The 57,671-nt window shown below is 46.1% G+C and carries 50 protein-coding genes and 4 tRNA genes (2 of these 54 cut by a window edge); 31 read left to right on the top strand and 23 right to left on the bottom strand.

Translation table 11 applies throughout. The annotated features are described in order from the left end of the window. From rplT to uvrB, 6 genes are all read right to left on the bottom strand, one after another. Window positions 1-243 carry the 5' portion of a 50S ribosomal protein L20 gene (gene rplT / locus MDMS009_RS11075; protein ID WP_008291239.1) on the bottom strand. It extends 117 nt beyond the left edge of the window, so 243 of the gene's 360 nt are visible here — the first part of the coding sequence; the start codon lies at window positions 241-243; its stop codon lies off the left edge, out of view. Between the two features lie 16 nt (window positions 244-259). After that, entirely contained in the window at window positions 260-457 is a 198-nt protein-coding gene (gene rpmI / locus MDMS009_RS11070; protein ID WP_007145589.1) for a 50S ribosomal protein L35, read from the bottom strand. Window positions 458-493: 36 nt separating this feature from the next. Then, on the bottom strand, window positions 494-1,012 hold the full coding sequence (gene infC, locus MDMS009_RS11065; protein WP_081443621.1) for a translation initiation factor IF-3: 519 nt from the start codon (window positions 1,010-1,012) through the stop codon (window positions 494-496). A gap of 3 nt (window positions 1,013-1,015) precedes the next feature. After that, a complete protein-coding gene (gene thrS / locus MDMS009_RS11060) occupies window positions 1,016-2,941 on the bottom strand; it encodes a threonine--tRNA ligase (RefSeq protein ID WP_008291272.1) in 1,926 nt (641 codons plus the stop codon). Between the two features lie 70 nt (window positions 2,942-3,011). Further along, a tRNA-Val gene (locus MDMS009_RS11055) sits at window positions 3,012-3,088 on the bottom strand. Between the two features lie 49 nt (window positions 3,089-3,137). Further along, window positions 3,138-5,144: an excinuclease ABC subunit UvrB gene (gene uvrB / locus MDMS009_RS11050; protein WP_008291308.1), complete on the bottom strand. Its 2,007-nt coding sequence runs from the start codon at window positions 5,142-5,144 to the stop codon at window positions 3,138-3,140. A 77-nt stretch (window positions 5,145-5,221) separates the two neighbouring features. Here uvrB and MDMS009_RS11045 point away from each other — a divergent pair, with 77 nt between their 5' ends. Both MDMS009_RS11045 and MDMS009_RS11040 read left to right on the top strand, forming a co-directional pair. Next, on the top strand, window positions 5,222-6,406 hold the full coding sequence (locus MDMS009_RS11045; protein WP_008291282.1) for a pyridoxal phosphate-dependent aminotransferase: 1,185 nt from the start codon (window positions 5,222-5,224) through the stop codon (window positions 6,404-6,406). Window positions 6,407-6,470: 64 nt separating this feature from the next. After that, window positions 6,471-6,546, top strand: a tRNA-Asn gene (locus MDMS009_RS11040). A 433-nt stretch (window positions 6,547-6,979) separates the two neighbouring features. Here MDMS009_RS11040 and MDMS009_RS11035 read toward each other — a convergent pair. The 3 genes from MDMS009_RS11035 to MDMS009_RS16750 all read right to left on the bottom strand — a co-directional run bounded on the left by MDMS009_RS11035 (window position 6,980) and on the right by MDMS009_RS16750 (window position 8,743). After that, on the bottom strand, window positions 6,980-7,429 hold the full coding sequence (locus MDMS009_RS11035; protein ID WP_043888216.1) for a hypothetical protein: 450 nt from the start codon (window positions 7,427-7,429) through the stop codon (window positions 6,980-6,982). Between the two features lie 64 nt (window positions 7,430-7,493). Next, entirely contained in the window at window positions 7,494-8,294 is an 801-nt protein-coding gene (locus MDMS009_RS11030) for a ParA family protein (protein WP_008291345.1), read from the bottom strand. A 263-nt stretch (window positions 8,295-8,557) separates the two neighbouring features. Continuing rightward, window positions 8,558-8,743 carry an IS3 family transposase gene (locus tag MDMS009_RS16750; protein ID WP_406564441.1) on the bottom strand — a complete coding sequence of 62 codons (186 nt, stop codon included), beginning with the start codon at window positions 8,741-8,743 and terminating at the stop codon, window positions 8,558-8,560. A 79-nt stretch (window positions 8,744-8,822) separates the two neighbouring features. Between MDMS009_RS16750 and MDMS009_RS11025 the strand changes: the two genes are divergently transcribed. The 4 genes from MDMS009_RS11025 (at window position 8,823) to MDMS009_RS16290 (ending at window position 19,199) form a co-directional block, all read left to right on the top strand. Further along, complete coding sequence (locus tag MDMS009_RS11025) at window positions 8,823-10,535, top strand: ShlB/FhaC/HecB family hemolysin secretion/activation protein (protein WP_008291755.1); 1,713 nt, start codon at window positions 8,823-8,825, stop codon at window positions 10,533-10,535. 20 nt (window positions 10,536-10,555) lie between these two features. Then, window positions 10,556-17,209: a two-partner secretion domain-containing protein gene (locus MDMS009_RS11020; RefSeq protein WP_008291307.1), complete on the top strand. Its 6,654-nt coding sequence runs from the start codon at window positions 10,556-10,558 to the stop codon at window positions 17,207-17,209. Window positions 17,210-17,539: 330 nt separating this feature from the next. Beyond that, on the top strand, window positions 17,540-18,922 hold the full coding sequence (gene dbpA / locus MDMS009_RS11015) for an ATP-dependent RNA helicase DbpA (protein ID WP_008291231.1): 1,383 nt from the start codon (window positions 17,540-17,542) through the stop codon (window positions 18,920-18,922). Between the two features lie 121 nt (window positions 18,923-19,043). Further along, entirely contained in the window at window positions 19,044-19,199 is a 156-nt protein-coding gene (locus tag MDMS009_RS16290) for a hypothetical protein (protein ID WP_008291748.1), read from the top strand. 125 nt (window positions 19,200-19,324) lie between these two features. On the opposite strand, the gene MDMS009_RS16285 is transcribed toward MDMS009_RS16290, so the two are convergent. Together MDMS009_RS16285 and MDMS009_RS11010 are read right to left on the bottom strand one after the other, a co-directional pair. Further along, a complete protein-coding gene (locus tag MDMS009_RS16285) occupies window positions 19,325-19,462 on the bottom strand; it encodes a hypothetical protein (RefSeq protein WP_008291511.1) in 138 nt (45 codons plus the stop codon). A gap of 159 nt (window positions 19,463-19,621) precedes the next feature. Continuing rightward, window positions 19,622-21,367 carry a pyrroloquinoline quinone-dependent dehydrogenase gene (locus MDMS009_RS11010; protein ID WP_008291236.1) on the bottom strand — a complete coding sequence of 582 codons (1,746 nt, stop codon included), beginning with the start codon at window positions 21,365-21,367 and terminating at the stop codon, window positions 19,622-19,624. A 192-nt stretch (window positions 21,368-21,559) separates the two neighbouring features. Between MDMS009_RS11010 and MDMS009_RS11005 the strand changes: the two genes are divergently transcribed. The 11 genes from MDMS009_RS11005 to MDMS009_RS10955 all read left to right on the top strand — a co-directional run bounded on the left by MDMS009_RS11005 (window position 21,560) and on the right by MDMS009_RS10955 (window position 31,117). Next, window positions 21,560-21,946: an acyl-CoA thioesterase gene (locus MDMS009_RS11005; protein WP_008291762.1), complete on the top strand. Its 387-nt coding sequence runs from the start codon at window positions 21,560-21,562 to the stop codon at window positions 21,944-21,946. Between the two features lie 142 nt (window positions 21,947-22,088). Next, window positions 22,089-22,484, top strand: coding sequence for a hypothetical protein (locus MDMS009_RS11000; RefSeq protein WP_052298168.1), 396 nt, complete (start codon window positions 22,089-22,091; stop codon window positions 22,482-22,484). 430 nt (window positions 22,485-22,914) lie between these two features. Next, window positions 22,915-23,844, top strand: coding sequence for a CDF family Co(II)/Ni(II) efflux transporter DmeF (dmeF, locus tag MDMS009_RS10995; protein ID WP_008291250.1), 930 nt, complete (start codon window positions 22,915-22,917; stop codon window positions 23,842-23,844). Between the two features lie 122 nt (window positions 23,845-23,966). Beyond that, window positions 23,967-24,575, top strand: a complete 609-nt coding sequence (locus tag MDMS009_RS16525) for a hypothetical protein (protein WP_008291251.1) — start codon at window positions 23,967-23,969, stop codon at window positions 24,573-24,575. Window positions 24,576-24,608: 33 nt separating this feature from the next. Then, a complete protein-coding gene (locus MDMS009_RS16520; protein WP_008291335.1) occupies window positions 24,609-25,730 on the top strand; it encodes an HAD-IIB family hydrolase in 1,122 nt (373 codons plus the stop codon). Further along, entirely contained in the window at window positions 25,723-26,946 is a 1,224-nt protein-coding gene (locus MDMS009_RS10980; RefSeq protein WP_008291719.1) for a glycosyltransferase family protein, read from the top strand. Before MDMS009_RS16520 ends, MDMS009_RS10980 begins: the two co-directional genes overlap by 8 nt. Before the next feature lie 11 nt (window positions 26,947-26,957). Next, window positions 26,958-28,712 (top strand): sugar phosphorylase, encoded by a 1,755-nt coding sequence (locus MDMS009_RS10975; RefSeq protein WP_008291255.1) that lies wholly within the window; start codon window positions 26,958-26,960, stop codon window positions 28,710-28,712. A 62-nt stretch (window positions 28,713-28,774) separates the two neighbouring features. Next, complete coding sequence (galU, locus tag MDMS009_RS10970; RefSeq protein ID WP_008291277.1) at window positions 28,775-29,629, top strand: UTP--glucose-1-phosphate uridylyltransferase GalU; 855 nt, start codon at window positions 28,775-28,777, stop codon at window positions 29,627-29,629. A gap of 55 nt (window positions 29,630-29,684) precedes the next feature. After that, window positions 29,685-30,212, top strand: a complete 528-nt coding sequence (locus MDMS009_RS10965) for a diguanylate cyclase domain-containing protein (RefSeq protein WP_008291458.1) — start codon at window positions 29,685-29,687, stop codon at window positions 30,210-30,212. 235 nt (window positions 30,213-30,447) lie between these two features. Next, window positions 30,448-30,810: a hypothetical protein gene (locus MDMS009_RS10960; protein WP_154647024.1), complete on the top strand. Its 363-nt coding sequence runs from the start codon at window positions 30,448-30,450 to the stop codon at window positions 30,808-30,810. A gap of 28 nt (window positions 30,811-30,838) precedes the next feature. Beyond that, window positions 30,839-31,117: a hypothetical protein gene (locus tag MDMS009_RS10955; protein WP_008291765.1), complete on the top strand. Its 279-nt coding sequence runs from the start codon at window positions 30,839-30,841 to the stop codon at window positions 31,115-31,117. A gap of 342 nt (window positions 31,118-31,459) precedes the next feature. Here the strand turns inward: MDMS009_RS10955 and MDMS009_RS10950 are convergent, their stop codons facing one another. The 7 genes from MDMS009_RS10950 to MDMS009_RS10920 all read right to left on the bottom strand — a co-directional run bounded on the left by MDMS009_RS10950 (window position 31,460) and on the right by MDMS009_RS10920 (window position 38,714). Beyond that, entirely contained in the window at window positions 31,460-33,565 is a 2,106-nt protein-coding gene (locus MDMS009_RS10950) for a methyl-accepting chemotaxis protein (protein WP_008291737.1), read from the bottom strand. Between the two features lie 603 nt (window positions 33,566-34,168). Further along, on the bottom strand, window positions 34,169-35,173 hold the full coding sequence (locus MDMS009_RS10945) for a helix-turn-helix domain-containing protein (protein WP_154647023.1): 1,005 nt from the start codon (window positions 35,171-35,173) through the stop codon (window positions 34,169-34,171). A gap of 618 nt (window positions 35,174-35,791) precedes the next feature. After that, window positions 35,792-35,865, bottom strand: a tRNA-Cys gene (locus MDMS009_RS10940). A 67-nt stretch (window positions 35,866-35,932) separates the two neighbouring features. Further along, window positions 35,933-36,008, bottom strand: a tRNA-Gly gene (locus MDMS009_RS10935). Between the two features lie 38 nt (window positions 36,009-36,046). After that, window positions 36,047-36,604 carry a CDP-diacylglycerol--glycerol-3-phosphate 3-phosphatidyltransferase gene (gene pgsA, locus MDMS009_RS10930; protein ID WP_008291475.1) on the bottom strand — a complete coding sequence of 186 codons (558 nt, stop codon included), beginning with the start codon at window positions 36,602-36,604 and terminating at the stop codon, window positions 36,047-36,049. A 50-nt stretch (window positions 36,605-36,654) separates the two neighbouring features. Continuing rightward, on the bottom strand, window positions 36,655-38,496 hold the full coding sequence (uvrC, locus tag MDMS009_RS10925) for an excinuclease ABC subunit UvrC (protein WP_008291283.1): 1,842 nt from the start codon (window positions 38,494-38,496) through the stop codon (window positions 36,655-36,657). Window positions 38,497-38,507: 11 nt separating this feature from the next. Beyond that, on the bottom strand, window positions 38,508-38,714 hold the full coding sequence (locus MDMS009_RS10920; protein ID WP_036312891.1) for a hypothetical protein: 207 nt from the start codon (window positions 38,712-38,714) through the stop codon (window positions 38,508-38,510). 145 nt (window positions 38,715-38,859) lie between these two features. On the opposite strand from MDMS009_RS10920, the gene mfd reads away from it, so the two are divergent. From mfd to MDMS009_RS10890, 6 genes are all read left to right on the top strand, one after another. Then, window positions 38,860-42,321: a transcription-repair coupling factor gene (gene mfd / locus MDMS009_RS10915; RefSeq protein WP_154647022.1), complete on the top strand. Its 3,462-nt coding sequence runs from the start codon at window positions 38,860-38,862 to the stop codon at window positions 42,319-42,321. Between the two features lie 2 nt (window positions 42,322-42,323). Continuing rightward, the gene (locus tag MDMS009_RS10910) at window positions 42,324-43,103 is read left to right on the top strand and encodes a methyltransferase domain-containing protein (protein WP_008291513.1); all 780 of its coding nucleotides are present in this window, start codon (window positions 42,324-42,326) and stop codon (window positions 43,101-43,103) included. 126 nt (window positions 43,104-43,229) lie between these two features. After that, on the top strand, window positions 43,230-44,060 hold the full coding sequence (locus tag MDMS009_RS10905; protein WP_043888213.1) for an ATP-dependent zinc protease family protein: 831 nt from the start codon (window positions 43,230-43,232) through the stop codon (window positions 44,058-44,060). 11 nt (window positions 44,061-44,071) lie between these two features. Continuing rightward, window positions 44,072-45,580, top strand: coding sequence for an inactive transglutaminase family protein (locus tag MDMS009_RS10900; RefSeq protein ID WP_008291699.1), 1,509 nt, complete (start codon window positions 44,072-44,074; stop codon window positions 45,578-45,580). Beyond that, window positions 45,580-46,572, top strand: coding sequence for an alpha-L-glutamate ligase-like protein (locus tag MDMS009_RS10895; protein WP_008291215.1), 993 nt, complete (start codon window positions 45,580-45,582; stop codon window positions 46,570-46,572). Before MDMS009_RS10900 ends, MDMS009_RS10895 begins: the two co-directional genes overlap by 1 nt. Window positions 46,573-46,624: 52 nt before the next feature. After that, window positions 46,625-47,344 (top strand): SIMPL domain-containing protein, encoded by a 720-nt coding sequence (locus MDMS009_RS10890; RefSeq protein ID WP_008291530.1) that lies wholly within the window; start codon window positions 46,625-46,627, stop codon window positions 47,342-47,344. A 2-nt stretch (window positions 47,345-47,346) separates the two neighbouring features. Here MDMS009_RS10890 and MDMS009_RS10885 read toward each other — a convergent pair whose 3' ends face one another. The 3 genes from MDMS009_RS10885 to MDMS009_RS10875 all read right to left on the bottom strand — a co-directional run bounded on the left by MDMS009_RS10885 (window position 47,347) and on the right by MDMS009_RS10875 (window position 49,124). Further along, window positions 47,347-47,703, bottom strand: a complete 357-nt coding sequence (locus tag MDMS009_RS10885) for a VOC family protein (protein ID WP_008291451.1) — start codon at window positions 47,701-47,703, stop codon at window positions 47,347-47,349. Window positions 47,704-47,767: 64 nt separating this feature from the next. Then, a complete protein-coding gene (locus MDMS009_RS10880; RefSeq protein ID WP_008291707.1) occupies window positions 47,768-48,091 on the bottom strand; it encodes a hypothetical protein in 324 nt (107 codons plus the stop codon). Between the two features lie 22 nt (window positions 48,092-48,113). Continuing rightward, window positions 48,114-49,124 (bottom strand): Gfo/Idh/MocA family protein, encoded by a 1,011-nt coding sequence (locus MDMS009_RS10875; protein WP_008291258.1) that lies wholly within the window; start codon window positions 49,122-49,124, stop codon window positions 48,114-48,116. Between the two features lie 164 nt (window positions 49,125-49,288). Here MDMS009_RS10875 and MDMS009_RS10870 point away from each other — a divergent pair, with 164 nt between their 5' ends. Then, window positions 49,289-49,801, top strand: a complete 513-nt coding sequence (locus MDMS009_RS10870; RefSeq protein WP_043888211.1) for a peroxiredoxin — start codon at window positions 49,289-49,291, stop codon at window positions 49,799-49,801. A 34-nt stretch (window positions 49,802-49,835) separates the two neighbouring features. On the opposite strand, the gene rpiA is transcribed toward MDMS009_RS10870, so the two are convergent. Further along, window positions 49,836-50,528: a ribose-5-phosphate isomerase RpiA gene (gene rpiA / locus MDMS009_RS10865; RefSeq protein WP_008291676.1), complete on the bottom strand. Its 693-nt coding sequence runs from the start codon at window positions 50,526-50,528 to the stop codon at window positions 49,836-49,838. A 98-nt stretch (window positions 50,529-50,626) separates the two neighbouring features. On the opposite strand from rpiA, the gene MDMS009_RS10860 reads away from it, so the two are divergent. From MDMS009_RS10860 to nhaD, 3 genes are all read left to right on the top strand, one after another. Further along, a complete protein-coding gene (locus MDMS009_RS10860; protein ID WP_008291711.1) occupies window positions 50,627-51,508 on the top strand; it encodes a fructosamine kinase family protein in 882 nt (293 codons plus the stop codon). Between the two features lie 10 nt (window positions 51,509-51,518). Next, the gene (locus tag MDMS009_RS10855; protein WP_008291683.1) at window positions 51,519-51,992 is read left to right on the top strand and encodes a low molecular weight protein-tyrosine-phosphatase; all 474 of its coding nucleotides are present in this window, start codon (window positions 51,519-51,521) and stop codon (window positions 51,990-51,992) included. An 82-nt stretch (window positions 51,993-52,074) separates the two neighbouring features. Then, window positions 52,075-53,520, top strand: coding sequence for a sodium:proton antiporter NhaD (nhaD, locus tag MDMS009_RS10850; RefSeq protein ID WP_008291354.1), 1,446 nt, complete (start codon window positions 52,075-52,077; stop codon window positions 53,518-53,520). Between the two features lie 44 nt (window positions 53,521-53,564). Here nhaD and MDMS009_RS10845 read toward each other — a convergent pair whose 3' ends face one another. Continuing rightward, complete coding sequence (locus MDMS009_RS10845; protein WP_237700517.1) at window positions 53,565-54,311, bottom strand: MaoC family dehydratase; 747 nt, start codon at window positions 54,309-54,311, stop codon at window positions 53,565-53,567. Between the two features lie 144 nt (window positions 54,312-54,455). Between MDMS009_RS10845 and MDMS009_RS10840 the strand changes: the two genes are divergently transcribed. From MDMS009_RS10840 to rsxC, 4 genes are all read left to right on the top strand, one after another. Further along, window positions 54,456-55,514, top strand: a complete 1,059-nt coding sequence (locus MDMS009_RS10840) for a 3-deoxy-7-phosphoheptulonate synthase (protein ID WP_008291562.1) — start codon at window positions 54,456-54,458, stop codon at window positions 55,512-55,514. A gap of 202 nt (window positions 55,515-55,716) precedes the next feature. Continuing rightward, a complete protein-coding gene (gene rsxA / locus MDMS009_RS10835) occupies window positions 55,717-56,298 on the top strand; it encodes an electron transport complex subunit RsxA (protein ID WP_036312856.1) in 582 nt (193 codons plus the stop codon). Window positions 56,299-56,302: 4 nt separating this feature from the next. Next, window positions 56,303-56,863, top strand: coding sequence for an electron transport complex subunit RsxB (gene rsxB, locus MDMS009_RS10830; protein WP_043888207.1), 561 nt, complete (start codon window positions 56,303-56,305; stop codon window positions 56,861-56,863). Beyond that, window positions 56,860-57,671, top strand: partial view of an electron transport complex subunit RsxC gene (rsxC, locus tag MDMS009_RS10825; protein WP_008291744.1) — the 5' portion only. Its footprint extends 715 nt past the window's final position; only the first 812 of its 1,527 coding nucleotides appear in the window; its start codon is at window positions 56,860-56,862; its stop codon lies beyond the right edge, outside the window. The genes rsxB and rsxC overlap by 4 nt, the downstream gene beginning before the upstream one ends.

The following is a 57,671-nucleotide window of genomic DNA, read 5'->3' as shown; positions in this document are numbered from 1 at the left end:
ATCGATCAGGCGGCTGTATGACAAACCACATTCACGAGCTGCCGCGTTGATACGGGCAATCCACAAAGTGCGGAAGTTACGTTTTTTCTGACGACGATCACGATAGGCATATTGGCCAGCTTTGGTGACAGCTTGAACCGCTACACGATAGACGTTTTTACGTCGACCGTAATAACCTTTCGCTTGATCAAGAACTTTTTTATGACGTGCGTGCGCTGTTACGCCGCGTTTTACTCTAGGCATCGGAAATTCCCCTTAATTACAGATTAGGCAGCATTTTACGCACTGACATGTGATCTGCTTTACAGATTGTCAGCGTAGAACGCAGTTGACGCTTACGTTTAGTGCTTTTCTTGGTCAGGATGTGACTAGTGAAAGCTTGTGAGCGCTTGAATTTACCGCTGCCGGTACGTTTAAAACGTTTTGCAGCACCGCTATGGTTTTTTAATTTAGGCATTATTTAATCAACTCCGCATTGATTTATTATGTAAGTTTATTTTTTACTATTTGGGGCCAAAACCATAATCATTTGACGCCCCTCTTTCTTAGGCCGTTGCTCAACGCTTGACAGTTCATCGAGATCTGCCGCCACTCTTTCAAGTAACTTAAGACCCAAATCCTGATGCGCCATTTCACGGCCACGAAATCGGAGACTGACTTTAGTTTTGTTCCCGCTTTCTAGGAAACGTATCAGGTTGCGTAGTTTTACCTGATAATCCCCTTCTTCTGTGCCAGGTCGGAATTTAACTTCCTTAACCTGTATTTGTTTTTGTTTTTTCTTAGCCTGCGCTTTCTGCTTGCTCTCTTCAAACAAAAACTTGCCGTAATCCATGATACGGCAAACCGGTGGTTTCGCCTGTGGGGCAATTTCCACCAAATCTAATTCTGCTTCCTCAGCTTTTTGAATTGCATCCTTTAACGGAACAATACCGAGTTGCTCACCATCAGCAGCAGTTAATCGAACTTCTTTGGCTGTGATTTCACCATTCAGCCGTTTTTGATCTGTAGCGATGTTCTAATCCTCTAAAATAATTCGACCGCGGCGAGCGACGTCTTTCTCAAGCAAGCCGACAAAGTCCTCAAGTTGCATTGCACCTAGGTCTTCGCCCTTACGAGTACGTACTGCCACGGCGTTATCCTGTGCTTCGCGTTCACCAACAACTATCAAATATGGGACGCGGCGCAATGTATGCTCGCGTATTTTAAAGCCAATCTTCTCGTTTCTCAAGTCCGTATCGACTCTAAATCCTTGTTTCTGCAAATCCTTGGCAACTTTCTGCACATATTCGGACTGCTTATCACTGATTCCCATCACCATCACTTGCTTAGGTGCAAGCCATGTTGGAAAGGCTCCAGCATACTCCTCAATAAGGATACCGATGAAACGTTCCAGTGACCCTAAAATGGCACGATGAAGCATGACGGGAACTTGCTTACTATTATCATCCGCGACAAAGTGCGCATCAAGGCGACCCGGCATCGAGAAGTCAACCTGAATGGTGCCGCACTGCCAAACACGGCTCAGGCAATCTTTCAGTGAAAACTCAATTTTCGGGCCATAAAACGCCCCTTCACCCGGCTGTAATTCCCAGTCAAGATCCGCTGCATTTAATGCATCTTCCAGCGCTTTTTCAGCCTTATCCCAGACCTCATCACTACCGACACGATTCTCAGGGCGAGTCGATAATTTAACGATAATTTCGTTAAATCCAAAGTCTGCATAGACCTCATGCAGTAATTCGATAAATGTTGCCACTTCTGACTGAATTTGATCTTCTGTACAGAAAATATGCGCATCATCTTGGGTAAATCCGCGTAAACGCATCAAACCATGTAATGTGCCTGACGGTTCATTGCGGTGACAAGAGCCAAACTCGGCCATACGCAATGGTAAGTCACGGTAACTCTTCAAACCTTGGTTAAAGATTTGAATGTGGCACGGACAGTTCATCGGTTTAACCGCATAGTCACGATTTTCCGAGTGTGTACTGAAAATCATGTCACCAAACTTATCCCAGTGACCTGACTTTTCCCATAGAGTGCGATCCACAACCTGCGGCGTGCGCACTTCCTGATAGTCGTTATCACGCAACACATCACGGATGTAGTTTTCCACGACACGGTAAATCTGCCAGCCATTGTCATGCCAGAAGATCATGCCTGCTGCTTCTTCCTGTAAGTGGAACAAGTCTAAATTCTTCGCGATTTTACGATGATCGCGTTTCTCTGCTTCTTCGAGACGATGTAGATATTGTTTCAGTGCTTTTTTGTCTTGCCAGGCTGTGCCGTAAACCCGCTGCAGCATTTCATTGTCTGAATTACCGCGCCAGTAGGCTCCCGCCAACTTCATTAACTTAAAGGCTTTGAGTTTGCCTGTATTAGGTACGTGAGGTCCACGACATAAATCAACGAAGTCGCCTTGACGATACACAGACAAGATTTCATCTTTAGGAATATCTTCAAGGATTTCTGCCTTGTAGATTTCACCCATGTCACGAAACATTTCAATACCGGCATCACGAGTAATTTCTTCACGTGCAACCGGTAGATCTTGTTTCACGATCTCTTCCATGCGTTTTTGGATCTTATTCAGATCGTCTGGCGTGAAAGCTTCCGGATATGAGAAATCATAGTAAAAGCCGTCATCAATAACCGGACCTATGGTCACTTGCGCCTCTGGGTAAAGTTGCTTCACCGCTTGCGCCATTAAATGTGAGGTGGAATGACGAATGATATCCAGACCTTCTTCATCACGCTCAGTCACAATCGCTACGTCAGCGTCTTGTTCTACAACATGAGAGGTATCAACCAATGTGCCATTGACTTTGCCTGCCAGCGCAGCACGCGCTAAACCGGTGCCAATATCAGCAGCAATATCATGAATAGTAACGGGGTTATCGAACTGGCGTTGACTGCCATCAGGAAGGGTAACTGAAATCATGGTATGTCCTTGGTTGTGACCGATACAAAGGGCCTTAAAAACCAAAAAAGCACCCATAGGTGCTTAATTTTGGTAGGCACGAGTGGATTCGAACCACCGACCCCCACCATGTCAAGGTGGTGCTCTAACCAACTGAGCTACGCGCCTGCCGTGAAGCTGCGAAATTATACGCAGCTAGCGATAGATTGCAAGCATTTTAAACCGCAACAGGCCCCAATGCGACGCTGCGAAGATGCTCCAGCTCATCACGCAGCTTGGCAGCTTCTTCAAACTCAAGGTTTTGCGCAGCTTTGTACATGGATTGTTCAATCTTCTGAATCCGCTTGGCCAGTTGTTGTGGCGTCAGCGCAGCATACTCAGCTTGCTCTTCTGCCACCTTGGCATAATCACTGTCTTTTTTGTCTTTCGCATCGTCCATACCCGCACGAATCGCTTTTTTAATACCTTGCGGTGTAATACCGTGCTCTTCGTTATGGGCGAGCTGTTTTTCACGTCGACGCTCTGTTTCATCCATTGCCCGCTGCATGGAGCCGGTAATCTCGTCCGCATAGAGAATGGCTCTACCGTTTAAGTTACGCGCAGCACGGCCGATAGTTTGAATCAGCGATCGATCACTACGCAGGAACCCTTCTTTGTCGGCATCGAGAATCGCCACCAGCGAGACTTCGGGAATATCCAGCCCCTCGCGTAGTAAGTTGATACCAATCAAGACATCAAACTCCCCCAGACGCAGATCCCGAAGAATTTCCACCCTTTCCACAGTATCAATATCAGAATGCAGATAACGCACTTTGACATTATGCTCACGCAGATAATCGGTTAAATCTTCAGACATTCGCTTAGTTAACGTCGTCACCAGAACACGTTCGTTGACCGCGGTACGCTTATGAATTTCAGATAATAAGTCATCAACCTGTGTGCCCACTGGACGAATTTCGACCTGAGGATCAACCAGACCGGTGGGACGTACCACCTGTTCCACAATAGTGCTGGAGTGTTCATTTTCATACTTGCTGGGTGTTGCCGAAACAAAAATGGTTTGCGGTGCCAGCTTTTCCCACTCTTCAAACATCAGCGGTCGATTATCCAATGCTGACGGCAGGCGGAAGCCATAATTGACCAGCGTTTCTTTACGAGAACGATCACCTTTATACATAGCCCCAATTTGCGGCACCATGACGTGACTTTCATCAATGACTAAAATCGCGTCATTTGGCAGGTAATCAAACAGCGTCGGTGGCGCTTCACCGGGACCGCGACCGGACAAGTGACGAGAATAGTTTTCGATGCCGTTGCAATAGCCAAGCTCTAACAACATTTCGATATCAAACCGTGTTCGTTGCTCCAGTCGCTGTGCCTCGACCAACTTGTCATGTGAATTTAGATGCTCCAGCCTTTCGCGCAATTCTTCTTTGATGGCATCGACGGCTTTCAACAGATTGTCACGTGGCGTGACATAGTGGGTTTTGGGGTAAATGGTGATGCGACTCAAACGCTGCAAGACTTCACCCGTTAAGGGATCGAAATAACTGATCTGTTCGATTTCATCATCAAATAACTCGACTCTGACCGCATCACGTTCCGATTCAGCCGGGAATATATCAATTACTTCGCCTCGAACACGATAGGTGCCTCGATGTAGTTCGATATCATTGCGTGTGTATTGCAGCTCTGTCAGGCGACGTAAGATGTTGCGTTGGCTTATCACATCGCCTTGAACCAAATGTAGCACCATTTCCAGGTACGCATCTTTTTCACCCAAACCATATATGCACGAAACACTGGACACAATAATCGCATCACGCCGTTCCAACATAGCCTTGGTCGCTGATAAGCGCATTTGTTCAATCTGTTCGTTAACTGATGCGTCCTTATCTATAAACGTATCCGATGAGGGAACATAAGCTTCTGGCTGGTAATAGTCGTAATAGGAAACAAAATACTCCACCGAATTATTGGGGAAGAATTCTTTCATTTCGCTGTAAAGTTGTGCCGCCAGTGTTTTGTTGGGTGCCAAGACCATCATCGGTCTGCCCACTGCTTGCGCAACATTGGCGATGGTGAATGTCTTACCGGATCCGGTTACCCCCAGCAGGGTTTGCCACATTTCGCCGTTCTCAAGTCCCTCGATCAACGTCTCAATCGCGGCTGGCTGATCACCGGCAGGAGAAAAATCACTGACTAACTGAAATTGTTTACTCATACGTCTTTAGCATCGTTTAGGTTTGGCGTATATTACTGAGTTGTTTATTAATTTACTGAGTTAATGAAGGAAAGATTTTGACTATCAAGCTCTCCCAACGCGTTCAAAACATCAAACCATCTCCCACTTTAGCAATCACTGCTCGTGCAGCGGCATTAAGAGCCGAAGGAAAAGATGTGATTGGTCTGGGTGCGGGCGAACCCGATTTCGATACCCCTGAACACATTAAACAAGCTGCCATTGAAGCAATCAATAGCGGCAAAACTAAATACACTCCAGTTGATGGTACACCCGATTTGAAACAGGCCATCATCAAAAAGTTCTCACGTGATAATGGTCTCGACTACGAAGCCAATCAAATTCTGGTATCTGTGGGTGGCAAACAAAGCTTCTTCAATCTGGCTCAAGCTTATATTCAAGCGGGTGATGAAGTCATTATCCCTGCACCGTATTGGGTATCATACCCCGATATGACCTTACTTGCTGATGGTAAGCCAGTCATTATCGAAGCCGGACAGGAAAATCAATTCAAAATCACACCAGCACAGCTAGAAGCTGCAATTACTGACAAAACCCGTTTATTTGTCATTAACAGCCCATCTAACCCGACGGGCATGGCATATAGCATGGATGAATTGAAAGCACTTGGCGAGGTCTTGCGTAAACACCCGGACATCCTGATTGCTACCGATGATATGTACGAACATATTTATTGGGCTGATGAACCTTTCTGCAATATTCTCAACGCTAACCCTGATTTCTATGACAGAACTTTAGTCATGAACGGTGTTTCAAAAGCTTATTCAATGACCGGCTGGCGTATTGGTTATGCCGCAGGCCCCGCGGATCTGATTGCATCGATGAAAAAAGTGCAATCACAAAGTACCTCTAACCCGGCCTCTATCTCGCAAGCAGCGGCTGTTGAGGCGTTAAACGGCGATCAAACCTGCATACAATCGATGTTAGCTGAATTTAAAAAGCGTCATGACTTCGTGGTGTCGACACTAAATGACATGTCAGGCATCGACTCATTGGAAACAGATGGCACGTTCTACGTGTTCCCCAATATTGCTGGCGTATTGGAACGCAAGCCTGAATTGAAAGACGATATGGACTTTGCTGAAGCATTGCTCGTTGAAAAAGGCGTGGCTGTAGTACCGGGAACTGCGTTCGGTTTGAAAAACCACGTTCGTCTATCGATTGCCACCAGTGAAGATAATCTGCGTAACGCACTGAATCGCATCGCAGAATTTATTGCCTAGGAAATTAATGCATTTCGAGGCTTGACCTGTCCGGTTCAAGCCTCTATCATACGCATCTTTCTGTTCCCCGATAGCTCAGTTGGTAGAGCAAATGACTGTTAATCATTGGGTCGCTGGTTCGAGTCCAGCTCGGGGAGCCAAAATATAATAAGGGGTTAGCTTATAAAGCTAAGCCCTTTTTTATTGCCCGTCTAAAACTCCTGCAATTATTTTTCCGGATTGATCGCCTACCGTGATATCACTGGATTGCGTTCCACTTTTGAAGATATGAACAGTTCGCCGTATGGCAGATGCGCCGTCAGTCACCTTCAGGTGTCAGCCGCCGTTATAAGCTGATGAACCATGCAAGCCGGGGCTTTCTCGTGTGACACCTCGCGGCCACCACACTGATCGCTAATTAGGCGTCACCCATCACTGGACTCCCCTAGGTATCGTAGACAATTTCCTGCAACTGTGGAGTTTCAACCGTTTTTAAACCGTCCGTCGAAACTGGGTAGAACCTGAACTATGCACGTATAGCCCATGCTTCTCTGCATCAAATGAGCATGGCTTAATGGATAAAGGGTGAATGGGCTAGTAAGTCAGTAAGTGTTCGGCAGGGTTCAGCGTTTTAAAAAAAGTCGATATCCTGCTACTGACGCTCTGAGATTTTTCTTTAACCGGCCTGTTGTTTGTCTCATCACTCAACAAACCATCAACGTAACTTTGTAATAAGTCATCGTTATTTTTTAAGATATAGTCCTGTTCAATTTTTTTGATTTCCCGGCTATCGTATAGGTGCATTGACCGGTTTTTGATATAGCCCTGATCGTCAATTTTCAGATACCAAACCTTAATGCCACGCAGTATTTCAGTTCCATCTTTCTCAACGATGATCTGTGCCTCAAAAACTTGAATATCTTGGTTGGCATAGTTCGGCATTGCCTGCTGCTTTGTGAACAGACACCTGAAATAGCCATTAGGTACCATTTTGGTTTTCATACTTTCTTGAGTAAAGAGATATGTACGGTAGGTAATATGCATGGATGATTGTTCCTAAGTGCGGAGGCTTTTAGTAAAAAGTTTCTAAATTACGAAGCTCGCCTTATCACATGCTAAGACGTGAACGGTGCGTATCGTTTTGTTGAGACTTGCTCATCAATTCTTCAAGTAACCCTTTATAAGCGACTACGCCATGACTTTCAGCGTCAAATTGGCTTGGCGTGACACCTTGCTTACTGGCGTCTCGGAATCTGGTATCGACTGGAATAAAAGACGGCCATGCATTTAGATGATAGTCACTGCGTAATGTCTGCAGAGTTAGCACAGAAGCTTTTGTTCGTTGGTCGTAGAGTGTGGGGATAACCGTGTAATCAAGTTCTTTATTTAAAGACTTTGTCACCATTGAGACGGTTCGCAACATTCGTTCCAAGCTTTTAAGTGCCAAAAACTCTGTCTGGACTGGCACCAGTAAATGATCACAAGCTGCTATTGCGTTAATCATTAACGTGCCTAGAACAGGTGGGCTATCAATAAGCACATAATCAAAGTCATTCCAAACCTTTGAAATTGCCTTGGTCATTTTTAAGCCCATACCAGCTTGTGAGCCACTTCTTTCTATAGTGGCCAGACCAACACTGGCAGGTAACAAAGACAAATTTGGATCGTTTGTTTTTTTTACTACTGCCTGCACATCGGAGCGTGTGACATTTTCTGCACGGAGTAAATTGGTTACGCTGGCCTCAATGCTTTCCGGGTTATAACCAAAGTAAGTGGTCATCGATCCTTGAGGGTCGATATCTATGACGAGTACCCGATGACCTTTATCTGCTAATAGACCGCCAAGACTGATAGTCGTTGTGGTTTTTACTACGCCACCTTTTTGATTAGCAACCGCCCATACTTCCATAGCCAACTATCCTTCAATACCCAAACGCCTCAATGTGTAGAAATTAAACAAGTTTTTTTTGCTTAGTTGCAACTGAAATTCAATTTATTTATTAGGTATAATCTATAACAAATTGATTTTAATGATATTAATTTATTTTTCTGGCACTTGCTTTGATGTAGATATCAGATTACATGGTGGGAGATAGTGATGGTAGGAGGACTTAGGCAAATTGCTAAAGGTAATAAGGCAGTCCATTAGATGGCTGAAAGGGTTCCAACAATTTAGTGGCAATCCAATGTGCACTTATTTGGGTTTCCCACAAAGTCATGTACACATAGCTTAGACCGCATAGCCTTTTTCAAATTTACCGGACTAATTCCGCCTAATGTTAAATGACGACGTTTTGGGTTATAAAAACACTCGCGGTAATCGAATACATCTAGAGCTAAATTAAAGACACTCGTCACTTACCACTTTACAAAAACTGGAAAAAACGCCGGTTTGCCTGTAAATTTGTGACAAAAATCACAAAAAAATGGAATTAATGTGTCTAAGCAACTCATTAGCTTTTTACTATTCTGCCTCATTTCACCATTTAGCTATTCAGCATCAACTTCAGACCAGCTAAACAGAGCCAATCAAGAAGCCGACAGAATTCAGCGTGATCAACAACGCCGTATTGAACAGGACAGGTTAGAGTTTGAAAGAAGCCGTCCCAAAAGCAATATAGAAATCACCTCACCTGACCTCGATAAAAAAGCCGCTGACACTGAGATGTGTCGCGATGTCACCACCATTATTTACGAAGGTGCCCCCCTTCTCCCTGACTCACAACGTCAAACACTGAATCACCCTTTTCTTAATACCTGCATGAGCGTGACAGATATTGAGCTGTTACTTGCTGAGGTCACCAAGTTTTATATTGATCATGGCTACATCACGACCCGTGCTTATATCGAACCGCAAAGCCTTGCTTCTGGCACACTTAAAATCATTGTTATCGAAGGCAAAATAGAAAAGTTAATGCTTGATAACAATACACTGGGTGCCAGGAACATTAACCTAGCTACAGCACTGCCCGCTTCATCTGGCGATGTTTTGAACCTCCGTGATATCGAGCAAGGTCTGGATCAAATTAACCGTTTACGTTCAAACAATGCAGTGATGGAGATTTTGCCTGGAGAGACGCCAGGAAATAGTGTCGTTCTGATAAAAAATGCCCCATCTAAACGTTATTTCCTCAATACCACCTATGACAACCTTGGCACCACAACAACCGGTGAGGAACAACTTGGCCTCAACCTGGCATTGGAAAACATCCTAGGATTAAATGAGCTTTTCAGTTACACCCACCGCCGCACTACCGAAGGAAATTTCGGTAAACAGCATAGTCGTTCAAACTCACTTTACCTGAGTGTTCCATACCACTACTGGACCTTTTCTCTATCGCACAACTGGTCTGACTATGCCACCACCTTAGCGCTTCCCGGTGGAGAGTTAATCGCCTCCGGTGATTCCGAAAACACCTCTTTTATAGCTGATTATCTCGCCTATCGCGATGCCATTAATAGAGTCAGTATATCTGCTGCCATAACAGCAAAATCTACAGATAACTTTCTTGCTGGGCAGTTACTTGAAGTTAGCAGTCGACGCTTATCATTGTTTGATCTAGGAGCGAGTTGGAGTACACGTTTTTTAGGCGGCGCCCTAACCCTGCAACTCAATCATATCTGGGGTATCAAGGCCTTCAATGCACTAGAGGATGAAGCCAACCTGCCGGACGAAGCACCCCGTGCACAATTTCAAAAGTGGACAAGCAATATTTACTGGACCAAACCGTTTCAAGTCGGCAATAAAAATGCCGTATTCAGCAGTAGTTTTTCTGGGCAACATGGTGTTGATGTGTTGTATGGCTCAGAACAAATTTCAATCGGTGGCCCATTTAGCGTCCGTGGTTACAGAGATACCTCAATGGCTGGCGACCATGGCTTTTTCTGGCGTAACGAACTCGGACTTCCGTCACAAAAAATCATCATGGATCAGGTCGTTTTCTTGAAACCCTATATTGCATATGACATGGGTGCGATCCGAAAAAGAAATGCATTTGATGGTGGCCGGATAACGGGTGTGGTGGCAGGCATCACCGCAGCCTCTAAAAATATTGATATTGATTTATCAGGTGTTCAGCCGGTGACTTATAGCAGTGGACTCAAAGATGAAGGTTTCCAAATGTACTTTAAAGTCACATTAAAAATTTAAGCTTAAACAAGGATTGTAATATGAAACGTGCATCACTCAACCACGTCTATAAGCTTATCTGGAATGAACAGCTGAGTGCTTTTGTTGCCGTCTCTGAACTGGCTGGCGCAAGGGGGAAATCTGCCCGCCTACGTCATGCCCTTGTGAGCGCCAGTTTACTGAGTTTTAGTGCTGTTTTACACGCCGGTGGTGTTGTGGTTGCACCCGGTTCGGGCTCCACTGATGTTTACAATGCTCCTAATGGCGTGCCAGTCGTTGATATTAATAAAGCGAATACAGCGGGTTTATCACATAACAAATTTACTGACTACAACGTCAATGCCAATGGTCTTATTCTAAATAATGCCAACAGCAGTCAAATCACCAGACAGTCTCAATTAGCCGGGCAAATTCTTTCGAATACCAACCTTAGCAGTGAAGCCCGCGTTATTCTCAATGAAGTTGTTGCGCCCAACCGTAGTACCCTTGCCGGTTATACCGAAGTTGTGGGACGTCAGGCTGATGTCATTGTCGCCAATCCCTACGGCATTACCTGTAACGGGTGCGGCTTTATCAATACCGACCGTGTCACCTTAACCACGGGTCAGCCTAATATTAACGGCTCGGGACAATTGAGCGGTTTTACCGTTAATCAGGGCGACATTTTGTTTGATGGCTCTGGTCTGGATGCTACTGCACAAAGTTATTTCAATATTGTTTCCCGAAGTGCCACAATCAATGCTCAAATTAATGCTAAAGATCTGAGCATCACAAGCGGTGCCAATGAGTGGGACTATGCATCAGGTTCGGCATCATCAATTGATGCCGTTGAAGTGGCCCCCTCCTATGCGGTTGATTCAACCGCCTTGGGAGGTATGTATGCCAACCGAATACATATCAAAGCCACCGACGCAGGTGTCGGTGTCCGCATGCGAGGTGATATGGCGGCAACGGCTTCCAGCTTCACGATGGATGTAGCCGGCAATATTGTCATGACAAATACCGTGTCGGCTGAAACCAGTCTCACTATCAATTCCGACAGTGCCGAACTTCAGGCGATTGCACTCAATGATGCCAATATCTCAGCCCGATCCGATATCACCCTCACTGCCGACAACGGTACTATCGAACTGGAAGGCGGTTCTCTCTATGCTGAGCAGAACCTTACTATCAGCGCCGCCAAACTGAACGACAGTAAAACCAATACCGTCGCGGATGATAACAATGTTCGCTTCGCCCAGCACACACTGACGCATTCGCTAAGTGGCACCATGACTAGCGGTGGTACCGTTTGGACCTCGGCTGGTGATATCAACAGCACCGCTGGCAGTTATGTGTTTGCTGCAGATTCATCAACAATTCAAGCTAGCGACAGCGTTAGCCTCACTGCCACTAGTGGTGATATCAGCCTCGACGATACGGTCGTCACAGCTACAAACATTAACCTCACCAGCCAGACCGGTAATATCAGCACCAGTAATGGCGCTTCACAGGGTATTCAGTCGGATGGCGGCACTCTGTCTTTAAACGCTGCAGGCACTGTCACCAATAACGGCAAAATCATCGCCGATAATGGTCAAATCAGCATCACCGCCGGCGCACTCGACAATCAGGGCACAGTAAGGGCAGATACCGGCATTCAGGCGACTTTAGGTAGCCTGACTAATGGTCGTAGCGGGAACTTTAATGCCTTTATTTATGCAGGTACCCAAGCAGCTAATTCCAGCCTGTTAAGTAGCAGCGGCGCAGTTAATAACTATGGTCATATCCACTCCGATGGCACCCTAACTGTCAGCGGTAATAGCCTGTTTAACAGTACTACAGGGGCTTTATCCTCCAATAATGTGCTTAATCTGACGGCCAACAATGCCGACATCAGTAACTACGGTGCTATTTTCGCCAACAATGCCCTTGCATTAAACGCCAGCAATGGTGCCGTGATAAACAGGCCAGCCACTGGGGAAATCTATAGTTACGGGACACTGAATATTAATGCAGGTAGTTTCTATAACTACCACATCATTAATTCCTCCGGTGTGAGTAACATCAATACCTCTTCGGTGTTCTGGAACGGTGTCAGCACAGACTTGAGTAATTATAAAGCCCTCAATTTGTGTCAGGTGGTTGGGGCTCTGACTGACTGCAGATGGTCAGCCAACCGGGATCCGGATCAGCCGGAAACATTCTACATCCGTAAAGCCAGTGATGAGCGCAATCAATTTCGTGTAACGACCACCTTTTACAGGGTGCAGGAATATTTCACGATTGATACCAGTTTCTTCAAGCCACAGTTGATATCCGGCAGTAACCTCACTATCAATTACGGCGCTGGTAGTTTCACTAATAATGCCGGTTTAATCTCCACAGCTGGCAATTTACATGTCACGGGTTCGGGCACATTCACTAATCAGGAATTATTCATCGAGGATCTGGAGTACACGGGTAAACGACTGTTTGAACAATATCCGGGCGGCACCAATTACTGGTATCCAGTCAACTATGCTCAATGGAGCAATCCGCCCGGAAGTCGGGTTCAAGCCTATCTAGGTGACGGTACTCCGTATACCATTCCCGACTTTGATGGCTCTAATCGACGCAACTGGGTTTTTAACAATGTTTGGACTGAAGCGGCGTCCGATGCTGATGCCGAGCAGAACTCAGTCAAAGTCCGCACTGGGAGCTTTGGCGTAATCCAGCGCGTGAATGCCGGTATCTATGTGGGTGGCACTCTCTCCGGTCGCGTCGGGCCGGCAAACAACCTCGGTGCACCGTCCGCAGCTAGCCCCAGCAATGTGACAGCACCCAACACAGGCACCTTTACAGCACCATTACCGACCAATCCTAATGGCGTATTTGTCGTCTCTCAGAATCCACAATCCGGTTACCTGGTTGAGACGAATCCACGTTTCGTCAATGGTAATGCATTGGGTTCTGATTTTCTTCTGGACCGACTGGGTCTGGACGTCGATCAAATCGGCCTACGCTTGGGCGATGCGGCTTATGAAAACTTTCTGATCCGCCAGCAGCTGATCAACGAGACCGGCAACAATATCGTCAATGGTTACAGCTCAGAAATCGCCATGATTGGTGATATGTACGAATCAGCCGCAACACAACAAAGTCAGCTCGGCTTAGTCTTTGGCGAAGCGCTGACAGGCGAACAAGTAGCGAACCTGGATAGCGATATTGTGTGGATGGTTGAAACTGAGATCAACGGTCAGAAAGCTCTAAAGCCTGTCGTGTATTTATCTCAGACAACCAAGGATGCCGTGCTGAATGGTGCAACGATTACCGCCCAAAATATCGATCTTGAAGTCGAAAGTCTCGATAACATCGGTGGTTCTATCAATGCTGATGAAAGCCTCAAACTGACCAGTGAAGGTGATATCAACAACCGTAGTGGCAATATCTCCGGCACAGATGTTGAACTGACTTCGACACAAGGCAGTATCAATAATGAAACTCTCGCGGTCACCCGCGGCGATAATATGAACGCCTCGACCGAGATTGGTAAAACTGCAGGGATCACTGCCAGTGGTGATTTGAGCCTGAATGCGGCCAGAGACATCACGATAACGGGTGCAGAAGTTAAAGCCGGTGGTGATGCCAGCCTGTCTGCCGGAAACGATATCACGGTTGACACCATTGTCGATAAAACTACGCGCTCATCAAGCACCTTTTACAGCACAGGCGGTTTTGCCAAGGGCAGCAACACACTAATCACCACTACCACAACAACGGAAACCAATATCGGCTCCCAAGTCAGCAGTGGTGGCGACCTCAACCTGTCGAGCGGTAACAATACAACCATTGCAGGCAGTCAAGCTAATGTCGGTGGCGATCTGAACGTTAATGCCGGTGGTAACTTCAATGTACTGGCGCGCCAAGATAAAGAAATCACTCAGACTGAAATCACAAAGTCCGGTATGGGTGTCGGTGGCGGGCTTTATGGCAAACAGAAAACCACCATCGATACCTTTAAAGGCACGAATGTCGGCTCCGATATTCAGGTTGGCGGCAACCTATCTGTTGATGCCGGTAACAACATGGTGCAGCAAGGTTCAGATATGACCGTTGCAGGCAGCGGTGATATCAATACTGGGAATGATGTGTTGATTCTGGATGGTTTGGACGAAGAATGGTCACGTTCAGTCACCGTTACCTCAACCATGTTCTCTTTTGATAAGGCCGGTTCATCAAACAGCGGTAGTCAGACAAGCAGTGATTCAGACGGTGGCGTCAAAACGGCCAATGCTGGTGCTAGCGGCAATGCCGGCGCAACAGGTGGTGCAGAGTTTAATGTCGCTAAAACGACCGTTGATGTAATTGAACAAGGCAAGAAAACCAGTGTCGCCTCCAATCTCAGCTTTGGTGAAGGCGTCAGCGTTAATGCCGGTGGCGATGTCGTTCTACAAGGCTCCAACCTAAACGCCGGTGATGACGTGACTCTAAATGCCGAGAATGTTGAAGTACTGGCAGGCCGCAATGAGTCTTTCGTTTCCCGCACCACCACCACATCCAAGGCAGGTGTATTCCTCGATGGTGATGTCTCGGCAATGGGCAATGCCATGGCTCAGGCCACGGGGATGTCAGCCAATGCAAAAGCCGGTTCTGAAGGCAAAGGCGAGGCCAACGGTGTCGCCACGTTTGGTAATCGTGAAGAAGTGAGTCAGCAAACCACTCAGACGCTGACCCATACCAAATCAAACCTGAAAGCTGGGGGCAACCTGACTATCAACGCGGAGAAAGATGCCGTGTTCCAGGGCGCTGACGTGGAAGCGGGAAATAACATTGATATTGATGCTACCAATATCATTAATATCGCCGCCGAAGATAAAACCGTGACGACGTCATCATATAGCCAGACCACAACAGGCACTTATGTTGACGGAAACCTCGGGTTGGGCGCCGGCTTGGGCGCGCTAGCCAGCCCCACTTCGGGTGGTGCCAAGGCTGAGGCGACTGCTCAGGGCAGTTCTTCTGCCGGTCTTCGTCGTGCAACCAATAGCACGTATCAGGAGCAAGGTAGTACCACTAACCAAGTTAATACCTTTAAGGCCGGTGGCAACATCAACCGCAATGCAGATGAAACCCTTCTGGATCAAGGCACACAACTAGAAGCCGGTAATAATATCGTACAGTCTGCGAATAAGATCATTGAACAGGCTGTGACCGATAAAGAGTGGTCAATCTCCACCTCAGAGTCGACTGACGCACGCGTTGGCGCCTATGTCGGCGGTGAGGGTAAAGTGGGGAGTGGCGCCCAGAAAAGCACTATCGGCAAGAGTGCTGGTAATGATGGCGAACGTGATGCCTCTGCCGGCGCCCGGGCACAACTGAAAATGGCTGAAACCAGTGAATTCAGCAGCAGCGAAAAGGCTGTTACCAGTAGCTACAAAGCGGGCGGCTCGATCACCTCAACCAGTCAAGAAGAAACCGTATTGATCGGCACTCAAATGGAAGCTGGCGAAAATATTACGCTCAATGCCAAATCACTCGACTACCAGGCGGCTCGTGATACCAAAACCGACACCAAGGGCAGCGTTCAACTCGAAGCCGAAGGTAAAGCTGCAATGATCGGCGGCGTCGGTGGCATTCTTAGTGGCAAATATGCCGATGGCGATGAGAGCAAATTTGAATCCAACGCGGTGGTGGGTGGCCTCAAATCTGGCGGCAACCTTACAATTAACACCACCGATGATGCCACATTTGAAGGCGTACAAATGGAGGCCGGTCAGAATGTCACTATTGGCTCAGAAAAAGGCAATGTTAACTTCAATTCAGCCAAAGATATCAAAACAGAAAATAAAGACGCCCGCAGCATTGAAGTTGAACTAGCCGCCAGCAAAAAAGATGGTGCCAGTGGTAAATTCAAAGGCAGTATAGAAACCGGTGAAAAACTAGACGTCACCAATACGGGTACGAGCATTAAGTCCGGTAATAATATTTCTATCACCTCAGGCAATGACGTCAACTTTGAAGGTAGTCAGATAGAGGCTGGAAATAATATTGATGTCACCGCCGAGAACAATATCAATCTTCTGGAAGCGCGTGATATTAGCCAAGAAAATAGTCGCTCTGTCAGCGTTGAAGCTTCAGCTAGCAAAACGGATCAGGAAGGTACCGTCAACCTCGGTTTGACAGATATTGATCAGCAGCAAGGCCAAGTCACGCAAATCAAGTCAGGCGGTAACACCAGTCTTAATGCTGACACCATTGTTAATCAGGAAACCAAACTGGATGAAGATGCTTCACTCAATGGTAAGGTGATTAATATTGCGAAGACCGATGTAGATAAAGGCTATGTGGTAGAAGTGGATGCTGGTGCCGAGAAACATAAAGACGGTGGTGATAATGATAGCTCAACACAGTCAGCCAACACGGATGATAGCAATAAGGGAACATCACAAACTCAGGATGATACCGCTACGAATACTCAGGTTACAGTCAATAACCCAGCTGTAACAGACAATCAACGAAGCATCAGTCTGCCGGATAACCGTGATACCAGCCAGTCTCTTGAGCTAACCAGTGACAATGGTCAACCCGCACCTGATTGGGTCAAAGTCGACGCTACCACCGGTGAAATCAACGCCACGCCGCCGACTGACTTTACCGGCAAGCTGGATGTCGTTGTAAAAATTCCACTTAATGATGGCACGTTCATGGAGAAAACCATTTCTATTGAACAATAGGTCGTCTCAATAACTAACATGCCATTAAGCGATTATGGGAAGTCTTGATTCGCGCTTTGTGGGATAAGGGTCAGCCTTAGCTTAAAAAGATAAGCCATAAGGTAATAACATAATCACGTTTTAACATATGCTAAAATTATGGTTTAGAGTCAAACCAAGCAATAATCAGATAGCATCACAAAATTTGATTATTTAACGCCGATTCGCTGAATTCTCACGATTATCAAAAATCCTGAAAAGTCACCTTTTCAGGATTTTTGTATTTAATTTACTTGATGCGACTGTGCTTATTTTGACCTCCGTATTCCACATCTCCGAGAATAATTCATCATGGCTAACGATAGTTTCCGTTCCCTTCAGTTAAGTAAAGCGCAGCTAGATGCACTTGATTCGCTCGGCTATGAGAGCATGACCGCAATACAGGCGCAGAGCCTGCCAGAAATTCTGAAAGGAAACGATCTTATTGCCCAAGCCAAAACCGGTAGCGGCAAAACGGCAGCGTTTGGGATAGGGCTATTGCAGAAACTTAACCCACGCTTTTTCGGCGCTCAGGCATTAGTGCTTTGCCCCACCCGTGAACTGGCTGAACAGGTCGGTAAGGAAATTCGTAAACTTGCGCGTTTTATGCCGAATATCAAACTGGTGATGTTGTGTGGTGGTAAGCCGATTGGTCCCCAAATAGGCTCATTGGAACACGGTGCACATATCGTTGTAGGAACACCGGGGCGTGTGCAGGATCACCTTCGTAAAAACACGCTAAAGCTAGATGGTCTCACCACCTTAGTGCTTGATGAAGCGGATCGTATGCTGGACATGGGGTTTGCTGACGCCATGCAAGCGATTATTGGGCAAACCCCCAAAAACCGACAAACCTTATTATTCTCTGCGACCTACCCTGACACCATTCAACACATGAGTCGTCAGATTCAACGTAACCCGGTTACCGTCACAGTTGAAGCCGAGCACAACAAAGAAGTCATCCAACAAGTTTTCTACGAAGTCAGTAAACACGATCGCAATACAGCCCTACTGAGCTTATTCGCACATTACCAACCGGAAACCTGTGTTGTTTTCTGTCATACCAAAAAGCAGTGTGACGACGTTGCTGACTTCTTAAACAATGAGCAAATTGATGCATTAGCGATTCATGGTGATTTAGACCAACGTGATCGCGATCAGGTCTTGGTTCGCTTTGCCAATAACAGTTGTCCAGTCTTAGTCGCCACCGATGTCGCCGCACGTGGGCTTGATATCAAAGCCTTACAAATGGTGATTAACTATGAGTTGCCACGTGATCCTGAAGTCTACGTTCATCGCATTGGTCGTACAGGTCGTGCCGGCCAAACCGGTTTGGCAATGAGTATCGTCACACCGAATGAGACACCACGGATTCTAGCCATTGAAGAATACTCAAATCGCCCCTGCCCTTGCGATGAACTAACGTTACTCAATAACAATGTTGATTTTTCGCTACAGGCACCAATGGCAACGATACAGATTGATGCCGGTAGAAAAGGCAAATTACGACCCGGTGATATTTTAGGCGCATTGACTGGTGATGCCGGTTTGAAAGGCTCGCAGATCGGTAAGATTGATATCTTTGATATGTCGAGCTATGTAGCAATTGAAAAGAGCGCGATAAGACAAGCGTTGAGTTATTTTTCACAAGGAAAAATTAAAGGGCGAAATGTCCGTGCAAGAAAACTAAAATAAGTTTTCAATAGTACTTGCTCTAAAACCTGTTTCTTTTTATGATGAATTTACGTTTTTTTGAACGGGTGTCGCGCTAGTTTCAAAAGCGTTGTGTTATTAATATCAAACAAGGATGTTATCGATGTTACCCACACCAATTTACAACATTATGCCAATTTTCTATCTGGGCTCAGGCTTCACGCTACCATTCTCCATTGATAATGCTTTTGCCTTTATCTCTGGCATCGCATTTGGTACTGCCGCCATCCTCATCATGCGAGCCCGAAACTGGATATAAATACTATTATCAATACGCTACGTTGTTGGTGAAGAAATTAATCTAACGGCAAATTGCGGAGTCTAGTAGTACCTCGCACCGTTCTTCTCAAGCACATAAGTTCGCCAAATCGCATACTTCAGCGCTTATCTGGCGACGTGTTTGTCACGCCAATCTGAACGTTTACGCCAAAAACCATCATGGTGTTTTTCAAAATACGCTTGCGCATGCGTTTCAGCGTATTTGCCGGAAAAATGCAATTCAGTTGACGGTGTAGATTTCATAGCAGCCTCGCTGGTTAAGCAACGAGGCTAGGTTAGCGATTCAACATTAAGAAAAACTTAACATCGTCACTGTTTATGAGATGTTTCAGAATACTGCAATGCCCGCACTATCAAGTATGAGTCATCGTTAACGGGCATTTAGCGTCATCGTGGCGAGGCTTAGGGTAATGACCAGACTTTGATAGCATCACCACTTTTATACCCAAATAGTTTGTTACCGCCACTGACAACTGCGATGTACTGTTTGCCATCCACCTCATAACTGATGGGTGGAGCATTAACACCCGCTTCTGACGAACCGGACCAGACTTTATCGCCAGAGGCGGCATCCAGTGCAAATAACTCACCACTGCCCTCACCACTAAAAACCAAGCCCGAATCCGTACTCAATACACCGCCTAATAAGGGATTTGGTGTTTTATGCTGCCAGACAAGGTTACCGGTATCGAGATTGATGGCGCTCAACAGGCCATAGCGCTCATCGGTATCAAGCGGTGCCATTGATGAGTACTTTAACCCGGCTTTGCCATGCTTCTCCGGTAACTGATGCAGACTGTAATTAACAGGCCAATGAATACCTGCTATATACACCTGTCTCCGCTTGGCATCTAAAGCAACAGGTGACCAGTTTGAACCGCCAAGCACGCCCGGATAAATGACGGTGCCCGCTTCAGATGGCGGCTGAAACAAATTCTGCTGCGGCACATAAGCATCGCTTTTGAATAATAGTTTTCCGGTTTCACGATTAATGACATAAAACCAGCCGGTTTTGCCTGCCTGCCCTACTGCAGCCACGGTTTTACCGTCTTGATGCACATCAAACAGTACTGGTGGGCTCGCGACATCGTAGCCCCACATATCATGAGGCACCTGTTGGAAGTGCCATTTTATTTTGCCGGTATTGGCATCCAGAGCCACCAGCGAAGAGGTATAAAGATTATCACCGGGACGTGACGATCCTTCCATTTGTGGTGAAGGATTACCCGTGCCAAAAAATAAAGTATCCGTGTCATGATCGATGGCTGGCGTGCTCCAGGCAGAGCCACCACCATAACGCCAAGCATCAGCGTACTGCTCAGCAGATGCTTTTTCGGCTTCAATATCGCGCGGCAACAGTTCACCATCTGGCGTGGTGGCTAAATAATCACCTTCCCAACCTTGCTCCGGAATGGTGTCAAACTGCCAGCGTTGCTCACCGGTTTCAACATCATAAGCAGCAAGAAAACCGCGACGCCCATATTTTCCGGCAATACCAACCACAGCGCCCAATGGCGCATCTGGGTCTGGTGAGTCTAAGTGCAAGCCATAGCCGACACCAGTGATACCGATAATCACATTACCGTTGTAAACCATCGGTGCCATATTTAAACCAACACCTGAGGTGCCTGAGACCTCACCTTCTGTGCCACCGGCTAAGGAAGCAACATCTTCTTGTATACCACTGTCACCTTGCGTGACATCTTTGTCCCAGGCTTTTTTCCCAGTATTCACATCCAAGGCAATTAAACGCCCATCTACGGTGCCCATAAAAACATGATCATCTGTTACTGCAACACCGCGATTAGCAGGGCCACAACACATTTCCCGCGATTCAATCCGATCATGCTGGTAACGCCATATCAACTCACCACTCTTCGCGCTCAACGCCACCACATCATTGAATGGTAACGACACGTACATCACCCCCGATCTCACAATCGGCGTTGCTTGAAATGTCGCTTTATTACCGGTGTTAAATTGCCAAGCCGGCGCCAGGTTTTGAATGTTATCGGGTGTAATTTGCGTTAATGGTGAATGCCGTTGATGTAAGTTATTACCACCAAATACGGACCATTCTCTATCATCCGCCAGCACGACAGTGGAGTGTGTGAACAATAAACAGGCTATGGCTACATACTTATTCATCATGTTCTCTTTTTATATTTGATAGATGATTGCTGACAACAACTATACAACTTAAGCTCCCAAAATAACTGTTCAAATCATTCAAACCTCTCAGATAAGGCAATACCTGCTCTAATACAATAGGACGACTGTATTATCTGTAGCTGATATATTTTCTGGCAGATTAAAACAAACATTATGTAAGGAGTTTAAATGGAGACACTGCCTGAAGAGCATGCGATTTTACGCATTATGGCGCGACCCAACGATGTCAATGTAGCGGGTGATATTTTTGGTGGCTGGTTAATGTCGCAATGTGATATTGCTGGAGGCATCATTGCCAGCCGCAAAGCTGGTGGTCGTGTGGTTACTGTCGCGGTAAAAGATTTCCAGTTTCTTGCCCCAGTGTTAGTTAGTGACATTGTCAGTATTTATGCACACGACGTTCAAATTGGCACCACATCGGTCACCATCGGTATTGAGGTATTCAGTGAACGTCGGCAGGCAGGTCAAGAACAGATCATCAAAGTGGCTACAGCACTGATTGTTTATGTGCATATCGACGATCATCGTCAGCCAACGCCGATTAGTGCGTCATAACCCCATAATAGTGCGATGTGACGTGCTCCCTAAAAGCGACAAGATGTTGATTTGAAGTAAAAAATACCTCAGGTGTTATACTCTTCGTTATAAGGATTGTTCCAATTTACGCAGGTAGTCGCCCGAATAGGAGTATCGTGCAATGAACGATTGGTTATACCTTCTTCTTATCCCGCTATTTTTACTGGCAATATGGTTTTGGCCAGAGCAGAAAAGTCGTTCTGCAATGCGTCGAAGCCAGGACGCTATTGATGATGAAACGGGACCTAACCGCTATCATGCTGTCACTATTCAACCTTGTTCTCATGCATGTGATGCCGTTATTCAACTTAGCAGTAAACGATTTCTTGCCAATGAAGTGACGTCTTTACCCGTTGCCGGTTGTGATGCGTCCAGGTGTCAATGTACATATAAGCATTACGCTGATCGACGTATTGGCGATGATCGCAGGCACACCCGTGTTGCTCAAGAACACATTTACGCCAGACACGAACACAGAAAAGGCGAAGACAGAAGGCAGCAGCACGTTTTTCAATAAGCGTGTAGAAACAGGATAGTGACAGGTTTTTCTGACCTGACAAAGTTTGCTGTGTCTCACTCTCAGCGATAACTGCGGTGCGGCGAGCCTGCCGAATAAAAACATTCTAATGACACGGTGAAACCGTATTCCATATACCGAATTAAGTTAGTGCAACGCCATAAAATAACGCACTACGTTTGTGCAAAACACGTCCGTGCCTCACACACATAAAAGATCAAGCCATTGTTTTTTATACTATTTTCATTGTTGGCATAGCTGATGCAATAACCGTAATACAAACAATCTTTTCAGCTGCATGTTGTTTGTAATTTCTCTCTTGTCTACGTGCTGACTTTGGGGTGAACTTATGTTCACCCCTTTTTTTTGCCTGCAACCTTAAAGACCGTCTAGCATGTAAGTATCGTTCGTAATCTAATTCTGGTCTGATATGCATCGACACAGCATTGAGAAATGGCAGCAAGATCACGATTTTGTCATCACTAACAAACGGGGTGAAACTCGAACACGTTATGTGTTGTTACTAACAACCGTGACGATGATTGCAGAACTGATCGCAGGCACCCTGTTCGGCTCAATGGCTCTTCTGGCCGACGGCTGGCATATGGCTACGCATGTAGCTGCTTTTTTGATTACTTTGTATGCCTACCGGTATGCAAATAAGCATGCCAACAACCCAGCGTTTGCATTTGGTACTGGTAAAGTCAGTGTTCTAGGTAGCTTCACCAGTGCGATAGCATTAGGTGTGGTGGCGCTGATGATGGCGCTCGAGTCTGTCGAACGCCTTTTCTCTCCACAGCCGATTCAATTCAATGCTGCTATTGCTGTCGCTATACTTGGCTTAACTGTCAACCTGGTCAGTGCCTTACTGCTAAAAGATCACCACCATCATAGTCACGACCAGCAGCAACATCATCTGGACCACAACCTAAAAGCCGCCTACCTACATGTTTTAGCTGATGCTTTGACATCAATATTGGCTATTGCGGCATTAGTTGCTGCCAAATATGCAGGTCTGCTGTGGTTAGATCCCATTATGGGTATTGTTGGTGCGGTAATTATCAGCGTGTGGGCGATCAGTCTTATCAAAGAAACTAGTCCGGTTTTATTAGATGGGAGTATCGATAAAGCCTACCTAGAGGCAATTCAAGGCCGAATCGAACAAGATGCGGATAACCGTATTGCTGACTTTCATATCTGGCATATCAGCGCCCATCACTATGCCGCTGTCATTACTATTGTCAGTGATATGCCAAAATCAACAGCCTATTACAAAAACCTGCTGGCTGATTTTGATCGCCTGTCTCACCTGACAATCGAGGTTCATCGTTGTCAGGATAAAGACTGTCTTCATTCATAAACCACTTTTTGGTGGACTTTCCATATTCTTTAAATGTCGAAATGTTAGTGAATTACAAGTGAGCGGTACGAATATTGCGTTGACCTGTTTATTCTAACTGAAGACAACAAAGAGACACGGATATGCTGGACATTGATATCAGCGGTTTTCTCAAACAGCATCAGCTACCACAGACGTATCAGGCAATCGCTGATCAGTGGTTTAGTGGTCTGGCAGAGGATATATTTTTGCACCATAAAGGTGCATGTAAGCCAATTATTGTCGGTATCAATGGTGCACAGGGATCGGGGAAAAGTACCCTCGCCGCACTATTGGTCTATGTATTGGAGCAGCACTTTAACTGCAAAGCACTGTCGCTATCACTCGACGACTTTTACTTTACCCGCCAAGAGCGTCTGAAGCTCGCTGAAGGCATTCATCCTCTGCTTGCTACCCGAGGCGTTCCAGGTACTCATGATATTGCTATTGCACGAAAAACACTGAGCGATCTTACCCAACAACTGCCGGTAAGCATTCCACGTTTCAACAAAGCCACTGATGATCGCTTTCCCGAGAGTCACTTTGAAACAGTGGACGACGCGGTTGATATCATCATTTTTGAAGGCTGGTGTTTGGGGGCTCAGGCACAACAAGAGGACGCGTTAACTGAACCGTTGAATGATCTTGAATCCAAAGAAGATCAGGATGGCAGCTGGCGTCGTTATGTGAACGAGCAACTGGCGATGTTCTAACCTTCGTTATTTGAGTTGATAGATATCTGGGTCATGCTCAAAGCCCCCTCCTTTGACTGTGTATTTAATTGGCGACTGGAACAAGAAAATAAACTCTACGATAGTCTGACTGATAATACCCAAGGGCAGCTGATGGACAAGCAGGCCTTGTCTCGATTCATCAAACACTACCAGCGTATTACTCAAAGCTGCCTGACAAGCTTGCCAGATCACGTTCACTATCTGTACGAACTAGCACCAGACAGGCAAATCATTAAGCTCACAACACACAAAGCGGAACAAAAAAACGCACCAAAGGGACAATGGCTGGTCTTTACTGATATGGATGGCAGTTTGTTAGACCATCACAACTATCACTTCGATGATGCTGTTCCGACATTGGCTCATTTGGAACAGCAAAACATCCCCGTGATTCCCGTTACCAGTAAAACTCAAGCAGAAGTCGAACTACTGCGAGATAGCCTTAAGAACACTCACCCTTTTATTGTTGAAAATGGCGCTGCTGTTTTTATCCCTGTCGGTTATTTTGATGCGCAACCGGAAGATACGATTATCAAAGATGCCTATTGGGTCAAAGAATTCTGCGAGCCCCGTCAATTGTGGCAGTCACTCATTGAGCAGGTTCGTCCCCAATATCAAGACCAATTCGAAACATTTGCAGATGCCGGCATCGACGGCATCATCGCTATGACAGGTCTTAATGTCCACGCTGCTGCGCGTGCAGCACGGCGCCAATACGGTGAACCCGTTTGCTGGCATGGTAACGGTAATATCAAGCAACAGTTTATTGAGGACTTAAAACAACTTGGCGCACAGATTTTAGAAGGCGGACGTTTTATTCATGTGTCCGGGCAGTGCGATAAAGGACGCGCGTTGGAGTGGCTGACACAGGTTTACCAAGACAATAGCCAAGAATCACGGCTACACACTCTGGCTATTGGTGATAGTCAGAACGATCTAGCGATGCTTGAGCAGGCTGATTATGCATTGATTATTCGCTCACCAGTGCATGCTTTACCGCCCGTTGAACGCCAGCACAATCTCTATATTTCCACACACACCGGACCCAAAGGCTGGGCAGAAGGTGTGAATAAAATCATCGATGCAACGTTGCATTCCGATTCATCTAACTTACCCCGAGGCAATCATGGCTGATTTCTACCAGAATGGGATTATTACCACTTTACATAACCTGACCGATCGACACTTGGCTGATCTGGAAAGCGACCTGCTACAATTCAGCAAACAAAGACCGATGGGATTATTGTTGCCATCCTTGTTTTCAGAACTTGAAGGTGAAGCGCTACCCAATATTGTCCAGCATCTGAAAGCGGTGCCTTATCTGTCAGAAATTGTTATTGGCCTGGATCGCGCCAGCGAAGAACAATATCGCCATGCATTGAAGTTTTTTTCTACGTTACCGCAACATCACCGCGTTTTATGGAATGATGGACCCCGCCTGAAAGCGATAGATGCTGAACTTCAAGCTTTAGGTCTGGCACCGAGAGAAATGGGCAAAGGTCGTAATGTCTGGTATTGCATGGGCTATATTTTGGCCTCAGGAAAAGCTGAATCAATTGCCTTGCACGACTGCGATATTGTGACCTATAACAGTGAGTTGTTAGCAAGACTCATCTATCCTGTTGCTAATCCAATGTTCAACTATGAGTTTTGTAAGGGCTATTACGCACGTGTTGCCGGTGGCAAACTCAATGGTCGTGTGAGTCGTTTATTAGTGACGCCATTAATCCGAGCCTTGAAGTCAGTTGTCGATAATCACCAGTATCTGGATTATATGGACAGTTTCCGCTACCCATTGGCTGGCGAATTTTCGTTCCGACGTGATGTATTAACCGATCTGCGTATCCCTAGCGATTGGGGACTTGAAATCGGTGTTTTATCAGAAATGCACCGCAACTATGCTAACAACCGCCTGTGTCAGGTTGATGTGGCTGATGTGTACGATCACAAACACCAAGAGCTGTCATTAGATGATCAACAAGCCGGCCTCTCCAAAATGTCGATTGATATTGCTAAGTCGCTGTTCCGCAAGCTGGCAACCAAAGGCACGACGTTCTCAACCGAATCGTTCCGTACACTGAAAGCAAGTTATTATCGTATTGCCCTCGACTTCGTTGAAACCTATCGTAATGATGCGGCGATGAATGGCCTCAAATTTGATATCCATCAAGAAGAAGAATCGGTGGAAATGTTTGCCAAAAATATTATGGATGCAGGCCAAATGTTCTTAGAAAACCCCATGGAAACGCCATTTACGCCTAGCTGGAGCCGCGTGCAAAGCGCCCTGCCTGACATTTTTGAACGCCTTTATGAAGCCGTTGAAGCTGACTATCAGGAATTTTCTGCTTAAGGATCCCCTTTATGACGCCTAATGACATGCAGCTGAAACAACTCAATGAGACGGTTTTGTATCACCTTCAGGCTATTTACTCTGACGTATCACCTGAAAAACCATTACAACAACTCGCTGATGAAATCATCAGCATTATGCGTCTCGATGACACGTTTCATGAAGTGATCCCACATAAAAATAACTGGGATCAGCACGATATGGTGTTAATCACCTATGGCAACAGTGTTCAGCGGCAAAATGAAGCGCCGCTGAAAACCTTGCATCATTTTTTAAATGAGCATATTCGGGATTTTATTAACAGTGTACATATCTTGCCCTTTTTCCCTTTTTGTTCCGATGATGGTTTTGCCGTCATGGATTATTACGAGGTGAATGAGAAACTGGGTGACTGGAAGGATATTGAGCATATTGCCCAGGATTACCGATTGATGGCCGATCTGGTCATCAATCATGGTTCCAGCAGTAGTGAGTGGTTTAACAATTTTGTTAAAGGTGAGGGACCGGGACATGACTTTTTTTTCACTGCTCCTCAAAATGCCCCTGTAAGCCAAGTTGTCAGACCTCGTACCAGTCCACTCTTAAGAGAAACAGAAACCGAAGATGGCACCAAGTATGTCTGGTGCACTTTTAGTCATACACAAGTGGATTTTGATTTCCGTAACCCCGACGTGTTGAAAGAGTTCATTAATATCGTGCGCTTTTACCTCGACAAAGGCATACGCATTTTCAGGCTTGATGCCGTTGCCTTTCTCTGGAAAAGAGCAGGCAGTAATTGCTTAAACTTACCCGAAACGCACGAAGTGGTGCGACTCATGCGTAGCCTGATTCAACATGCCCAGCCTGATGCCGTCATCATTACCGAAACCAATATTCCTAACCGTGAAAACTTGAGCTATTTTGGTAATGCCAACGAAGCACACTGCATCTATAACTTCTCATTGCCTCCTCTCCTTGTTAATACCATGGTCACCGGAAACTGCACCTATTTAAAACAATGGTTGATGAGCATGCCTCCCGCCCAGAACGGGACGGCTTATTTTAATTTCATTGCCTCACACGATGGTATCGGGCTTCGACCTGCTGAGGGCTTGTTATCCGAAGCTGAAATTGCCTCACTCATCAATACCATGCAACATTTCGGTGGCCAGATTTCATGGCGCGCAGGTGATAACGGCGTCAAAAAACCCTACGAAATCAATATCTCATTATTTGATGCTTTACAGGGCACCACACAAGGCAAGGATGACTGGAATATCGACCGATTTATCTGTGCTCATGCGATCATGTTGGCATTGGAAGGTATTCCCGGCATCTATATACACAGTCTTTTTGCCACCAGTAATGATCTTGAAAAACGGGCAAGAACCGAACAAAACCGTGGCATCAATCGCCATGAATGGGATTACGACACATTACAAAACAAACTCGCTGATCCGGATACGCAACATCACAAAGTATCCAGTCTGCTGAAAAAATTGATTCATCTGCGCCAGCAGCAACGTGCCTTTCATCCCAATGCGACTCAATTCACATTGCACATGGGGGAACACTTGTTTGGCTTCTGGCGTCAGAGCATGGATAGAAGACAGAGTATCTTCTGTATCTACAATGTCAGTGACACGCCCCAGCCTCTGAGGATTGCAGAGCTAAATCTAGTCGTCACTGACCGTTGGTGGGACTTGATAAGTGGCCATATTTTCGATGAATCTGCTGAAACGGTCAGCGTAGCCCCTTATCAAGTCTTGTGGATTACTAATGGTTAACCCAATCTGTCATAGTAGCTTCATAATGCGCTGTTACAGTTTGGCTAAAAAAGGAAAGATAAATGCAAAACGCTAAACCCATTCGTAAATGCCTGTTTCCTGTAGCAGGTTACGGAACACGCTTCTTGCCAGCGACCAAGGCAATGCCTAAAGAAATGCTACCCATCGTCAACAAGCCGTTGATTCAATACGGTGTTGAAGAAGCAATTGAAGCAGGCGTCAGTGAAGCAGGCTTTATTACCGGCCGCGGTAAACGTGCCATTGCCGATCATTTCGACACCAGCTACGAACTCGAAGAAGAAATCCGTGGTTCCAGCAAAGAAAACCTGCTGGATGACATTCGTAAAGTCATGGATGATTGTGACTTTATCTTTATTCGTCAACGCGCCATGTTAGGTTTAGGTCATGCCATTTTGACAGGCGAACCCATCATTGGTGACGAACCATTTGCGGTTATTTTGGCTGATGACTTATGCTCTCACCCAGAACACACTGACAGTAAACGTGCGCTAGGCCAGCTTGTTGAAATGTATGAGCGTTATAACTGTAGTGTCATTGCGATTGAAGAGGTCCCGGGCGACAACATCAGCAGCTATGGTGTGATTTCAGGTAATGAAATTGAAGATGGCGTCTACGAAATCACCGACATGGTAGAAAAGCCCAAACCGGAGGATGCACCCAGCCGGCTCGGTATTATTGGGCGTTATGTACTGACACCTGATATTTTCGACTATATCCGCAACACTGAACCGGGTACCAATGGTGAAGTTCAGATCACCGATGCCATTCGTGCTTTAGCCCAAGAAAAACGTGTTTTAGCGGTCAAATTCAAAGGCCAGCGATTTGACTGTGGCAGTATTGATGGTTTTGTTGAAGCCACCAATTATTACTATCAACGCGATCATAAAAACAAGTAGAATTGTATTGTCGGGTCGCAAACGGCCCGACTGTTTTTAGTTCAATGAAGCGGCTATGGATACAAAAACAAACAACAGCCAGTGTCACGATGGCGTACTTATCGACCAAGCCACTCTTCTGGAAACCTTAATTAAGCAATGGCATAAGGCGGTCGATGAAGATTTTGCCATTACCGTCTTCATCATTGATGTCGATAAGTTTTCCCGCATGGAAAACAAGTCAGCCTGTTTTGACCAAATTCTGGATGCGATTCGGAGTCAGTTCCAGCGTGAAACCGACTTTATTGCTCGCTTTAACCGCAAACAAGTGATGGCTATTTCATCACACATGAACTATCGCCAATCAACTCAATTGGCAACACGGTTACACAAAGCGATTGCGTCGTTAAAACTGTTTCATCCACAATCACCTACCGGACGCTATGCCACCGTCAGTATTGGTCACAGCACATATGCTCCAGAGCCCAATGATTGTTATGGTGTTCTGGATATGCTGGCAACGGTGATCAAATTTGTCCGTGATGCTAAATATGAAGGTGGCAACCAATCAAAATCCCGACTGCATAGCCGGGTACTGAAATAAAACAAGCCTACTTGTCCTTGCCCTCGCACGTGTTTGCTTGATTGATCACCCAATGAACAAAATATGGTTTTTCGCTCGGTGGCAAAGACCTGCTTATTTTTATTCACTCAGGTTTTTGCTACATTAAGGCAACCAAACATTAGCCTGTCATCCTATGAAACCAATCCATCCCTTCTTTTTTTCAGCCGTTTTTTTCATTGTCAGTTTCTCCAACTTTGCATATGCAAATACGGGCTTGGAAATAGATAACCCGACTTCCATCAATATCGTCTATACCATCGAACCAGATGATATTAGTTTGCAAGATGTACAAAAACGCATTGAAAATCTGGCTTGTCATGCTGGCATCAGTCTCAGTTCGAGAGACGATGCACAATTATTTGTAAGAGTAGAAAAGCACGCTGATGCCTACCTTTTGTATCTAGATTTCAACCGACAACTTTTCTATTTTGCCAACGGTTATAAGCATTCAACAAAAGGCTTTGTCTGGGGTCGCTATGCAAATAATATCGATAGCCAAGAGGAATTGTTCGAAGATCTCGTGTTCTTTGCCGAAGAGTTTTTTTCTGATTACCAACAAGCCAACACGCTGAATTAAGTGACCGACCTCATGAGGAACACGCACCATGTTTGAGTTTGTTGTCGGTATTTTTGTTTCCCCCTTTATCGCCTACGTTGTCTATGTCTACGCCGTCATTGGCAGTCGCATGTTCAAGGCGGTATTTGGCGAGAACAGAGAATCATTATTTAAACGTGTGCAGAGCGCGACCTTAGCCGTTGTTATAGCAATAGTGCCAATGCTACTGGTCATTCCCTTATTTCAGCACACAGCGCTTGCCAGCGGCCTGTGCATCGGTTGTGTCTTTGTCTTTCTGTTTACACGAAAACCACGTTCGTCCGAATAACACCGTCGTTTCGCATTCGCTGTTGATAAGCATTCTGTAACAAGAAATGGGGAATGGGGGCTGAGGTCGGAATCGAACCGGTGTTAATGAGTCTAGAATAGATTATTATCCGTATGAAATTACAATGCCAAAAATTGCTCTCATTAGTGATTTGCATAATGAGTTGTTGAGAGATTCAGGCAACGCCATCCCTGGCATTGAGTTAAACCGAAAAGTCGACGCTCCCGTCATCGCTGGAGACATAGGTGCTCATCATTATGGACTTCATATGTCACTTCACCCATAGGAGTAGCGAGCCTAGCTGTAAGCCCTGCGCCAGCAAAAGCTCAGGAATGCTAACACTCAGACCTTAAAACGAGACAGTTTTTCTTGTAGCCTGCTGGCAGCCTGGTCCAGCTCATTACTGACACCGCGAAGTTGTTGCGCCCCTTTTGAGGTCTGATGCACCAGACGTGAAACTTCTGAAAGGTTATGATTGACTTCTTCGCACACCGCATTTTGCTGTTCCGTAGCAGATGCAATCTGCAAGGTCATATCAGTAACTTCTTCAATGGCAAGGTTAATGTCATTCAACACCGTTTCTTCCTGTTGTGCCAGCCCTACTGTTTCTAAAGCCTGCTGGCCGCTGAGCCTTATCATATCTGAGGCCTGCTGATTTCTCTGCTGCAAGGTAGTCATCTTGTCATAAATTTCAACAGTGGCTTGCTGGGTCTGACCAGCCAATATCCTAATTTGCTCTGCCTCTGATGCATAACCGGTTTTATTTTTACTGGTGGTCACGGCATCATCAGTAATGTTAGCCGCCAGATTTTTGATCTCTTTGGCGCTCCCCTCTATCACCGACAAAATATGCACTATGTCACGGCTATCTTTGTCCAGTTCCTGAAGAACAGCTTCGGACTGACGAACTGACTCACTGACATGGTTAATCGATGCGCCTTTTTTCTGCACCACTTCGACCCCTTTCGTTGCCGCATCGTTGGCGTGCTGAGAAAATTTCGATGTTCGCTCGGCATTGGTGGCAATTTGCTCCGCTGCAGCAGCCATTTCGCTCATAGCCAGCACCATATCCTCGATCAGACTTTCCAGCTCCAACATCTGAATACTGGTTTCCACACTGATTTTTCTCCCGTCGGCTGATAAGGAGCTGACATTACTGGCTACCGGTAGCAATTGCAGCACTAGGTTGTGCAGCTTATTGATAAAGGTATTAAGAAGGCCTGACAGTTTACCCGTCTCATCACGGTAGCTAATATTCAGCCGCTGCGTCAGATCGCCCTCCCCCTCGGCAATTGAAGCCACCAGCTCAGTCATTTCAGTCACAGGTCGGATGCTTTTGCGAGCGACTAACCATATCGTAACCACACCAAGTAATGAGAGAAATATCCCCAGTACTGTGGTTGCACTTATAAACTGCTTTTGTGCGGCCTCAAGAAACTGCTTTTGCAGGGCCACATCTGCCATCACGATTTCTTCGGGCACTTCTAGGTATGCAACCCAACGTTGCTGATTGCCCGGTAAATGAAACGGCTTAAGCACAATGAATCGCTGTTTGGAATTAATGATCTTAGTCTCACCACTGACTGCCGCTTCTTTGAGGTTTTCACTAATCGACTTTTCCAACACACTCAGATTCTGGCCAATCAACTCGGTATGCTGGCTGTGACCGGAAATAATACCTCTGGGACTGACCAGTAAAATACGTCCTTGACCTTTATAGAGTCCCGCATCTACATCACTAATCACTGATTGCAAAAAACTGGCCGAAATATCCACACCAGCGATTCCAATAAACTGTCCCTCCTGTTTGATGGGGGCCACCAGACTGCTGAGCAAGACCTGTTCATCTTCTACCGGGTAGAGGTATGGATCAATAACGCAGCTTTCGCCACTTTCTTTAGAGCAGAGGTAATATTCCCCCCCCCTGATACCATTCTGATCAAGGCTGGTATCTTCCAGCCCTTCAAGTAAAGCCACCTGAAAACCGTTATTATCTCTGGTCACATAGGGCATGAATCGTCCAGTGGCATCACTGCCATGAGCCTGCTTTTCGAGCTCATCGGCGTCATCAAACATATCGGGTTCAAAAGCCACATAGGTGGCGAGAAAGTCGGGATGGTCCGTCAACGTCTGCGCCAGCATACGAATGGCCAAATCTCGCTTGTCTAGATTGCTTTTTGTATCAGCAACGGCCTCAATTGCTGAGGCAGTAGCTTGTATTGCATACATTGCAGAATGTAACGGCATAGATAATGTTACTGCGGTATCGTTGGCCAGCACACGAAGGTAATCTTCAACTTGGCTACGAGTGACGTCATAACTCTGACTAGAAAGAGTCTGCTTGATCCTATCAAACTGCCATACCCCCACGAAAACCGCCATCAACACAACGCTGAGAAGGCCTAGTCCAGCCCAGATGCTGAAGCGTTGTTGAATGGAAAAATTCATTCTTTACTCCCGAGTTGTTGTTCACCGGACTCTGTTTGATGGAAGAGCATGCGTGAGGAGGTTCTGATGATTGTGGCAAATCTGTCACATTTTTCTTGCAGGGTAGTTATCATATTTTCACGATAGGAAATTTTAATATCTCATTCTAAGTTCAAATGCCACACAACCATTTTTGATACAGTCACCGTCTGTTTACTGCATCACCGAGTGCATATCATGCCACTCCAAACTATCCTCCGCCACTGGCTGAAAGCGATGGAAAGACTATCCCGTAGAGGCACAGCAAAACACTGGTGATAACCAAGAGAACAACATAGTGGCGCTAATCGGCATACTGGTCGGCAGCGATGAAAGTCAGCTCTGGTAAAGCATATAGGGTGATGAAATGATAAAGGTGGTCAGCATCAGCATGTTCAATTGTCGCTCCTTGACTGTTCTTCATTCATGACGTGTTTGAAGCCTCTACTGCGCCGCCTAGCTTACGTCGTTTTTGGACGGAAACCACCACCTGAGCAACAAATCAGTGCCACATAACCCCATTAATGCGTCTCATTGATTTGATGTAAAAGACTGGACATCTGATATGGTCATCTGAGCGAAGTTTCAGTGGTGTGACCGTGCAAGAGTTTCGCTCGGGGTTTCACCGAATAGCTCTCGGTAATAACGGGCGAACAAGCTCATATGCCAGAAGCCCCAATGTGAGGCGACACAGGCAATACTATTTAGCTGCTTAGACTTGTATTGAAGTTCGGCTCTGATTTTGTGCAAGCGAATATTACGCATATAGGCAACCGGGGTGATACCAAGCACTTGCTGAAACGCATGGTTCAATGTCCGGCGACTAATATTCAGTGCGGTGCAAATCTCGCCAATAGTAATGGGATCACAATGTTGTGTGAGCGTCATCTCACGCACACTTTTAACGATATAACGATGAACCCGGTTTTCATGATGTCGACTATTATTGTTGCTTGCCGCGGTCAGCGCTTGCATGCAAATACTAAATACATTGTCTTCAAAGTGGCGCCAACTGTTTGGGTGGCTGACACCCTCTTCGATATTTTTAGCCAAGTGTTCAGTGCCAATGTACAAAGTTGCCATAAGGCGGCTTTGTATATCGGGTGGTAGCTTTTCTACGGGATTTACCTTGCTCATAAGAGGACGAAGATCTACCTTTTCAACTCTTTCAGCATATTCTTCAAGTCGTTGTTCAGAAATAACGGCTGCGGTGATTTCTGATGAATGAGAAGTCTTAAATAAAAGTTCCTCATTTTTATCCAAGCAGAACAACGAGTTTTTAGTTAACTTGCTGCCACACCATAAGGCATCACCCTCAACGATGGTTGGTAAACCAATGACATAACTATTAGGTGGAGCGCTGGCGAGTTCATCCACAGAACGATTCATGGCTTCGCGAAAAACCTGCATGTCCTGAGAAGCAACACTGGTCACTGTGCCTGAAAATTCACCCTTATCCAATTGAGTGTAATCCTGAGACCACATAGGCAATGCCGCCGCCTGCTCTAGCACATCTGGTAACTTAGAGCATACTGCTTTTATTTCTAATTTATCTGGGCCGTTATCTAACCATATCTTTTCTTTATTCACGCCTCTCTCCTTCACAACCAGACTGTGCATTTGATCGGAGTTTATTGTTTTTATTAGAAAAGACCCGATATTTCTGTCTTATTATTTTTAACAGACCGACAGTCTGGATTACTACCATAATAAGCCTTGTCTTCGATAGCCATAGTAAAAATCGGCAACACATGTATGGGTAGTAGATTTTCTTTAGTGGGAGCGCATATAGACTTTTGCAATTATAATCAGGCATACATCGTCGAGAGCAGAGCGGTCGCGGGCTAGATGCCATCAGTTTTTCTGAGTCAAAATCATGCTATGCACAAATCACCATTGTTTTATCGGCAATTGCGGTCGGAATCACAGCAGCCATCCTGTTAAATACATAAATGTCGGCTACATTGACTAGTGGTTTTGATGTTTCATGGTGGCTTATTTTCTATCTGCTCAGCGTGAGGTTATTCCAGCCTAAGCCTATTGAGACCAGTAGGTAAATATTCTTTGGGTCCAACTCCATGCTGGACGTCTACCTTAATGACTCACGCCATCTTTCTGGGTGTAAGAAACAAAACTGAAGGCAATAAAACGCTGTTTAACGAACCGAGAAATTCGTTAATGATTATTATGGAGTTATAGGAAAATAAATGGAGGCTGAGGTCGGAATCGAACCGGCGTTAACGGAGTTGCAGTCCGCTGCATGACCACTCTGCCACTCAGCCTTTGAGGGCATCTTAAACTAAAAAGCCGCAGTAGTAACTTTGACTGACCGCGGCTTTTTATTATTCTTGGAGCGGGAAACGAGATTCGAACTCGCGACCCCAACCTTGGCAAGGTTGTGCTCTACCAGCTGAGCTATTCCCGCTTAGGAAGTGGTGCATTATAGGCACTTAAAACTTAATGTCAACCCTTATCACGCAACAATGGCCAAGCAGCTTGCAGATAGTGAAACATGGACAGCAAAGTGAGCCACGCCGCCACATAGAGCAGTGCCACCCCAATTTCAAATATTGGTAATCCTAATAAGGGTTTATAGAAAATTAGGCAGCCGATGGCGATCATCTGAAAGGTCGTTTTCCACTTGCCCATATTGGAAACTTTTACGAGGTTTCTGGCATTCAATTCAGCCATCCATTCGCGTAATGCGGAAACAATTAATTCACGAGAAATAATTAAAATCACGGGGATTAAAATAATCCAGGTCGGTGATTTGAATAAAATCATGATTAAGGCAACAACGACAATCAGCTTGTCGGCTACCGGATCGATGAATGCACCAAAAGGTGAGGTTTGATTCCACTTTCTGGCGAGATAGCCATCCAACCAATCCGTCACAGCAGCAATAACAAACACCATCGTTGCCCAGACAGTGGCTGATTCATGCGGTAGAAGGAATAGTATGACTAATACAGGTATCAGAAAGATACGTAACAAACTCAGAATATTGGGCAAATTTAGCATGTCGGTCACTTGAAAATTAAAATCGCCGTTATGTTAGCACTAACAAAGACTTATTTGTCGCCGTGGAACACATCATAGATTTTCTGAGCCAGCGACTTACTAATGCCCTCAACCTTGCTTAGGTCCTCGACTCCAGCACGCTGAACCTCTTGCAGGCCACCAAATTGTTGTAATAACTTCTGACGCCGTTTTGGTCCCAATCCCTCGATGTGTTCCAATGTTGATGTCTTTCGCGCCTTGGCTCGGCGCTGTCTGTGCCCAGTAATAGCAAAACGGTGCGCTTCATCACGCACTTGCTGGAGTAGATGTAAAGCCGGTGAGTCAGCGGATAAGGTGACCTCTCCTGCTCGTCCGACCAAAAACAAGCTTTCTTCCCCCGGCTTGCGCTCAGGACCTTTGGCAATCCCCAATATCGGTAAGTCACTCAGGTTCAATTCTGCCAGTACTTCTTGCGCTTCTTTTATCTGGCCTTTACCACCATCAATAAGCAATAAGTCTGGGCGTTTGCCTTCGCCTTTCTGTAAGCGGGTAAAACGACGCGACAGGGCTTGGTTCATGGCTGCATAATCGTCGCCGCCGGTAATGCCTTCTATATTAAACTTCCGGTAATCCGCTTTGATAGCCCCTTCCAAACCAAACACAACGCAGGACGCGACGGTTCTCTCACCACGGGTATGGCTGATATCGAAACATTCAATCCGTTTGGGAAGTTCGTCCAGTTCTAACGCATCCTGCAACACTTCAAACCGTTGCAATAAATTAGAACGGCTACTTAAGCGTTGAGCGAGACTGATATCGGCATTAGTCTTCGCCATTTGCATCCAACGAACGCCTTGTCCACGTTTAGGTTGTCTGAGACTGACTTTATGACCGGACTCAGTCTGCAAAACGTCTTGTAGCAGACTGATATCGTCAGCCTGATGGCTCAATAAAATTTCACTGGGTACATTCTTGCCCAGATAATATTGAGGAATGAAGGCGGCCAATAATTCCTCGGGCGAGCTGTCAGCCGAACCTTTAGGAAAATAACTCTTACTCCCCAAGTTTCGACCGCCTCGAATAAAGCAAACTTCGACCACCGCCATGCCATCTTTGACAATCGCCGCCAGCACATCAAATTCGCCTTGCTCAGAACTCACATATTGCCGTTCTTGCACACGTCGTAACGCAATCACCTTGTCTCGAATGGCTGCGGCTTGTTCAAAATCAAGCCGTTGTGAAGCGGCTTCCATATCCGCACTGAGATCATCCATCACCTGCTGGTTTTTGCCTTCCAGAAACAGGATGGTGTGTTCCACATCTTTTTTGTAGTCTTCTTCAGAAACCAAACCAACACATGGCGCGGTACAACGCTTGATTTGGTATTGCAGGCAGGGCCGTGAGCGATTGTAATAATAACTGTCTTCGCACTGACGAACAGGGAAGAGTTTTTGCAGCAAATTCAGACTTTCTCTGACAGCACCAGCACTCGGATATGGACCAAAATACTTCCCCACTTTTCGCTTGGCACCACGATGCACACTCAAACGAGGAAAGGTATCGCCGGAAATAAACAAGTAAGGGTAGCTTTTATCATCACGCAACAGGATGTTGTAGCGTGGCATCAACTCTTTGATGAGATTATTCTCAAGAATTAATGCTTCATTTTCAGTGTGCGTAACCGTGGTTTCAATGGCCGCAATCTGAGCCACCATCACCTGTGTTTTGGCAGTCAGACCCGTTTTTCTAAAATAACTTGATACCCGTTTTTTTAGGTTTTTAGCCTTACCGACATAAATAACAGTGCCGGTGTGATCGAGCATTCGATAAACACCAGGCCGTCCTGTCAGATTTTTCAAAAAAGCGGCTGAGTCAAATGCATTTGTTTCTGTTTTTGTTTCTGCTTCAGCCATAAGTCATGGTACTAATCATCATTGTCAATCGGTCTATATTGGCGTTTGTAACACTTATGAGCCTGAATAAAGCTATTAGCCGATAGTCCTAATAAGATCACGCCACCAATAATGGCAGGAATGTCTTCGTGGAAAAAATATAACATAGCCAATGCGACAATTAACTCGCATGACCCAATCACTTTTAACAACACGACATTCTCTGTTCGTTTTACCATTTTATTCTCCTGCACCTTTGTCAGTATAGCTAACTTGCTTTTCACCTATAAAAAGCAGGGGTTAATGTAGCCTTGTTTTCAAGTTGCTGACAAGGCTTTCGCTTTTTATGTGAAAATATGACTTTTTTTCGACAATAATCGAATCGTGCCTAAACAACAGCCAAATTTGCTTCAACCATCGCTTCCTGCCAACGCTAAAACGGCCTTATACGCCGGTCAGCTGTACGGTAGTGCACAGGGGTTACTTCTTGCCCGCGCCGCGCAACAGCATGACGGGCCTTTACTGGTCGTTACCGATGACATGGCAACCGCGCATCGACTGGAATTAGAGGCAAAATTCTACCTCGGTAACAATCCCCGTCCTATCCTGCATTTTCCTGACTGGGAAACGCTGCCGTACGATACCTTCTCGCCGCATCAGGATATTGTTTCAGAACGATTGGAAACCCTGCATCAACTGCCTTTATTCAAACAGGGCATCCTGTTCGTCCCCATTGCCACCTTAATGCAACGCATCGCACCGCGCGCATACCTTGAGGGCAATACCCTGATGCTTGAGGTTGGCGATCAGTTCGATATTGAGCAGTGGCGCATGCGACTTGAAAAAGCTGGCTACCGCAATGTATCCCAAGTCATGGAGCATGGTGAGTTTACCGTACGTGGTGCCATTATCGATCTCTACCCAATGGGTAGCAAACTGCCTTATCGGATTGATTTGTTTGATGATGAAATTGATACCCTGCGAACATTTGATCCCGAAACGCAGCGTTCAATTGAAAACATCGACACTATCCGCTTACTGCCTGCGCGTGAATTTCCGATGTCGGAAGATGGCATTCAATTATTTCGTCAGCAGTTTCGCCGTCACTTCGAAGGCGATCCGCAACGCAGCTTTATTTATCGTGAAGTCAGTGAAGGCAACGTGCCGGGTGGTATTGAATATTACCTACCCCTGTTTTTTGAAGAAACCAGCACCCTGCTCGACTATCTGCCAGATAATACGCTGATCGTAAATGTTGCCGATCCCCTTCATGGCGCTGAAGCCTTCTGGCAGGAAATCAGCGATCGCTTTCGCCAACATCGCGTTGATATTGAGCGTCCGCTGCTAGAGCCACAACAGGTTTTTGTCCCCGTTGATGATTTATTTGGTCGGTTTAAACACTACCAACGCTTGCAACTGCAAACGTTCGAGCATGAAACAAAAGCGGGTCATCAAAACTACACCAGTTTGATACCGCCACAACTGACAATGAATGCGCGCAAAGATAAGCCTTGTGAAGCCTTGCAGCAATTTATCGAGCAGTTTGATGGCCGTGTTTTGTTTGCCGCCGAAAGCGCCGGACGCCGTGAAACATTGCTGGATTTATTGCGACAGCAAGCGATTCAACTGACTACCGTAAAAAACTGGGATGAATTTGTTGATAGCGACACGAAGCTAGCGGTGACCGTCGCCCCATTAGAACAAGGCCTGATTCTGCCCATGCAGAATATGGCTGTGATTGCCGAACCGCAACTCTTCGGTCAGCAGGTAATGCAGCGACGTCGTCGTAGCCGCAAAAAGCGTGACACCGATGCCATTATTCGAAATTTGGCTGAGTTATCGGTGGGTGATGCCGTTGTTCATGAAGATCATGGGGTGGGCCGTTATCTCGGTTTACAGACTTTAGATATCGGTGATGTCACAGCGGAATACGTCACCTTGGAATATGCCAAAGGCGATAAACTTTATGTGCCCGTGGCCTCTCTCGACCTAATTAGCCGTTACGCCGGTGCTGCTCCCGAACTGGCGCCACTGCATAAATTAGGCACCAGTCAGTGGGATAAAGCCCGTAAGCGCGCTGCCGAAAAAGCCCGTGATGTAGCAGCCGAATTATTGGATATTTACGCTCGCAGAGCAGCGAATAAGAAAACGCCGATGGCAACACCCGGTGAGGATTATGCCGCGTTTGCTGCTGCATTCCCGTTTGAACCCACCCCCGATCAGCAAGATGCCATCGATGCCGTCACCAAAGACATGCTTTCTGAGCATCCTATGGATAGACTCGTCTGTGGCGATGTCGGCTTTGGTAAAACTGAAGTTGCCATGCGCGCCGCGTTCCTTGCCGTTCACTCCGGTAAGCAGGTGTTAGTGTTAGTGCCCACAACGTTACTTGCCCAGCAACACTATGAAAATTTCAAAGATCGCTTTGCTGACTGGCCGGTAAGAGTAGAAGTCTTATCCCGGTTTCGTTCCAAAAAAGAACTCGATAGAGTGAAGTCAGGCATCAGTGAAGGTCAGGCCGATATCATTATTGGCACCCATAAATTGCTGCAACAAGATATCGAACCCAAACGTCTGGGTTTATTTGTACTCGATGAAGAACATCGTTTTGGTGTCACACAAAAAGAACAAATCAAAAAATACCGCAGTCAGATTGATGTCTTAACACTCACAGCCACGCCGATTCCTCGTACATTGAATATGTCGATTTCAGGTATTCGCGACTTATCGATCATTGCGACAGCTCCAGCCCGACGTTTAGCAATCAAAACATTTGTTATGCAGTGGGAAGCGGAAAAAATCCGTGAAGGCATGCTGCGTGAAATCAAACGTGGTGGCCAGGTCTACTTCCTGCACAACAAAGTAGAAGATATCGAGCGTGTCGCCAGAGAGATTGAAGCCATCATGCCGGAAGCGAAAGTCGCTGTCGCACACGGTCAGATGCGTGAACGTGAACTTGAGCAAGTCATGCTTGATTTCTACCATCAGCGATTTAATGTGCTGGTTTGTACCACTATTATCGAAACCGGTATCGATGTGCCCTCAGCCAACACTATCTTTATTGATCGTGCTGATAAATTGGGTTTAGCACAGCTTTACCAAATTCGTGGTCGGGTTGGCCGCTCTCACCATCGTGCCTATGCTTATCTGATTACACCGCCACAAAAAGTGATGACCAAAGATGCGGTCAAGCGACTTGAAGCGATTGAATCTATCGAAGATCTGGGCGCGGGCTTCACTCTGGCAACCCATGATATGGAAATTCGTGGCGCGGGTGAGTTGCTTGGTGATGAACAAAGCGGCCAAATGCATGAGATTGGTTTCAATCTTTATAATGAGTTACTGGAACGTGCTGTAAAAGCCATGAAGTCTGGCAAAGAACCAAGCCTGACTAATCAGGACAGGCACTTTGTGGAAATTGATTTACATGTTCCGGCTTTAATTCCATCTGATTACCTGCCTGATGTACATACGCGTTTGGTGCTCTACAAACGCATCGCGGCGGCAGCCGATAATGACGCCTTGCATGAATTACAGGTTGAAATGATCGACCGGTTTGGTTTGTTGCCAGAGCAAGTCAAAACCTTGTTTGCCATCCATGAAATTCGCTTTAAAGCCAAAGCTGTCGGCATTCGCAAGATTGATGTTTATGATGCCGGTGGCCGTTTAATATTCGAGCAAGAGCCTAATATCGATCCCATGACCATTATCAACCTTATCCAAAAACAGCCCAAGCGGTTCAAGCTGGATGGTCAAGACAAGTTGCGGTTTGTTGATGATATGCCAGAGGCTGAGGAACGCATTGTGGTACTGGATAAATTGCTGGATGCCCTACTTGGCAAATAGTCATGGCTGATTTACAAGATCGTAACTTTGACGACTTGATTGATCGCTTTGAGACTCGCATCTATGACACGGCCAAAGGTGGCTGGCGTTTGCAGTTATTACAGGAAGATCTGGCCCAATTTACACAGTGCGCCCCACTCACTATCTGGGATGCAGGGTGTGGTCAGGCACAAATCAGCCTGTGGTTAGCGCAACAAGGTCACCAACTGACATTGTGTGATCTTTCCTCAAAGATGTTGGAAAAAGCTCAGGCTAACTTTGAACAGCATGGTGAGTCTGCCAGCTTTCATCATCAGTCGGCGCAGTCGCTTGCAATTCAAACACCAGCCTTTGACGTCGTTTTATGCCATGCTGTCATCGAATGGCTGGCTGCCCCGCTTCCATCTTTATTAACGCTGGCTCAAAAGGTCGAGTATGGCGGTTATTTATCCTTGCTGTTTTATAACCGCAACGCTATGGTTTATAACAATGTCTTGAAAGGCGGCTGGCGATTAAAGCACATTTTAGAAGACAGTTATTTGGGCAAAGGTAACAAACTCACGCCACCTAACCCACAGTTTCCTCATGATGTGATTGCGGCATTAACTGAATTCGGCTTTACCGTCTGTAAACATACTGGCATTCGTGTGTTTAACGATTACATGACCAAGCAAGCACATGACAACAGCAACGACGCTGAACTGTTTGCTTTGGAAAGGCAGTATTGCCGCATGCCTACTTATCGCGATATGGGCAGATATATCCACCTATTGCTACGTCGCAGCAAAGGTAATGACACCTGAACCAGATACTAAAAGTATGGCAATACGAAACTTCTAATCAAGCCACATCTTTATTCTTAATCTCTCTGCTACAATAAGCAGTTGGTTTTGGACTGTTTCAAACTCAATTTCCACGACAGGAATCACATGGTTAAAACTTTTGTCCCTCTTCTGATGATTTCAAGCATTCTGCTAAGCGGCTGTATTAACAGAACACCGCCGACACCTACCGTTAGCCCAGCTCAGTTAACTAACGCTTTAACCGAAACGGAATTAAGATTAGCTGAACAAATGGAACAACAATGCCAGGGCTGGCAAGATCAACAGCAAACGAATCTCGATCAGTATCAGCTAGTACAAAAAGGCCAGCGACAACTGGATCAGAGACTCGAGCAGATCGAAAATAAACTGGACACACCACCGGTTCAACCCGCTGTCATTACTGCTAAAAAGCCCAGCCAATGCCCGCAACCTGTTGCAGTCACTGACAGCAAAAACCTCGGCAACAAGATTGTTGTTGGTAAAGATGAGTGGTTATGGATTGAGTCGGTGAACCGTGTGTACGAAGCACGCATCGATACCGGCGCAAAAACCTCTTCGATTAGTGCCTTAGACATTACGCCTTTTGAGAAGGATGGCAAACGCTGGGTGCGTTTCCGCTTAGCCCCGGACGATAGTGATGATAGCTTTGAGATTGAAGCGCCGCTCGTACGTTATGTCAAAATTAGGCAGGCTTCTAGTAATGAACTGGATCGCCGTCCGGTTGCCTCACTCACAGTACGGCTGGGGAAAATGACTGAGGTCGCAGAGTTTACACTGACTGACCGCACTCAAATGAGTTATCCCATTTTGCTTGGCCGTGAGTTTCTGCGGGATGTCGCTATTGTGGATGTTGCCAGAGAAAATATTCAACCCAAACCTGCAATCGTTGAAGGCCAGCCGCAATTAGAAGCAGTCAGTAAAACGAAGAAACAATAAAGGACTCAGTAATGGCATCACGCAAACCTTTTTACCTGTTGGTGGGCTTGCTTATTATTGCCGGTGTCAGCCTCACTCTGCACCGTCACTACACGTATGACATTCCCTGGTTACCAGGCGAAACACGCCAAACATGGTCCATCGAAGCCAAAGTGGAGTTTGACGCGACCGGTGAAGAAATTTTGGCTTCATTAGCAATCCCCAACACTCAGCCTGGTTTCACACAACTGAATCAACAAACCGCCAGCCCAGGCTATGGTTTGGCTTTTTCTGAACGTGAAACAGGTGGCGATCGCGCCGAATGGTCAGTTCGCAACGCATCGGGCGAACAAGCGCTCTACTATAAAGTCGATATGTTGCTTGATCCCTACGCCGCACCACCACAAACAAGCAAACCACCGAAGTTGAAGGTTCATATTGAAAAAGAACCCTATGCGACAGCAGCGAATCAGTTATTAGATCGTGCTCAAGAGCGCTCCTCTAACCCATACACACTCGCCCGCGAATTGATCCAAGAGTTCAATATACAGTCTCAGAACGCGCAATTACTGGCACAGCTCAAGCCACAGCTGAACTGGATTGTGCAATTACTGCATCAGGCCGGAGTTCCTGCTCGAGAAGTACACGCCTTATATCTGGAAGATGGTCGGCGCAGACAAGAACTTGTGAATTACATTCAGGTATTTGATGGCGAAGATTACGAACTGTTTAATCCTGAAACCGGTGAACGCGGACGTCCTGAAAATCTATTGTTGTGGGAATACCACTCGGGCCCTGTTTTGGAAGTCGTCGGAGGCATTAATTCACACGTCACTTTTTCAATGATTGAGCAAGAGCAGCCATTTAGCGTCGCTTTAAACCAAAAATTTGCTGATAACGAATTGCTCAACTTCTCGTTATATACGCTGCCGCTTGAAGAACAAGCCCTGTTTAAAGGTATTTTACTGATACCGGTTGGCGTATTGATGGTGGTACTAATGCGTATTTTGGTCGGTCTAAAAACGTCTGGCACGTTCATGCCCGTTTTGATTGCCTTAGCGTTTATTCAAACCAGCTTGATAACCGGTTTGGTCGGCTTTTTATTGATTGTCGGCGCTGGCCTGGTGATTCGCTCCTATCTGTCCTATCTCAATCTGCTTTTGGTCGCCCGAATATCCGCTGTGATAATCATGGTCATCGGTATTATCGCCATCTTCTCAATCATTGCTTATAAGTTGGGCCTGACAGAGGGCATGAAAGTCACTTTCTTCCCGATGATTATTTTAGCCTGGACCATTGAACGCATGTCGATTTTGTGGGAAGAGGAAGGCCCCCATCAGGTCGTCATTCAAGGTGGTGGGTCACTCTTGGTTGCCGTGCTGGCCTATCTTGCGATGAATAATGAGTTGATCCGTCACCTGACCTTTAACTTCCTCGGTATTCAGTTAATTTTGATGGCTTTGGTACTTATGGCAGGTAATTACACCGGTTATCGTCTACTTGAGCTAAAACGCTTTAAACCGATGGTTGAGGATAAATAATGAGCGGTCCTCTGATTAACTGGCTACGGGATGTCAAACACCGTTATGTTCATCCCAGTCGATTAGCCAGCAAGGGCGTTTTGGGCATGAATCGACGTAATATTTCATATATCAGCCGTTATAACCCGCGTCATTTGTATCCATTGGTTGATGATAAATTGCAGACCAAACAAATCGCTTTGGATCATGGCGTTACCGCACCTGACTTGATTGGTGTCATCCGCGAGCAACATGAAGTGGGCGACTTAAGTGAGTTAATTGCGACCTACCCCGGCTTTTGTATCAAACCGGCTCATGGCTCGGGTGGTAAAGGTATTTTAGTTATCACGCGTAATGATGAAAACGGCTACCACAAAGCCAATGGGCAAACGGTCAGTTTAAGCGACCTGGAAAGACATGTTTCAAACATTCTGGCGGGATTATTCTCATTAGGTGGTCGCGCTGATGTCGCCATCATTGAAGCCCTCATTGAGTTTGATGACTGTTTTACTGGCTTCACTTATGAAGGTGTTCCGGATACACGTGTCATTGTATTCAAGGGATTTCCAGTGATGGCAATGATGCGCTTATCAACGTCTGATTCCAATGGCAAAGCGAACCTGCATCAAGGCGCTGTAGGCGTTGGTCTTAATATTGGTGATGGCAGTGCTTTGCGTGCAGTACAATTTGACCGTCGAATCTTATTACATCCAGACACAGGCACCAATCTGCACAGCCTGAAAGTCCCACATTGGGAGCAATTATTAGCTCTCGCCGTGTCATGCTACGAAATGTCAGGCTTAGGTTATTTAGGCACTGACATCGTATTGGATCGCCATAAAGGGCCGATGTTACTAGAGCTTAATGCTCGACCGGGCCTAAGCATCCAAGTCGCCAATGGCGAAGGATTATTACCCCGGTTACGCCAAGTTGAAGCCTTAGGCCATAAACATAAAATGACCGCTCAACAGCGTGTTGATTTTGCTCGCGAGCATTTTTCACGGAAACTATAATCACTGCTAAACTGCCGCTAACAGTTTAAGGCTGATTATCAAGGAGTACATGATGCAGGAAAAAGGATCTCTGAATGCCCTTGTTCTGGGTATTTCATTATTTCTGGGTTTAAGTAGCCTTGGTTTTTTGTTGGCAAATGCTGCCATCAGTTATAAAGAATTCGAGCGCAGCGTCACCGTAAAAGGCTTATCAGAACAAGAATTTATGGCCGACATTGTCATTTGGCCTATTCAATTCACTTTGGCAGATAATTCGCTGCAAACACTCTATTCTGATATTGATAACAACACGCAGACCATTATTCAGTTTCTGACTGAACAAGGTATCGAACGTGATGATATCTCACTCACTTCGCCCGCCATCACCGATAAATCGGCACAGCAATATGGCGGCAATCAACGTGCCGAGTTTCGATACACAGGGATGCAAACAGTCACCGTTTATTCCGAGGAAATTGAAACCGTCAGACAGGTCATGAGTAAACTGTCAGAGCTAGGCAAAGAAGGTATTGTATTAACTGGAAATAACTACCAGTCACAGACAGAGTATTTATTCACTCGTCTCAATGAAATCAAACCTGCGATGATTGAAGAAGCCACGCGCAAGGCGCGCGAAGTTGCAGAAAAGTTTGCTGATGACTCTGACAGTAGTTTGGGCAAAATACGCCGCGCCTCACAGGGTCAATTCAGCATCAGTCCTCGTGATAAAAACAATCCACATATAAAAAAGATCCGCGTCGTGTCGACCATCGAATATTATTTATCTGATTAAGATCACGTTACATCAGACCATACTGCAAACTCATTGCCGCTTGGCTCTGTAAAATGAAACCGGCGACCGCCAGGAAAACTGAAAATGGGCTTAACGATGTTGCCGCCAGCATCACTAACTTTCGCCTGTGTTGCTTCTAAATTATTGCTGTAAAAGACCAGCAAAGCGGCTCCGTTAGCGGTATTGGAACAGCTATCAGCCTGAAAAAAGCCCCCATCCAAACCTTGCCCGGAAAAGGCTGTGTACTCAGCCCCATAGTCGACAAACGACCAATCAAATGCGGCAGCAAAAAAGGCCTTGGTAGCGGCTAAATCAGCTGCAGGAAACTCAACATAGTTCAGTTTTTCATGTTCGCTCATCTATCTGGGTTCCTTAAATAAACAGCCAAGCGCCGAGACTCTGTAAAGCCTAACATTTCTAGTCTTATCCCGGTTTATAGTCAGCCTCAGGCCATATTTCATTAATCTCATCGGCTTGATGCTGTGCAGCGAATTTCTCCCACACAATGCCATTAATATCCACATCCTGTGTAAATGCTTCAGCCGAAGACTCTTCCCAACCTAAATGTCGTAAAGTGCCAGGAGCACAACTAGCGTCTTGGCGTACCGATAGATTCAGCGACTCAGTTCGCCACAAAGCATATTCACCCGCAATTGAAGAGCACGGACGAACGCCTAAGCGAATGGAATAATCTTCGATGGATTCATCGATCTTGTTGGTGGCGATCGCAATATGCAGTTTCCGCATTGTGTTACCTATGGCCGAGTAATTAAGCTATTCGAACAACCTGTCCTTTACGTGCAGACTGCAGGGCGGCATTGATGGCAGCACAATTTCCACGAGCGTCCGCCATAGATAAAAACGGTGCTTTACCTGACAGAACACAGTCAGAGAAATGCTCAATTTCGCGGTTAAAGTGATTCGCTGCAGGTAATGAAACCGTCTCTTCTTCACCCGCATCCGTCCAGTAGCTTACCAAGGCAGGTTCCGTATCAGGTTGCCAAACGGTGTGACATTTAATGCCGCCCAAGGTGCCGATAATTTGGTATTCACTACGACGAGAATGCTCAAAGCTCATTTCAAAGTGAGCGTAACGACCATTATCAAAATCAAAAATACCACTCAGGCTGACGTCAGCACCATGTTCATTCAATTTCGCCAAGGCTGTCACCGCAACGGGTTCATGATCAAACCATAAACGGGCAGTATGAACCGCATAAGGACCAATATCCCACATCGCCCCACCACCGTGGGCAATATCCCGGTTAATCCGATATAAACGAGCAGGTTTCATGGGAAACGCAAAGGCTGTTTTAACCGTACGAACTTCACCAATTTTGCCTGAGTCGAGAAGTTCTTTAACGTAATCATGCTGAGTGTGAAAGCGATACATAAAGCCTTCCATCACCGTTACATTATTCGCTTTGGCAGCTGCTTCAATGGCGTCAATATCCGCCACTGTCAGCGCCATCGGTTTTTCAATTAAAACATGCTTACCATGGTTAATCGCTTTTAATGCCCACTCAGCATGCTCTTCATTCGCCATCGGCAAGTAAATAGCATCGACACCACTGTGACTCAATAAGGCCTCTGGATCGTCCAACGTTTCCACATCGGTTTGATCAGGTGCATGCTTTTGCAAGGTTTCTGCAGCAGCACCAGCACGGCGACTGGCAATCGCGACCAAACGCGCATTGGGCGCTTCGACAATTGCTGGCAATAATTTGTCATTGACACGTGCGGCACCAAGAATACCCCAGCGCAGTTGTTGTTCAGCCATGAAAAAAGTCCTTTATTTGTAAAACAAATGATGTCCGCCATGATAACGGCTGAGGCAGTGAAAACCAAACTCATAAAACCCCGGCGCTTGTGGCGTTTTTATCTTCACGTTAATGGCTTATGCTAAGCTGCCTAATCTCTCAATCAGCAACAAAAGGAGTCGTCATGACTATTGAAGTTGGCCAATCCCTCCCAGCTGGCAAGCTAACCGAATCAACTGAATTTGACCCGGAAAACGGGTGCCCTATGAACCCTCAGCCGATGGATGTTGGCGAGCAAGTTAAAGCCAAGACCATCGTCATTTTTGGCGTACCCGGTGCTTATACACCTTTATGTTCAGCCCAACACTTACCGGGCTTTGTCGAACATGCTGACGCAATCAAAGCGGCCGGTGCCGATGAGATTTGGTGCATGGCGGTAAATGATGCGTTTGTGATGGCCTCATGGGGTCGTGAAAATCAAGCCACAGGCAAAGTTCGCATGATGGCCGATGGCAGCGCAGAGTATGCTAAAGCCCTTGGTCTGGATCGCGATCTCACAGGCGGTGGTATGGGTGTACGTTGTTACCGTTTTGCGATGATTGTCAAAGACGGTACGGTGACTTACCTTGGTGTCGAGGGTTCTGGCGAGTTTGGTAAATCCAAAGCCGAAACCATTTTAGAGCAACTAAAAGCCTAAACGCAGTGGCAAGGCAGCCGGCGTCGCCGGCTGCCTAACGCCAATGTTCCTCGACTTCCTGTTCTCCACCAATAAAGACGGCAGAAGCTAAGTCACTGAAAATGCCGTGTTCAACCACGCCAGCAATGGTATCCAGCAGCATCGTCAGTTCAAGGCTGTCAATATGCTCAAAGCTCATATCCAAAACCAAGCTGCCGTGAGCGGTAAACGCGACATTGTCCCCCGCCGCGTTCATTCTCAATTCACCAACCCCACCGTGCTGTTTAAGTTGCGCTAAAACCAGCTTCCATGCCTCGGGTAACACCTCAACAGGTACCGGGAAATTTTGACCGATATGCTCAACCAGTTTGCTTTCATCCACTAACACATAAAATTGATCGGCAGCCGAAGCCAATAGTTTTTCTCTGACAAGGTCTTGCCCCCTGCCTTTGAGTAAGGTGAGATCCGGTGTCACCTCATCGGCACCATCCACATACATATCCAGATAATCAAGCGAATCAATCGAGACAACCGGTAATCCCGCCTCTTTTGCCTTGACGGCACTTATCGCTGAACTGCTGACCGTGGTCACTTTAAGGTGTTCGTTACGATTGCGTTTTGCCAGTGCCTCAATAAATAAATTTGCAGTCGAACCGGTTCCCAAACCAACGATCATGTCTGCTTCTACAAGGTTCGCGGCATGTACTGCTACACGCTGTTTTGGGTTCATGATGTTTTGCGCTGTCATTGACAACCTCCTTGCGCCTATTGGCAAAATATGGGCTCAGCTTAACACTCAGGCTGGCATTGTCCAGCTATACTGCCTATGACAACAGGAAAGCGACTATGGCTCAATTTGAAGACATTATTCAAGCAATAGAGACAGCGACAGACTCGTCCTTGTCCAAGGCCTCTATCAGTAGTATCGGTGGCGGTTGTATTAACGCCGCCTACCGGCTTGATAGTGATGATCAATCCTACTTCATTAAAGTGAATAGCCCACATCTGGCTGACATGTTTGAAGCTGAGGCTCAAGGGTTGCAGGAGATGTACGCTATTAATGCTGTTCGTGTTCCTGAGGTCATTTGTTATGGCGTTGCCGATGGCCATAGCTATCTGGCGTTGGAACATATTTCACTGAGCAGCTTGCGAGGCCATGCATCCACCATGCTGGGGCAACAACTAGCCGCCTTACATCAAAAGCCGCAACCCTATTTTGGTTGGCACATGGATAACACCATTGGTAGCACACCACAGATTAATAACCGTCAACACGATTGGTTGACGTTTTGGCAACAGGAAAGACTCGGCAAGCAACTTGAGTTTGCAGCCAAAAATGGCTTTGGTGGTCGTCTGCAGTCACAGGGTGAAAAACTATTGGTAAGTCTGAGTAGTTTGCTAGACGGTCATGAGCCGCATCCTTCTCTTTTGCATGGGGATTTATGGGGCGGTAATGCCTCTGCAGATGAGTTGGGTAACCCGGTCATCTTTGATCCCGCTTGTTATTATGGTGATCGTGAAGCCGATCTGGCTATGACGGAATTATTCGGTGGTTTTGGCGGTGATTTTTTTGCTGCCTATAACGATATCTACCCTGTCAATGAGGGTTATCAGATGCGTAAAACACTCTATAATCTGTACCACATTATTAATCATCTCAATCTGTTCGGCGCTGGCTATCTGGGTCAGGCTGAAGCTATGATTGATCGTTTACTAGCACAAGCATAAAAGAGGAAAAATGAGCCAAATCAAAGTCTTGTTTGTTTGCATGGGCAATATCTGTCGCTCACCTACCGCGGAAGGTGTGTTTACCAATCTAGTTGAAAAAAATGGGAGTCGTGACCGCTTTTTAATCGATTCAGCTGGCACGCATGCTTATCACGTTGGAGAACAACCGGATAAGCGTGCTCAGCAAACGGCGAAACAACGCGGCATTGATTTATCATTCATTCGCGCACGCAAGTTTGCTCACGCTGACTTTGAAGAATTTGACTACATTCTGGCCATGGATCAGGACAATTATCAGATACTTACTGATGCCTGTCCGAGCGAACACTTAGCGAAAGTGAAGATGTTTCTGGAGTATGCGCCTATGCGTGAAGAGCGCGATGTGCCTGATCCTTACTATGGTGGGCAAAATGGGTTTAATCATGTTTTCGATTTAGTAGAGGATGCCTCATTGGGTTTCTACAACAGCGTTACTAATAAATAAGTACTTTGTTTTAGGTAGTTGCTTTGATTTTCTGGCGGCGTATGATTGCACGCTGATCTGAAACTCAACAAGGATTTGCAACGTGAACGCTTCATCCAAAGGCCATACTGCCGTCACTGCCGCGCTGTTTGGCCTGATTCTCTCCTTTATACCCCAACTTGCTTTTGCAGCAGATAACGTCAAATTCTTAGATCTCACTGCTCATTGGGTGGGCTATACCGCGATAGCGTTATTCGTCTTTGCTTATGCCTTGGTGGTGGTGGAAGAAGAAATTCACATGCGTAAATCCAAGCCCGTGATGGTGGCTGCTGGCATCATCTGGGCACTCATTGCATTCGTTTACGCCCAACAACCTGACTCAGAATATCACCACACCGCTGAAATCATGATTCGGCATAACCTGCTGGAATATGCCGAGTTATTCTTATTCTTGTTAGCAGCGATGACCTACATCGCCACCATGGGGGAACGTGGTGTATTTGATGCTCTTCGCTCATGGCTCATTAACAAAGGCTTCTCACTCAGAACCATTTTCTGGTTAACCGGCTTACTCGCTTTCTTTATTTCACCGGTTGCAGACAACTTAACCACTGCCCTTCTGATGGCTACAGTGGTGATGGCTGTGGGTGGGTCAAACATCAAATTTGTTTCGCTGGCTTGTATCAATATTGTCGTTGCAGCTAATGCCGGAGGGGCTTTCAGTCCATTTGGTGATATCACCACATTAATGGTCTGGCAAAAAGGTGTGGTGGATTTCCATGAATTCTTTGCCCTCTTCATTCCTTCCGTCGTCAATTGGTTTGTACCCGCCTTTATAATGTCGTTGGCAATGAAGAATGCAACACCTGAAGCAAATCAAGATAAAGCGGAATTAAAGCAAGGCGCCTTTGTTGTTATCGGTCTGTTCTTGCTGACCATTGCTATGGCGGTATGTGCGCATAACTTCCTGCATTTGCCACCCGTTGTTGGCATGATGACGGGGCTTGGTTTCTTGAAAATTTATGGTTATGTGTTGAAGCTGCGTGAATCGCGCATTCTAATGAAATTGGAACAAGTCGGTTCAGACAGAAAACCGTTTAATATTTTTCAACAAATTGAGCGTGCAGAATGGGACACATTGATGTTCTTCTATGGCATCATTCTGTGTGTCGGTGGTCTTGGCACAATTGGTTATCTGGCACTGGGGTCAGAACTGATGTATGGCGACTTAGGTCCGACCACAGCGAATATTCTGATCGGTATAATTTCTGCAGTGGTAGATAACATCCCTGTCATGTTCGCTGTCTTATCTATGATGCCTGATATGAGCCATGGTCAATGGTTATTAGTCACACTCACAGCGGGTGTGGGCGGCTCTTTATTGTCGATTGGCTCTGCGGCTGGTGTTGCCGTGATGGGACAGGCGCGCGGTATCTATACCTTCTTTACCCACCTGAAGTGGGCCTGGGCAATTGCCTTAGGCTACGCAGCGAGTATTTGGGTTCACTTATGGCTTAATGCCTCACTGTTTGAACAGGTTGTTCATTAAAGTTGAAGTAAAGGAACGGCCAGATGGCCGTTCCACTGCCGGATTTAGTCGTACAGTCGCAATATCATCTCAGCAATACAAGCTGGTCGTTTGCTGTTTTCGATTTCAATTGTCACTTCTCTGACCAACTCGAGTCCGCGCCGCAGTGATTTGATGTCAATGATACGGGTTCTGGCACGTATTCGCCTCCCCGCTTTGACTGGCGCTGGAAAAATCACTTTATTCATTCCGTAATTTACGACGAGCCGTGCTTCAGGGTAATCATTTTTTTCCGGGTTTACGGTATCTGTGAGTTGTGGAATCAGTGATAAGGTCAAAAAACCATGAGCAATAGTTTGCTTAAACGGTGACTCCAGTGCTGCCTTTTCAGGATTTGTGTGAATCCATTGATGGTCACCGGTGACTTCAGCAAATTGGTCGATCTTATGCTGGTCAACCTCAACCCACTCACCGACAAAGCTCTCTTCTCCCAGACTGGCTAGTAAGCGCTGGTGCAAGTCGATGAATTTGTCACTAAGTGCCTTGTGTTCAGTGATGGGCTGTTGTGCTTCCACCTCATCAAAGAAATGAAAATACTGTGTCCACGGCAAGGACATATTACGGATGTCTGTCACTTTTTTATTAATCGTTTCTGGCCAGGTTTTCAGAGTTGACTCCACTCTGTGCTTGAGTTCCGTATTGATGGACTCAAGCTTTTCTTGGCCATGCTTAAGAGATTCTACCAACCGCATCATATGATCCTTCCCCTTGTCGATGACAATATTCTGACGTAATCCGTCGTCAGAGTTCATAAAGCATGGAATATGCAATGATAGATGAACAAATATCACTCACAAGAGTCTGTGTATGAACCGTTTTCCAGTACAGCCAGAGATAGCGCAAAACTGGCGCAACAGGTACAATTTAACGTTTAAAATTTTTGGTTACACCTTACCATGCTTTACAGCACAGACGATCTGCGAATTACTGGCATACAGGAAGTTATTCCGCCGGCGCAACTACACGAAGAACTTCCCATCACCGACCAAGCTTCGGAGACGGTATTCAATGCGCGTAATTCAACGCAGAAAATTCTGCACAAGAAAGACGACAGACTGATTGTCATTGTCGGCCCTTGCTCAATTCATGATCCCGATGCTGCACGTGAGTATGCCACACGACTTAAGCCATTGAAGGAAGAATTAAGTGATGAGCTTCACATCATCATGCGCGTCTATTTTGAAAAACCGCGTTCGGTCGTTGGCTGGAAAGGATTAATCAATGATCCCTACCTCGATGGTAGTTTTAAGATTAACGATGGCTTGCTCATTGCCCGCCGCTTGATGCTTGATCTCGCGGAAATGGGTGTGCCGTCAGCGACAGAATACTTAGACCTTATCAGCCCGCAATACATCGCTGATTTAGTGGCATGGGGCGCAATTGGTGCCCGTACAACTGAGAGTCAGGCGCATCGTGAGTTAGCGTCGGGCCTGTCCTGCCCGGTCGGTTTTAAAAATGCTACCGACGGCGGTTTACAAATCGCTGTTGATGCCTGTCTGTCTGCCTCAAAGCCACATCACTTTATGTCGGTGACTAAAGAAGGCCGTTCGGCAATTTTCTCTACAACAGGCAATCCAGACTGTCATGTCATCTTACGCGGTGGCCGTGAACCGAACTTTGATGCGGCTAGTGTCGGGGCGGCAGCAGAAGTAATTGGTCGTTCAGGCCAAGATGTCAGAATGATGATTGATTGCAGTCATGCAAACAGTGGTAAAAACCATGTACAACAAGAAACTGTCTGTCGTGATGTTGCTTCACAAGTAGCCTCAGGTGACAAACGCATTATCGGATTAATGCTGGAAAGCAATTTGGTCGAAGGTCGCCAGAATGCCGAACCAGGCAAAAAATTAACCTACGGCCAAAGCATTACTGATGCCTGTATGGCTTGGGATAATACTGATAGTTTATTGCGTGAACTGGCACAATCAGTCAAGCAGCGTCGTCAAAAAGATTAATCTGCTGTAGTCAGGATATTTCGCGCCGCCGTTGTTGTCGACAACACCACTGGCTAAGTCCTTCTTGAACAAGCGTTAATATCCATTTCAACGCTTCGAAAACTTGCCTTTTTAAGCTATAATTAGCGATTAACGATTTGCAGCTGAGTCGCTCTCATGCTCAAATGTCAACTAATTCCTGAGAAAATCAGTAGGTTATTTAATGGCAGATTATGCCCTGATATTGATAAGCACGATTTTTGTAAACAACATAGTTCTAGTGAAATTCTTAGGGCTGTGTCCGTTTATGGGTGTTTCCCGTAAGTTGGAAACCGCTATGGGGATGGCGCTTGCCACCACATTTGTGCTGACTTTATCCTCTATCAGCAGTTATCTGATCAATGCGTACCTATTGGCGCCCTTTAATATCGAATTTCTGCGTACCATCAGCTTTATTTTTGTGATCGCGGTCGTTGTGCAATTTACAGAAATGGTTGTGCATAAAACCAGTCCATTGTTGTATCAAGTGTTGGGTATTTTCTTACCTCTTATTACGACTAACTGCGCCGTATTGGGTGTTGCGTTGTTGAATGTGCAGGAACAGCATGGCTTCATCGAGTCGGCTTTATATGGTTTTGGTGCGGCGATTGGCTTTTCAATGGTGTTGGTTATTTTTGCTGGAATGCGAGAACGTCTCGCTGCTGCCGATGTACCCGTGCCATTCCAAGGTGCGGCGATTGGCTTAATTACTGCCGGATTAATGTCGATGGCCTTTATGGGCTTTACCGGATTGGTCAAGGTATAAGCCCATGTTGACAGCAATAATAGCGATAACGCTACTGGCGTTAGTAATGGGTTTGATACTGGGATTTGCTTCAATCAAATTTAAGGTTGAAGGCGACCCCATCGTTGATCAGATCGATAAAATTCTGCCTCAAACGCAATGTGGCCAATGTAGTTTTGCCGGCTGCCGTCCTTACGCAGAGGCAATTGCCGCAGGTGAAGTGGATATTAACCGTTGTCCACCAGGTGGCGAATCCACAATTCAGGCTTTGGCGGATCTACTTGATGTCGAACCCAAACCTCTCGATGAAGAATGTGGCGTCGAAAAGCCCAAAACACTTGCCGTTATCGACGAAGATCGTTGCATTGGTTGCACTTTATGTATTCAAGCTTGCCCGGTGGATGCCATTTTAGGCGCTGCTAAACATATGCACACTGTCATTGCGGATGAATGCACAGGCTGTGAGTTATGTGTCGAACCTTGCCCGGTAGATTGTATTGATATGGTGGAAGTTGCTCAGAATCCAAATACGTGGCGTTGGCCCGACCCTTCTCACGTTCAGTTGGAACGTGGAGGTCGCTCATGAGTAAACCATTAGGTTCATTTCCAGGTGGTCTGAAACTTAACGGTCACAAGAAACGATCAACACAATCCCCCATTCGCAAAACGCCACTGGCGAAAACGTTGATTTTGCCGTTACAACAACATATCGGTGCCGCCGCTGTGCCGATTGTTGAGGTCGGTGATAAGGTTTTAAAAGGACAACGTATTGCCCGAGCAGAGGGCCATGTTTCAGTATGTCTGCATGCGCCGAGCTCAGGCACCATCAAAGCAATTGATGAGCAAGCGATTCCGCACCCTTCTGGTTTAAATGCGCCATGCATCACAATCGAAACCGATGGTGAAGATCAGTGGCTGGAACGTCAGCCCGTCAAAAATTTCCGCGATATGTCTGCTCATGAAATTCGTCAGATCATCCGTGACGCCGGCATTGTCGGTTTAGGTGGCGCCGGATTCCCAAGCTTTATTAAGCTGAATCCTGGTGTACATCATGATGTCGAGACCTTGCTGCTGAATGGTGCCGAGTGTGAACCTTACATCACCTGTGACGATATGTTGCTACGTGAAAGAGCTGAAGGCATTCTCGATGGTGTAGAAATCATGCAGCATGCATTGCGTGCACGTAACGTCATTCTTGCCATTGAAGATAATAAGCCGGAAGGCGTTTCAGCAATGGAACTGGCGCTAGCCGCACGTCCACAACTGCAGAACACCAGTATCATGGTGATTCCGACCCGTTACCCGACGGGTGGTGAGAAGCAACTTATTCAAGTGGTGACCGGTAAACAGGTGCCATCAAATGGTTTGCCGATTGATATCGGCATTGTCAGCCA

Source organism: Methylophaga thiooxydans DMS010 (genome assembly GCF_000156355.1).
In the GTDB taxonomy this organism is placed as follows: domain Bacteria; phylum Pseudomonadota; class Gammaproteobacteria; order Nitrosococcales; family Methylophagaceae; genus Methylophaga; species Methylophaga thiooxydans.
This window is presented reverse-complemented; position numbering and strand designations above follow the sequence as displayed.

Coding starts and splice junctions, on each gene's coding strand:
- MDMS009_RS10980 (WP_008291719.1), top strand. CDS start 25,723: ATGGCTGATTTCTACCAGAATGGGATTATTACCACTTTACATAACCTG.
- MDMS009_RS16285 (WP_008291511.1), bottom strand. CDS start 19,462: ATGAAATCTACACCGTCAACTGAATTGCATTTTTCCGGCAAATACGCT.
- MDMS009_RS10890 (WP_008291530.1), top strand. CDS start 46,625: ATGCAGGAAAAAGGATCTCTGAATGCCCTTGTTCTGGGTATTTCATTA.
- MDMS009_RS10905 (WP_043888213.1), top strand. CDS start 43,230: ATGGTTAAAACTTTTGTCCCTCTTCTGATGATTTCAAGCATTCTGCTA.
- MDMS009_RS10875 (WP_008291258.1), bottom strand. CDS start 49,124: ATGGCTGAACAACAACTGCGCTGGGGTATTCTTGGTGCCGCACGTGTC.
- MDMS009_RS10950 (WP_008291737.1), bottom strand. CDS start 33,565: ATGAATTTTTCCATTCAACAACGCTTCAGCATCTGGGCTGGACTAGGC.
- rsxA (WP_036312856.1), top strand. CDS start 55,717: ATGGCAGATTATGCCCTGATATTGATAAGCACGATTTTTGTAAACAAC.
- MDMS009_RS11010 (WP_008291236.1), bottom strand. CDS start 21,367: ATGAATAAGTATGTAGCCATAGCCTGTTTATTGTTCACACACTCCACT.
- galU (WP_008291277.1), top strand. CDS start 28,775: ATGCAAAACGCTAAACCCATTCGTAAATGCCTGTTTCCTGTAGCAGGT.
- MDMS009_RS10845 (WP_237700517.1), bottom strand. CDS start 54,311: ATGAACTCTGACGACGGATTACGTCAGAATATTGTCATCGACAAGGGG.
- rsxB (WP_043888207.1), top strand. CDS start 56,303: ATGTTGACAGCAATAATAGCGATAACGCTACTGGCGTTAGTAATGGGT.
- rpiA (WP_008291676.1), bottom strand. CDS start 50,528: ATGACAGCGCAAAACATCATGAACCCAAAACAGCGTGTAGCAGTACAT.
- MDMS009_RS10910 (WP_008291513.1), top strand. CDS start 42,324: ATGGCTGATTTACAAGATCGTAACTTTGACGACTTGATTGATCGCTTT.
- uvrC (WP_008291283.1), bottom strand. CDS start 38,496: ATGGCTGAAGCAGAAACAAAAACAGAAACAAATGCATTTGACTCAGCC.
- MDMS009_RS10870 (WP_043888211.1), top strand. CDS start 49,289: ATGACTATTGAAGTTGGCCAATCCCTCCCAGCTGGCAAGCTAACCGAA.
- MDMS009_RS10880 (WP_008291707.1), bottom strand. CDS start 48,091: ATGCGGAAACTGCATATTGCGATCGCCACCAACAAGATCGATGAATCC.
- MDMS009_RS16525 (WP_008291251.1), top strand. CDS start 23,967: ATGCTGGACATTGATATCAGCGGTTTTCTCAAACAGCATCAGCTACCA.
- MDMS009_RS11005 (WP_008291762.1), top strand. CDS start 21,560: ATGGAGACACTGCCTGAAGAGCATGCGATTTTACGCATTATGGCGCGA.
- uvrB (WP_008291308.1), bottom strand. CDS start 5,144: ATGAGTAAACAATTTCAGTTAGTCAGTGATTTTTCTCCTGCCGGTGAT.
- MDMS009_RS10895 (WP_008291215.1), top strand. CDS start 45,580: ATGAGCGGTCCTCTGATTAACTGGCTACGGGATGTCAAACACCGTTAT.
- dmeF (WP_008291250.1), top strand. CDS start 22,915: ATGCATCGACACAGCATTGAGAAATGGCAGCAAGATCACGATTTTGTC.
- MDMS009_RS10955 (WP_008291765.1), top strand. CDS start 30,839: ATGTTTGAGTTTGTTGTCGGTATTTTTGTTTCCCCCTTTATCGCCTAC.
- MDMS009_RS16290 (WP_008291748.1), top strand. CDS start 19,044: ATGTTACCCACACCAATTTACAACATTATGCCAATTTTCTATCTGGGC.
- pgsA (WP_008291475.1), bottom strand. CDS start 36,604: ATGCTAAATTTGCCCAATATTCTGAGTTTGTTACGTATCTTTCTGATA.
- MDMS009_RS10860 (WP_008291711.1), top strand. CDS start 50,627: ATGGCTCAATTTGAAGACATTATTCAAGCAATAGAGACAGCGACAGAC.
- dbpA (WP_008291231.1), top strand. CDS start 17,540: ATGGCTAACGATAGTTTCCGTTCCCTTCAGTTAAGTAAAGCGCAGCTA.
- MDMS009_RS10920 (WP_036312891.1), bottom strand. CDS start 38,714: ATGGTAAAACGAACAGAGAATGTCGTGTTGTTAAAAGTGATTGGGTCA.
- MDMS009_RS10965 (WP_008291458.1), top strand. CDS start 29,685: ATGGATACAAAAACAAACAACAGCCAGTGTCACGATGGCGTACTTATC.
- MDMS009_RS10900 (WP_008291699.1), top strand. CDS start 44,072: ATGGCATCACGCAAACCTTTTTACCTGTTGGTGGGCTTGCTTATTATT.
- MDMS009_RS16520 (WP_008291335.1), top strand. CDS start 24,609: ATGCTCAAAGCCCCCTCCTTTGACTGTGTATTTAATTGGCGACTGGAA.
- MDMS009_RS10885 (WP_008291451.1), bottom strand. CDS start 47,703: ATGAGCGAACATGAAAAACTGAACTATGTTGAGTTTCCTGCAGCTGAT.
- MDMS009_RS10975 (WP_008291255.1), top strand. CDS start 26,958: ATGACGCCTAATGACATGCAGCTGAAACAACTCAATGAGACGGTTTTG.
- thrS (WP_008291272.1), bottom strand. CDS start 2,941: ATGATTTCAGTTACCCTTCCTGATGGCAGTCAACGCCAGTTCGATAAC.
- rpmI (WP_007145589.1), bottom strand. CDS start 457: ATGCCTAAATTAAAAAACCATAGCGGTGCTGCAAAACGTTTTAAACGT.
- MDMS009_RS11020 (WP_008291307.1), top strand. CDS start 10,556: ATGAAACGTGCATCACTCAACCACGTCTATAAGCTTATCTGGAATGAA.
- MDMS009_RS11030 (WP_008291345.1), bottom strand. CDS start 8,294: ATGGAAGTATGGGCGGTTGCTAATCAAAAAGGTGGCGTAGTAAAAACC.
- MDMS009_RS10855 (WP_008291683.1), top strand. CDS start 51,519: ATGAGCCAAATCAAAGTCTTGTTTGTTTGCATGGGCAATATCTGTCGC.
- MDMS009_RS11000 (WP_052298168.1), top strand. CDS start 22,089: ATGAACGATTGGTTATACCTTCTTCTTATCCCGCTATTTTTACTGGCA.
- MDMS009_RS10840 (WP_008291562.1), top strand. CDS start 54,456: ATGCTTTACAGCACAGACGATCTGCGAATTACTGGCATACAGGAAGTT.
- MDMS009_RS11035 (WP_043888216.1), bottom strand. CDS start 7,429: ATGCATATTACCTACCGTACATATCTCTTTACTCAAGAAAGTATGAAA.